Genomic DNA, 57,671 nt, shown 5'->3' on the forward strand with positions numbered 1-57,671 from the left:
AGTGAATTTTGCCGGAAGCGAAGCCAAAGCAAATGAAGTTGTCGAAGAAATCCGGTCATTGGGCAGGCAGGCATTTTCCGTTCAGTGCGATGTAGCAGATGCTGATGCTGTTTCTGATATGACTAAACATGTGATTGACAGCTTTGGTTCATTGGATATTCTGATTAATAATGCAGGAATTACACGCGACAACTTATTGATGAGAATGAAGGAAACAGAATGGGACGATGTGATTAACACGAATTTAAAAGGTGTTTTCCTTTGTACAAAAGCTGTTACACGCCAGATGATGAAGCAGCGCAGCGGCCGGATCATCAATATCGCATCTATTGTGGGTGTCAGCGGAAATCCGGGACAAGCTAACTATGTAGCAGCTAAAGCAGGTGTAATCGGACTGACAAAGTCTGCTGCAAAGGAACTGGCGTCGCGCGGAATAACAGTAAATGCTGTAGCGCCAGGCTTTATATCAACGGATATGACGGATAAGCTGACAGAAGAAGTGAAAAATTCAATGCTGGCGCAAATCCCGCTGTCACGTTTTGGCGATCCCAAGGATGTTGCAGCAGTGACTGCTTTTCTTGCTTCTGATGCCAGCGGATACATGACAGGCCAGACTTTGCATGTTGATGGCGGAATGGTTATGTAACCTGGTTTTTCCCATTTTGAGTGGTCCGAATGGCTTAGCAAATGCTTTTCTTGAAATAAAGGATTTATTATTTAGCTAAAATACTCTATAATGGCTTGAGGGGAGGTGAATGCAGTGGCAGATGTAGTAGAACGCGTTAAAAAGATCGTTATCGATCGTTTAAATGTTGAAGAAGCAGAAGTGAAACTTGAAGCTTCATTCAAAGAAGATCTTGGTGCTGACTCCCTTGATGTAGTGGAATTGGTCATGGAGCTTGAAGATGAATTCGGCATGGAAATTTCCGACGAAGATGCAGAGAAAATTGTCACAGTTGGAGATGCTGTGAATTACATAAAAAGCACTATGTAATTAAATGATCTCTTGGCAGAAAGCTCCGTTTTATAACGGGGCTTTCTCTTATGTAAAGAATTAATGTATGATAGTAACATACAGCGGTGCTGGCTTTGCTATGATGCCGCAATATGCAAGTGATTTTTGAGCTTTAGTGGAGGATTGGTTACATGAGAAAGAATGCAAATGAACGTAAGCCATCAATCAAGGAAAATAAGTTCAAACAATTTCAGCAGAGCTCAGGCTTTCATTTTCATGATGAAAAATTGCTGAAACAAGCGTTTACACATTCATCTTATGTGAATGAGCATCGCCGCAAGCCTTATGAAGACAATGAGAGGCTTGAATTTTTAGGAGACGCCGTATTGGAACTGACCATTTCCAAGTACCTTTTTAAAAAATACCCGCTGATGAGCGAGGGGGAACTTACCAAGTTGCGTGCAGCGATTGTTTGTGAGCCATCTCTTGTTGATTTTGCAACGCAGCTATCATTTGGAGACCTTGTCCTTCTTGGCAAAGGTGAAGAAATGACAGGGGGAAGAGAACGGCCTGCGCTTCTTGCCGATGTATTTGAAGCGTTCGTAGGTGCATTATTTCTGGATTTAGGTCTGGATTCCGTTCTTGTGTTTTTAGAAAGAGTCGTGTTTCCTAAGATTGACGAGGGTGCTTTTTCTCATGTGATGGATTATAAAAGCCAATTGCAGGAGCTGGTCCAAAGAGATGGCAGCGGAATTTTGGAGTACAGAATTTCACAGGAAAAAGGCCCTGCCCACAATAGGGAGTTTGTTTCCCAGGTGAAATTAAATGGTGAAGAATTAGGGACAGGAATCGGCCGTTCCAAAAAAGAAGCAGAACAGCAGGCAGCACAATTGGCTTTAAAAATACTTAAAGAAAAATTATAGAAATGATCAACATCGCAGGTTGAACATAGAGGGGGAAAAACCATGTTCCTCAAACGGCTGGATATTGTCGGATTTAAATCGTTTGCAGAAAGAATTGCCGTGGAATTTGTCCAGGGAGTTACAGCTGTAGTAGGGCCAAACGGAAGCGGAAAAAGCAATATCACAGATAGCATACGCTGGGTATTGGGCGAGCAATCCGCCAGGTCTCTCCGCGGAGTAAAAATGGAAGATATTATTTTTGCGGGCAGCGATTCAAGAAAAGCACTGAACTTTGCTGAAGTCACTCTCACTTTGGATAACGAGACGAATTCCCTGCCGATTGATTTCCAGGAAGTCAGTGTCACGAGAAGGGTATATCGGTCAGGGGAAAGCGAATTCCTGATCAACAAACAGCCTTGCCGCCTGAAGGATATTATCGATTTATTCATGGATTCAGGACTGGGAAGGGAAGCATTTTCAATCATCAGCCAGGGAAAAGTTGAAGAAATTTTAAGCAGCAAGGCAGAAGAAAGAAGAGTGATCTTCGAGGAAGCTGCAGGTGTGCTGAAATATAAAACCAGAAAAAGAAAAGCGGAGAATAAACTCTCAGAAACCCAGGAGAACCTAAACCGCGTAAATGATATTTTATTTGAACTGGAAAGCCAAGTGGAGCCTTTAAAAATTCAATCCTCTCTGGCAAATGAATATCTGGAAAAAAAGTCAGAGCTTGAAAAAATTGAAATTGCGTTAACGGTTTATGAAATAGAAAGTTTGCATCAAAAGTGGGAAAAGCTTTCAAAGGATTTTGCTGAACATAGCGAATCTGAAGGGAAAATGTCAGCGGAGCTTTCTAAAAAAGAAAAAATGATTGAAGAAACCCGCGGCAAAATTTTAGAACTTGATGCATCAAGTGACCATTACCAAAGTGTTTTGCTTGCTGCTAGTGAAGAGCTGGAAAAGCTTGAAGGCCGGAAAGAGGTATTAAAGGAACGCAAAAAGAACGCCTTCCAAAACAAAGGACAGCTTGAAAAGTCCATTGAAGAGGGAAGCCGGAAGATTATTTCATTAAATGATGAGAAAAAGCGTGAAGGTGCAGCACTGCAGGTTCTCGAACGTGAAGTACTTGAGCTCCAAGACAAGCTGCGGGTTATGCAAAATGACCTGAGTCTTTTTAATGCTAATATTGAAGAAACCATTGAAATGCTGAAGAGCGATTACATCGACTGGCTGAATAAACAGGCCTCTGCAAAAAATGAAAAGCAGTATCTCGAACAGCAAATATCAAAGGGGATTCAAAGAGGCAGTCTCCTTGATGAGAACAATGCGAAATTTCTTGAAGAAAGATCCGCCATTGAAGAAAAAAAATCGCTTCTAAGTGCCTCCCGATCCGAAACTGTAAAAAAAATCGAAGAGCATGTGCATATATTCAGAGATGGCCAAAGAAAGCTTGAAGGAGCTAAAGCGGCTTATCAAAAGCAGGAAACCACCCTCTACCAGGCATATCAATATCTGCAGCAATCCAGATCAAGAAAAGAACTGCTTGAGGAAATGGAAGATGATTATGCGGGCTTCTTTCAAGGCGTCAAAGAAGTTCTGAAAGCAGGAAAGCATACGCTGCAAGGGATTAAGGGAGCTGTTGCGGAGCTGATTACCGTTCCAAAGGAATATCAGCTGGCAATTGAAACGGCGCTTGGCGGTGCCATGCAGCATATTGTTGTCGAAAACGAAGTGCATGCAAGGCAAGCAATCACATTCCTGAAGAAAAACTCGTATGGACGGGCAACATTCATGCCTCTTTCTGTTATTAAACCGAGGGAAGTGCCATTATCACAATATAATCTAATGAAGGGCCATCCTTCCTTTATGGGGACGGCAGCAGAATTAATTTCTTATGAAAAACAATACCAAGCAATCGCTGCGAACCTCCTTGGCTCTGTAATTATCGCAAGTGATCTAAAAGGTGCGAATGAATTAGCGAAGCTCGTTGGCCATAAATATCGATTTGTGACTACAGACGGTGATATTGTTAACCCGGGCGGTTCCATGACGGGAGGAGCCCTCAAACAGAAAACATCTTCACTTCTTTCCAGAAAAGCAGAACTGGAAGAGCTTAAAAACAAGCTTTCCGGAATGGAAGAGAAAACAAATAAGCTTGAACAGCATGTTAAGCAGCTTAAATCTGATGTTGCTTTACTGGAAACAAAAATTAATGGCATTCGAGCAGAAGGGGAACAGCTGCGTCTTGAGGAACAGTCATTGAATGGCCAGATGCGGGAAGTCGAGCTGCTGGAAAAGAATATCAATGAAAGACTTCATCTCTATGACCTTGATAAAAAAGCGGCAGATGAGGACCATCATGAAAAAGCTTTGCGGCTTGATGAACTTGAGGAATTGCTCAAGAGCTCCGGAGCTGAGATTCAGAGACTTGACTTAAAAATTGCCGAGTTGACAGAAAAAAGGAAAATACAGCAGGAAACAAAAGAAAGCCTGGCAGAAGAGACAAGTGAACTGAAAGTGAAGCTGGCATCCAAGAAGGAGCAGCTGCAGCACCAGCATGAAAAATACAGCCGTATCCAGCATGAACTGGCTGAAATAACGGAAAAAACACTTGAATATAAAGAGGATTTATCCCTGCTGGCAAACGCCATGACTGACAGTTCAAGCGGTGCGGAAAAATTAGAGGAGTCAGCGAAGAAATGCCTGCAGACGAAGAATGAAACACTTGTGCATATCACATCAATAAAGGAAGAACGAAAAAGGCGGCAGGAATTTCTTGATGATATCGAGCTTGAAACCAGGGAATTAAAAAGGCTGCATAAGGGCATGGCTGAAGTAGTGAAGGATGAGGAAGTCAAACTTAATAGGCTGGATGTTGAACTCGAAAATCTCTTAAACCAGTTAAGTGAAGAGTACTTTATGGCCTTTGAGGCTGCCAAGGAAAAATACCCGCTTGCAATAGCCCCTGATGATGCAAGAAAACAGGTGAAATTAATTAAGCTTAGCATCGAGGAATTGGGCACCGTGAATCTTGGAGCCATCGAGGAATATGAGAGAGTATCAGAAAGGCACCAATTTTTAGTCGCTCAAAAAGATGATCTTCAACAGGCAAAAGATACGTTGTTCCAGGTGATTGAAGAAATGGACGATGAAATGAAAAGGCGTTTTGCTGATACATTTTTTGCAATTCGATCTGAATTCGAACACGTTTTTAAAGCGTTATTCGGAGGAGGGAAAGCGGAACTTAAGCTGACAGATCCAAGCGACCTGCTTAAGACAGGGGTAGACATCATTGCGCAGCCTCCGGGGAAAAAACTGCAGAATCTTGGATTGCTGTCAGGAGGCGAAAGGGCATTGACGGCCATTGCCCTGCTCTTTTCCATTCTAAAAGTCCGTCCTGTTCCTTTCTGTATTCTCGATGAAGTGGAAGCTGCACTGGATGAGGCCAATGTAATTAGGTTTAGCCAATACCTGAAGCAATTCAGCAGCGATACGCAATTTATTGTCATTACCCATCGAAAAGGCACAATGGAAGAAGCGGATGTCCTTTATGGAATTACCATGCAGGAATCTGGTGTATCCAAGCTTGTATCTGTACGTATGGAAGAGACAGAGGAATACGCACCTTTTTAAGCCATGCACATGACCATTTCAAAAAGGAAGTGTTTAAATGAGTTTTTTTAAAAAACTGAAAGAAAAATTTACGAATCAGACTGATTCTGTATCTGACAAGTTTAAGCAGGGTCTGACAAAAACCAGAGATTCGTTCACTGGAAGAGTGAATGACCTTGTAGCCCGCTACAGAAAAGTGGATGAAGAATTCTTTGAGGAGCTCGAAGAAATCCTGATCAGTGCAGATGTTGGCTTTGATACTGTCATGGAATTGATTGATGAGCTGAAGATGGAAGTAAAACGCCAGAATATTTCTGATACCAAAGAAGTACAGTCGGTTATTTCTGAAAAGCTCGTTTCCATTTACCAAGGTGATGAGCGGGTTTCATCCTCACTGAACATCAAGGAAAATGAATTAACTGTCATTTTGTTTGTTGGTGTCAATGGTGTAGGGAAGACTACGACAATCGGGAAAATGGCACATAAATTCAAGGAAGAAGGTAAATCCGTCCTGCTAGCAGCCGGTGATACCTTCCGTGCGGGGGCCATCGAACAGCTTGAAGTCTGGGGAGAACGCTCTGGAGTTGAAGTGATTAAACAAGGCGAAGGCTCAGATCCTGCTGCTGTCATGTTTGATGCCATAAGATCTGCAAAGGCCCGCAAGGCAGATATTTTGATTTGTGATACGGCTGGCCGGCTTCAGAACAAAGTTAATTTAATGAATGAGCTTGAAAAGGTCAAGCGTGTCATTGAAAGGGAAGTGCCTGGAGCTCCGCATGAAGTGCTGCTTGTTTTAGATGCAACAACCGGCCAAAATGCTTTAGTGCAGGCAAAAACCTTTAAAGAAGCCACAAATGTATCTGGGATAGTGCTGACAAAGCTTGACGGGACTGCAAAGGGTGGAATTGTCCTTGCCATCCGGAAAGAACTTTCCATACCTGTTAAATTCGTTGGACTTGGTGAAGGCATGGATGACCTGCAGCCATTTGATGCTGAAAAATATGTGTATGGACTATTCTCGAACTTAATTGACGAAGAAGAATAGCAGCCGAAGAAAAACCGGAAGGAGCCTGCCTTCCGGTTTTCTTTATAGTACATAATAAATATTTTCCTTCTCGCAGCCTGCTGATTCTATGACTGTAAGTTCCGGCTGCCCGGCATACAATTTGTTCTAGCAGCATCCTGGAACGGACAGGAAAATTAAAATAAAGGACTATTAAAACTCCTTTCATTAAGACAGAAATGTTCACCCTTGACAGGGCTATTTGAACAATGTACACTATATTCTTGTAAAGTGTTTTCACTTAACAGCTGGGAGGGTCTGCAAATGCTCGAAAAAACAACGCGTGTAAATTACCTGTTTGATTTTTATCAATCGTTGTTAACAGAAAAACAAAAGAGCTATATGTCCCTCTACTATCTGGATGATTACTCTCTTGGCGAAATTGCCGAAGAATACGAAATCAGCAGACAGGCAGTTTATGATAATATAAAAAGAACAGAGGCAATGCTTGAGGAATATGAAGCAAAGCTGTTGTTATTCCAAAAATTTCAAGAGCTGAACGAGTGGATTGCTGAACTGAAGGCTTCGGCTGAAAAGGATTCCTTTTCAAAAGATGATCTTTTATCTGCACTCTCAAAGCTTGAGAAGTTAGATTAGGAGGCGGCAATAATGGCATTTGAAGGATTGGCCGACCGACTGCAAAGCACCATGCAAAAAATCCGCGGAAAAGGTAAAGTGAACGAAGCTGACGTAAAAGAAATGATGCGTGAAGTGCGTCTGGCGCTTCTTGAAGCGGATGTTAACTTTAAAGTCGTGAAGGATTTTGTGAAGCGCGTCAGTGAACGTGCAGTAGGTCAGGAAGTGCTGAAAAGCTTAACCCCCGGTCAACAGGTAATTAAGGTTGTTCAGGAAGAACTGTCAGAGCTAATGGGTGGGGAGCAGAGCAAAATTGCTGCGTCCAGTCGGCCGCCGACTGTCATTATGATGGTAGGCCTCCAGGGTGCCGGAAAAACCACAACAACCGGAAAGCTTGCAAATCTTCTCAGAAAAAAACACAACCGAAAGCCATTGCTTGTTGCAGCGGATATTTATCGTCCTGCGGCGATTAAGCAGCTTGAAACGCTGGGAAAACAATTGAGTATGCCTGTATTTTCTCTTGGTGATCAAGTAAGTCCGGTGGAAATTGCGAAACAAGCCATCCAAAAGGCAAAGGAAGAGCATCATGACTATGTTCTGATTGATACTGCAGGACGCTTGCATGTGGATGAAAAGCTCATGGATGAATTGAAAGATATTAAAGAGCTTTCAAAACCTGATGAAATTTTCCTTGTAGTAGATGCCATGACAGGGCAGGATGCTGTCAATGTTGCCCAAAGCTTCAATGAACAGCTTGGCCTGACTGGCGTGGTACTGACAAAACTTGATGGAGACACCCGCGGCGGAGCTGCACTGTCCATCCGTGCTGTCACCAATACTCCTATTAAATTTGTGGGTATGGGCGAAAAGCTGGATGCGCTTGAAGCATTCCACCCTGATAGAATGGCTTCAAGGATTCTTGGAATGGGTGATGTGCTATCCTTAATTGAAAAAGCCCAGGCAAATGTTGATGAAGAAAAAGCAAAAGAACTCGAGAAAAAAATGAGGACAGCAACATTTTCTTTTGATGACTTCCTGGAGCAGCTGGGCCAGGTCCGCAACATGGGACCATTAGATGACCTGATTAAGATGCTCCCTGGTGCGAATAAGATTAAGGGCATGGATAATCTGAACATTGACGAAAAACAGATCGGCCATGTTGAGGCAATTATCCGCTCAATGAACAAAAATGAAAAAGAGCATCCTGAGATTATCAATGCAGGGCGCAAAAAACGGATTGCAAAAGGAAGCGGCACAAGCATTCAGGAAGTAAACCGCCTCTTAAAGCAATTTGAAGAAATGAAAAAAATGATGAAACAAGTTACAAACATGCAAAAAGGGAAGAAAAAAGGTTTTAAATTCCCGTTCATGTAAAGGATTTCTAAGTCTTATTTCGGGTCTTTGGACTGGCAGATTGGCCTCTTTTAGGCCGGCCGCTAAGGTATTTTATGACTGTTAAGAAAAAAACCTTTACAAACATACCATACATTTGATATTATACTATCTTGTGTGAAACTATTCGGAGGTGCTTATTTAAAATGGCAGTAAAAATTCGTTTAAAACGTATGGGAGCAAAAAAGACTCCTTTCTATCGTATCGTAGTTGCAGATTCTCGTTCACCGCGTGACGGCCGTTACATCGAGGTTGTAGGAACTTACAATCCTGTAGCTCAGCCGGCAAAGGTTGAAATTAACGAAGAGCTTGCTCTTAAATGGATGCAAGATGGAGCAAAACCATCTGATACAGTCCGCAACCTTTTCTCTAACCAAGGCATTATGGAAAAATTCCACAATGCAAAAAACAGCAAGTAAAAGGTTTTAATTCATGAAAGAATTAATTGAAACGATTGTTTCTGCTCTCGTAGATTATCCTGATGAAGTAAACATTACTTCGCGGGAAGAAGAAGACCGTGTCGTGTATACTCTTTTTGTAAACAAAGAGGATATGGGCAAGGTCATCGGGAAACAGGGGCGCGTTGCAAAGGCGATTCGGACTGTGGTATATGCAGCAGGATCTTCACAGCATAAGAAAATCTATTTGGAGATTTCCGAATAAGGGAGGGCTTACACCCTTCCTTTTTTCGCTATATAAATCTTCTTTTCCTCAATGCAAGCAGGCAGCGTAACAGTCTGTATCCCCGTACAGCAGGGAAGCATACATGAAGGACAGGCTTGCCTGATTCATGTATTAAAGGCAAATGGTAAACGGCCAAACGAACTCTCTCTGATTTAAATTATTCATATCTAAACTCTTCCAATAAGCCGTCTGCATATTTTAAAATGGATAAAACAAACTGCTTTGGCAGCTGCTGCACATTCAGGTCCTAATATGAGGACTGGCTTTCCAAATATATATACATACCCTTGTTGCCGATGCTGAAAAATACCATTAAAGGAGGCGCTGGAGTGAAAATTCTCCAAAATGTGATTGTCAATCAGGTTTTAACAGAGTCCAGCAAGAACAAGCTCCTTGAAAAGTATAAAACAAAAAGGCTGCAGCTCCAGAAAGAAGCTGAGCAGCTGCGGTTTGAATTAAAGAAACTTGAAAAAACAAGGCCGATCCAGCCTGCAACCCTTCGTTCTCATTTTGAAAAGGAAATTAACCAGCGCCAGGAAAAAATAAAGCTGGTAGAATTTCAAATTGAACAATTGGATATCCTCCCGATTGGAAGCGAGCTGAAGGAGAGAGAAGTCCAAAGCATCATAGAAGTAGAAATAGGTGCGGATTGGGAAGAAACAATTGGGACAAAAACGATTGTCGTCAAAGACGGAGTTGTCTCAGAAATACGTTAGAGGTGAAGACATGGAAAAAATGTTTAATGTAGGGAAAATCGTGAATACTCACGGCATCAGAGGAGAAATACGTGTTATTTCCAAAACTGACTTTTCCGAAGAGCGCTATCAAAAAGGCAACATCCTTTATTTATACATGGATAATAAAAGTGAGCCAATCCCATTAACCATCGAGCATCACCGGGTGCATAAAAACTTTGATTTATTAACCTTTGAAGGATACAGCAACGTGAATCAGGTAGAAGCCTTTAAAGGCGGAATCCTTAAAGTCCCTGAGTCACAGCTGGGCACATTGGAAGAAGGGGAGTTTTATTTTCACGAAATCATCGGCTGTGAGGTGTTCACAGATACTGGCGAAGAAATCGGGAAAATAACAGAAATATTGACTCCGGGTGCAAATGATGTGTGGGTCATCAAACCTAAGACGGGTAAAGATGTCTTAATTCCGTATATCCCGCAGATAGTTAAAGAAGTGGATATTGCTAATCAAAAAATAGTCATTACACCAATGGAAGGGCTTTTGGACTGATGAAAATTGATGTACTTTCCATTTTTCCAGAAATGTTCTCAGGTGTCCTGCACTCATCTATCTTAAAAAAGGCTGCAGAGAAAAATGCCGTAAGCTATCATGTTACAAACTTCAGGGATTTTGCAGACAATAAGCATCATACTGTTGATGATTACCCTTACGGCGGCGGAGCAGGGATGGTGCTGAAGCCTCAGCCGATCTTTGATGCTGTCGATGCTTTGACTAGCCAGGCTGGCAAAAAGCCCAGGGTGGTCCTTCTATGCCCCCAGGGAGAGCGCTACACTCAAACAAAGGCGGAGGAGCTGGCGAAGGAAGAACATCTAATTCTGGTATGCGGGCATTATGAAGGATATGATGAACGGATAAGGGAGCATCTGGTCACAGATGAAATCTCAATCGGCGATTATGTGCTTACCGGCGGCGAACTGGGTGCAATGGTGATTATCGACAGTGTCGTCCGTCTTCTGCCCGGGGTTCTGGGCAACGAGGATTCTCCTGTCAAAGACTCTTATTCATCTGGTTTGCTGGAACATCCGCATTATACAAGGCCGGCGGATTTCCGCGGTATGATTGTTCCTGAAACACTGACATCAGGTAATCATAAAAAAATAGAAGAATGGCGCCTGAAGGAATCATTGAGAAGAACCTATAATAGAAGGCCTGACTTGCTGGAAAGTTATCCTTTGAATGATTCAGAGCGAAAACTGCTGAAGGAAATTCAAGACGGGGAAGAATAGCTATTGCAACAGGCTCTGCAGTATGTTATGATAAGTTTCGTGACTTGGCAAGATGCCTAAGTCTAATAACGATGTTCCGCTGCAATCATTAATGGATTGGCAAGAGCATTTTAGGAGGAGCAAAAAACATGCAAAACATTATTCAAGAAATCACAAAAGAACAGCTTCGCACTGATCTTCCAGAATTCCGTCCTGGTGACACTGTACGTGTACACGTTAAGGTTATTGAAGGAACTCGCGAACGTATCCAGTTATTCGAAGGTGTTGTAATCAAACGCCGCGGCGGCGGAGTGAGCGAAACTTTCACAGTACGTAAGGTTTCTTACGGTGTTGGAGTTGAGCGTGCATTCCCTGTACACACACCAAAAATCGCTAACCTAGAAGTGATTCGCCATGGTAAAGTACGCCGTGCTAAACTATACTATCTTCGTGAGCTTCGCGGTAAAAAAGCTCGTATTAAAGAGATTCGCCGCTAAGATATCAAAGATTGCCTAAACTAAAAGAGTTAAAAGGAGCTTGTTTTGCAGGCTCCTTTTTTTAATGAGGAATACATATCATTCAAGCTATCATGATTAACAGGCTGTCTTGAATGACTGAATATATCTGAAACACGTATAAAGTGGTTTTTCTGGAACAAGATAAGAAGCAATTGATAAAACAGTCATTTAAGCCCTTCGAACAACTATTCAAATTTATAGTACAGAGGCGGTATCGTTTTAGAGTTTTAAAACGGATTAGCTGAAAAAATAGCAAGAGAGGTGGATCCAGTTGACAATACAGTGGTTCCCGGGCCATATGGCCAAAGCGAGAAGAGAAGTAACGGAAAAACTTAAACTTATTGATATTGTATATGAGCTGGTGGATGCCAGAATTCCGGCTTCTTCAAGAAATCCGATGATAGATGAAATAATCCAGCATAAACCAAGACTTATCCTGTTAAACAAATCAGATATGGCAGATCAGGCAAAAACCAGGCAATGGCTGGATTATTACAGGGAGCAGGGAGTAACTGCGCTCGCAATTAATTCTCAGTCAGGAAGCGGTTTAGCTCAAATTACTGCTGTATCAAAGGAACTTTTGAAAGCGAAATATGACAGGATGAAGGCAAAAGGAATAAAGCCAAGGGCAATAAGAGCCATGATTGTCGGGATTCCGAATGCGGGAAAATCGACACTTATAAACCGGCTTGCAAAAAAGAATATTGCCAGAACAGGAAACGTTCCGGGAGTGACGAAAGCACAGCAGTGGATCAAGTTTGGAAAAGAGCTTGAATTGCTGGACACACCAGGGATATTATGGCCGAAATTTGAGGATCAGGAAGTAGGCCTGAAGCTTGCTTTAACAGGAGCCATAAAAGATACCCTTTTAAATCTTCATGAAATTTCACTATATGGATTGCGTTTTCTGGAGAAAGAATATCCTGAACGTTTGAAAAGCCGCTACAACCTCGAAGCCCTTCCAGAAGAACCTGTCGAGCTGTTTGATGCCATTGGAACATTCCGGGGCTGCTTAGCAGGAGGCGGAATGGTTGATTATGACAAAACAGCAGAACTGATTGTTAGAGAAATCCGCTCTGAAAAAATGGGGCCGCTGACTCTCGAAAAACCTTCAGATTTGCAGACAGAAGAAGAATGAGTATAAAAATAACGGGATTTAGATAATGAGTACTGTATCATTATTTCTAAAACCCCGTTTTTTTTTGAGTTTAGCATAGTATCTGCCGGCTGTTTTCTATGAAAAACTGAAAATAAGAAAGACTTGGCCGATAATTAAAATGATAGGTGATGAAATTGACAGCAGCATTAAAAATGAAGGAAATAGCTAACAAATTAAAAAGCATTCATAATCCAAAAGATGCCTTTCTTGCTGAATGCAGACTTGATGAAAGAAAAGGCGTAAAAGATTTAATAAAAAAATGGGATAAACAGCTGATAAAGCTGAAAGAAGAAAAAGAATTGTTCCAAAGTATGTCTACTTATGAACATGCATTGAAGAAGGAAGGCTTCTCGGCACTCTGCGGAATTGATGAAGCAGGAAGAGGCCCTCTTTGCGGGCCGGTCGTCGCGTGTGCTGTAATTCTTAAACCTGATTTTTATCTGGCAGGATTGAACGATTCCAAAAAACTCTCTGAAGCAAAACGGGAGGAATTTTTTACTGTTATACAACGTGAAGCCGAGTCAATCGGTGTAGGAATAATACATAGTGATGAAATCGACTCCTTGAATATTTACCAGGCATCAAAGAAAGCAATGAATGAAGCGATCTTGAATTTATCCTCTGTTCCTGATCATCTGCTAATAGATGCGATGGAACTGGAGATTGATATTCCGCAGTTTTCTATTATAAAAGGAGACTCGAAAAGCATTTCAATTGCAGCCGCTTCGGTTATAGCAAAGGTAACCAGGGATAAGCTGATGAAGGAATATAGCATGGAATTCCCTCAATATGGATTTGAACAGCATATGGGCTATGGAACCCAGAGACATTTAGAAGCCTTGCATAAATATGGTCTGACCCCGTGGCATCGCAGAAGCTTTGCACCAGTCAAGGAGATAGCCGAAAAAACTGTAAAAAGGTGATAGGATAATGAAGCCAGCCTTTATATCTATGAAAACGATTTTGCCAAATACTCCAGAACAGAAGCCGTTGTTTAAGAGCGGCCAGATATTCTTGGGAAAGGTGAATAAAATTTTCCCGAACCAAACGGCAGAAGTGCAAATTGGATCACAGAAGATCATTGCCTCACTTGATGTACCGCTGAAGGCCGGCAGCAGCTATTTACTGCAGGTGCAGCCTGGTCAGGGCATGGTACATCTAAAGCTCATTGATACGGGTACATCCAATTCAGCTGGAGGGAGCAATGGCTCGGCTGAACAGCTATTGAAGCTTTTGTCCTCACCGGCAAGCAGGGAATCAATTGATCTTGCAGGGTTTATGCTCAAAAATCAGCTTCCTGTTACAAAGGATTCTTTTGAGCAAGTTTTAAGCTGGATGAAAACTGCGGAAAATGAAGGCGAAGCATTTACGGCAATAAAAACGATGCATACTTCGGGACTTCCTTTTGTGAAAGACGTATTTCAGGCTCTGTTAGCCCACAGCAAGGGAGAGCCGATTCATAGAGTATTAAGTGAACTTTTAAAACAGCTGGAAGGAAGCCATACTGAAACGTCTTTAAAGACGCGCTCTTTAATCATTTCAATGATGTACACTGCCAAAGAGCGCCTGATGAAAGATCCGCTCCCTCCAATTATTGCAAGCTGGATGGACCCGCGTTTATCAGAGGATGACAATAAAGCCGCATTTTCTATTCTGCAAAAAACCGGGCTGATATCTGCAGATAAATCGGAGCCTGAAGTGATTGGGGATTTGTTTATGAAACCCAGGCTTCAGGCGCAAGCTGAATCAGCCGGGATCTTGCCTTTCTTGAAAGAGGCCCAAAACATGCTGACTCAGGCAAAAGCAGTAAATGCCGGGAACCAGGAAGCATTAAAGCCCCTACTAGACAGGTTCATCAGCTTAGTGAATTCAGCTTTTGATGCAGGAGCAGCTGCAAATGGAGAAGAGATTACTGCTGATCATGCGATTCCGGTAAACTGGGTGAATGCAGATATGGAAACTGGCGGGCTGCCGAGGAAACTGCTGCAGGCTGTCCAAAACCTGCTGGAGAAAAATGAGCCCTTAGCAAAGGGATTTCCGGATAAAGGCGCTTTGCTTTTGTCGCTTTTGAACGCAGACTCAGCAGAAGGGGCAGCTGAGAAGGCAGCAAACTTGCTGATGAAGGCCATGAAAGGAAATCCTGCAGATAATATTTTTCCGAAGAATGAGCTGCTGTTATTACGCAGCCTGGCGGAAAACGCATTATCTGAAATTGACAGTTCTCAATTTTCTGCACCAAGGTTTTTGAAGGACGCCGCAAAGCTGCTTGGGCTGAATCATGAACATTTTATAGTACAGCCTGAAGAAACGGGCAGGCAATCCTTCAGGGACCATCCTCTTTCGCTGAAATCTTTGCTTTTACAGCTGGTAACGGAAGATCATCCAAAAGATGTGAAGGATACGGCAGCTCTATTGATAAATAAAATCACAGCACAGCAAATATTGTCACAGGAAAACGGGCCGCTCCAAAATGTGTACATGCAGCTTCCAGTTGCCCTTCCTGGTTTTCAGACAGATGTGAGCATTCAATGGAGCGGACGCAAAAAAGAAGATGGAAGCATTGACCCGGATTATTGCAGAATCTTGTTTTACCTGGATTTACAGCAGCTTAAGGAAACAGTTATCGACATGAAAGTCCAGAACCGGGTAATAAAAATCACGGTTATGAACGAACAGCATCGGGAAATTGAACAGCTTTCAGGGGCATTTATTTCTCTGCTTAAAGAAAAAATAGAAAACCTGAACTATCAGTTATCCGCTATTAAGTTTTCAGCATGGAGCAAAAGCGAACAAGGTCCCGGTATCAACTCCTTCGGGCAGGGTGCGAAAATACCATATAAAGGATTGGATATGCGGGTATGACCAAGGAAAAAAGAAAAGAAGCAATTGCGCTGAAATATGATACGGAAATTAACAGCGCGCCTGTCATTGTGGCAAAGGGAAAGGGAAAGACCGCGGAGAATATTTTTGAAAAGGCAAAGGAATTCAATATTCCTGTTCAGGAAGATCCTTCATTGGTCGAACTGCTGGGGAAGCTGGATATCAATACCGCAATACCAGAAGAACTCTATCAGGCTGTAGCTGAAGTATTTGCTTTTATTTATAAAATTGATACACAGATGAAAAGTCACTCTTAACAGGGTGCTTTTTTTCATGCACTATAATTGAACCCAAGTGATACAATATGAATAGATTGCTGAATACAAAAAGGAGAACAGTATAATGAATGAAATTAGTATTCTTGCAAAAATCAGGAAAAATCTCTCGCTGTTTACTGATGCAGAAGGAAAAGTAGCAGGATATATTCTGGATCATCCAGGTTTTATACCAACCATGACCACCAGAGAATTGGCGAAACAAAGCGATTCAAGCGAAGCCAGCGTCGTTAGGTTCTGCAAAACGATAGGTGCGGGAAATTTCAAAATGCTGAAGATTATGCTGGCAAAAGAGAATACAATAGGGCACGGAAATATCAATCATTTTGCCTTGTTTGAAACAGAGGACACCCCTCTCAGCCTGTTTCAGAAGGTGACCTACCTTAATAAAAGTGCTATAGAATTATCCGCCCATACACTGGATAAAAGAGAGTTTGAACAGACCGCATCACATTTGAAATCTGCAAATAAAATTGCCTTTTTTGGTGTGGGAGGTTCGTTTCCCCCTGCCATTGATGCTCAATACAAATTTATGAAATTAGGCCTGAATGCTACTGCATCTTCAGATTTTCACTATGCTGTATCACAGCTGTCCATGATGAAACAGGGTGACTTGCTTGTTATCATCAGCACTTCCGGTAAAACAAAAGAAAGCATTGAGCTTGCACAGTATGCCAAAGAACAGGGAATTGTAACGGCAGCCATCACAGCGTTAAGAAAAAGTCCATTATATAAGATGGCTGATATCAAGCTGTGCATACCTGATGTTGAGGAAGAACAGAGAGTGGGGAGCATTGCATCGAGAATGGCACAGCTTAACATTATTGACGCATTATATTTAAGTCTTTTTCATGAAATAGGGAAAGAGATTTATCCATCCATTCATAAATCAAAGGAAATGCTGTCAGGGAGAAAATAACGAAGGCAGAATGTATTTTATGAAATTATAATTCATATATTTTAATAGAAATATTGATTTATAATTTCTCGATGCGTTATAATGAAAGCGCAAACAATGCGAAAGAGGTGATTCGGTGCTTGAAAGACTGTCCACAGAAAACCGCAACGAGAACACGATGAATCTGGATGAAATGACTGTAAGGGAAGTTCTTCAAGTGATGAATGAAGAAGACAGGTCGGTCCCAGCGGCCATACACAGTGAATTGCCGCAGATTGAACGAATTGTCAAGCTTACTGTGGAAGCTTTTAAAAAAGGCGGAAGGCTAATTTATTTAGGAGCAGGAACTTCAGGACGCCTCGGCATTCTGGATGCTGCTGAGTGCCCGCCAACTTTCGGCACTGTAAGTTCCATGGTGCATGGACTGATTGCCGGCGGAGAAAAGGCCATCATGACCGCTGTTGAAGGAGCGGAGGACTCAGAAGAGCTTGCAAAAAGGGATTTAACAGCATTAACTTTAAGTGCAAACGATGTTGTTGTCGGAATTGCAGCAAGCGGCAGGACACCTTATGTGATAGGCGGACTGAAATTTGCGAAGAGCAGGGGAGCAGCTTCCGGCAGTATTTCCTGCAATAAACATGCAGAAATCTCAAAGTATGCGGATATTGCCGTAGAGGCGGATACCGGCAGTGAAATACTGACAGGGTCGACGAGATTGAAGGCAGGGACAGCCCAGAAAATGATATTGAATATGATTTCCACAGCTGCAATGATTGGCATCGGGAAGGTATATAAAAATCTGATGGTAGATGTACAGCCAACAAATCAAAAGCTTGTGGAGCGTGCCAAAAGAATTATCATGCAGGCAGCGGAAACGGATTATGAAACAGCCGAACGATACTATAAGGAAGCAGGGGGCCATGTTAAAACGGCCATTGTCATGATTTTGACAAACTGTACATATGACGAGGCCGTAAAGAGGCTATCTGAAGCAGAGGGGTTTATCCGAAAAGCGCTTTAAACAGCCTGACAGGACAGCTGATACATGAAATTGGCATTGAAGAATATATATCTAAGGACAGAATGCAAGCTTGTTCTGCAAAAGGGAGACAGGGGGGGAAAGTATGAGGAAAGAACAAAGGCTGGCTGAGGAAATTTCAGAAAAAGTTGGCGGAAAATCTAATATCAGCCGGATAGCTCATTGTATGACAAGGCTAAGGCTGGATCTTAAAAACGATGCGCTCGCCGATATTGGAGGCCTGAAGGATATTGAAGGAGTCATGGGGGTAATTGAAGACCAAACCCTTCAAATTGTAGTCGGTCCCGGTACAGTAAACAAAGTTGCAGCAGAAATGTGCAGCCTGACAGGCTTAAGCCTTGGTGAACATGATGAAATTGATGAAAGCACCGCAGAAAGGGTACACAGTGATATTAAAGCAAAAAATAATACACCTTTCAAAAATTTGCTCCGCAAGATTGGAAATATTTTTATACCGCTTATTCCAGCTCTTGTTGCATCGGGCATAATAAATGGGATTGCTAACTTTTGCCTGAATGCAGGGGCAGATAAAAATAATATCATTCTGCAGCTTCTTCTCTTTATGGGCGGGGGGATATTTGCCTACCTGGGAGTTCTGGTAGGCTGGAATACCGCTAAAGAGTTTGGGGGCACCCCTGCTCTCGGGGCAATTGCCGGTATATTTGTTTTCAACCCAGCACTTGCAACAATAACCTTATTTCATGAAGCACTTGTCCCAGGAAGGGGCGGATTATTTGCTGTTATTTTCGCAGCATGGCTTATGAGCGCAACAGAAAAAAGAATCAGAAAGATTGTGCCAAATTCTGTAGACATTATTATTACACCGCTGATTACGGTCTTATTTGTAGGATTCTTAACACTTTTAGCCATCCAGCCTTTGGCAGGCTATTTGTCAACAGGCATCACAACGGGGATAAAAGGCATCCTCGACATTGGCGGCGTCTTCGCAGGAGCAATTTTAGCAGGAACATTCCTGCCTCTTGTTATGGTCGGGCTTCACCAGGGGCTTACGCCGATCCATGCGGAGTTCATTACAAGCACGGGAGTCACTCCTCTGCTTCCAATACTTGCCATGGCCGGAGCAGGACAGGTGGGTGCAGCCATTGCTGTATTTACAAAAACAAAAAACAGAAAACTCAGAAATGTCATCAAAGGCGCCCTGCCGGTTGGCTTCTTAGGCATAGGCGAACCGCTTTTATACGGTGTTACACTTCCGCTTGGCAGACCATTTTTGACAGCCTGTCTAGGAGGTGCTGTCGGAGGTGCTTTCCAGGCATTTGCAGGAACAGCGTCTGTAGGTATGGGGGTATCCGGTTTATCACTTATTCCGCTGATTCAGGATAAATATCTGCAATATATAATCGGCATCATTATCGCTTATTTGGGCGGTTTCATTTTCACTTATCTTTTTGGCTTTAAAGAAAGCATGGCAAAAAATATTAAGTGATAAAGAAGGGGAGAAGGAGAGAATTTTCTCTCCTTTTTGTTTGCTGAAATCCGCCAATGCTCCATAGACCTTTTTAAAGGGGCTATTTAGATCATTGTACTTTCAGCAGGGGGGGCAATACATACGGAAAAAAGGAGATGGTTTACATGCTTGGTATATCTGTTTATCTCGGAAAGCAAAGCGGGAATAATCAGGAGAAATTTATAAGACACATGTCACAGTCGGGATTCCGTTCCATTTTCACATCGCTTCATATTCCAGAGGATGATGCCACACAGCATTTGGCTTTGCTTAAGGAATTGGGAAGGCAGGCAAAGAAAAACGGCATGGAGCTTATTGCCGATATCTCACCTGTCACACTTGATAATTTGAACATTACTTATGAGAGTCTGCCTGATCTTCTGGAATGGGGAATAACCGGCTTGCGCATGGATTATGGTGTAGATCCCCAAGTGATAGCCCGCCTTTCAAAAACGATGAAAATTGCCCTTAATGCCAGTACGAATGACGATAGGATTTATCAGGAATTAAAAGACTGCTCCATGGATTTCAGCATGGCAGAGGCGTGGCATAACTATTATCCGAGGCCGGAAACTGGTCTTGGGAAGGAAGATTTTACAAGCAGGAACAAATGGCTCAAGGAAAAGGGATTTACCGTTATGGCATTCGTACCAGGGGACGGAGTACAGAGAGGGCCAATTTTCAAAGGACTTCCGAGCTTGGAAAAGCACCGTGGAGCTGATCCGTTTGAGGCCTTCTTAGAACTGAAACATGAATGTTTTGCTGATAAAGTATTCATTGGTGATTTAACTCTTAAAGAAGAGACTCTTAACAAATTCTCCATTTATGAAAAGAATCAGATTCCTTTGCGCTGCCGCATTTATTCGGATACACCCGAAACAAGGGAAATTCTCGCCCTTGACCATATTAACCGGACAGATTCTGCCAGGGATGCAGTACGTTCGCAAAATACAAGACCTTATGCTGCGGAAAAAAAGCTGGTTATAGAGCCTGTATCCCCTGCTGAGAGAAAAAAAGGAAGCATCACCATTGATAACCGGCTATATGGCAGGTATCAGGGTGAGCTGCAGATAACAAAACGGGATCTTCCGGCAGATTCTTGCATAAATGTTATCGGAGAGGTAGTCGAGGAAGATCTGCCTCTGCTGCGCTTTGTAGGAGGAGGGCAGGCTTTTCTATTATTGGCCAAACAATAAAGATTTCTTGGACAAGTTTTAATATTTTGATAGGTTATAGTAGACAACTATTTATACTTTCTATACAATAATAGCGCAGTCTAATTTTGCAATTCAGCATTATTTGAATATGCTGAAGCAAATACTAGTTTAATACGAACATGCAGTATATTTTAAGAATGCTTTTTTAGTTGACAAGGAGGATGAAAGATGAATATCCATGAGTATCAAGGAAAAGAGATCCTCAGACAATACGGGGTATCTGTTCCCAATGGCCGTGTTGCATTTACTGTTGAAGAAGCAGTGGAAGCAGCTCAGGAACTAGGAACAAATGTTGTTGTCGTTAAGGCTCAAATCCATGCGGGCGGCCGCGGTAAAGCCGGCGGAGTCAAGGTAGCAAAGAATCTTGATGAAGCACGTACATATGCACAGGAAATTCTGGGTAAAACGCTTGTTACACACCAAACAGGTCCTGAAGGCAAAGAAGTTAAGCGTTTACTAATTGAAGAAGGCTGCGATATCAAGAAAGAATATTACGTAGGCCTTGTGCTTGACCGTGCTACTTCCCAGGTTGTGCTTATGGCATCCGAAGAAGGCGGAACTGAAATTGAAGAAGTTGCAGAAAAAACGCCTGAGAAAATCTTCAAGGAATATATCGATCCAATTGTCGGATTAACCGGCTTTCAGGCAAGAAGAATTGCCTTTAATATCAACATCCCTAAAGAACTGATTAATAAAGCGGTCAAATTCATGACCGGATTATATACAGCTTTTATTGAAAAAGACTGCTCAATCGCTGAAATCAATCCGCTTGTAGTTACAGGAGACGGTAATGTTATGGCGCTTGATGCTAAGCTGAACTTTGATGATAACGCTTTATTCCGCCATAAGGATATTATAGCGTACCGCGATTTGGAAGAAGAAGATCCAAAAGAGATTGAAGCTTCCAAATATGACCTCAGCTATATTTCCCTTGATGGAAATATCGGATGTATGGTAAATGGAGCGGGCCTTGCAATGGCCACTATGGACATTATCAAGCATTACAGCGGAGATCCTGCTAACTTCCTTGATGTTGGCGGCGGCGCTACAGCAGAAAAAGTGACAGAGGCCTTTAAAATCATCCTTTCTGATAAGAATGTTAAAGGGATCTTTGTTAATATTTTCGGCGGAATCATGAAGTGCGACATCATTGCCACTGGCGTTGTTGAAGCAGCCAAGCAGCTTGGCCTCGAAGTTCCTCTTGTAGTGCGCCTTGAGGGTACCAATGTTGAGCTTGGAAAGCAGATTTTAAAAGAATCCGGATTGAATATCACCGCTGCAGAATCAATGGCAGACGGTGCGCAAAAAATCGTATCACTTGTAGGATAACAGTCAGGGGGAACCAATAAATGAGCGTATTTATTAATAAGGACACTAAAGTCATTGTTCAAGGCATCACCGGTTCAACGGCTTTATTTCATACAAAACAAATGCTTGAATACGGAACACAGATTGTTGCCGGGGTAACACCAGGCAAAGGCGGCACAGAAGCTGAAGGCGTTCCGGTATATAACACTGTCGCTGAAGCAGTGAAACAAACAGGCGCAAATGCTTCTGTAATTTATGTGCCGGCACCTTTCGCAGCAGATGCAATCCTTGAAGCTGTTGATGCGGAACTTGATTTGGCCATATGCATAACTGAACACATCCCAGTTCTTGATATGGTAAAAGTTAAGCGCTATATGGAAGGCAAGAAAACACGTTTGGTCGGACCAAACTGTCCGGGTGTCATCACTCCGGGTGAATGTAAAATCGGCATAATGCCTGGGTATATCCATACCAAAGGCCATGTGGGCGTAGTATCCCGCTCTGGAACTTTAACATACGAAGCTGTTCACCAATTGTCACAGGCAGGGGTAGGACAGTCTTCTGCAGTAGGCATCGGCGGAGATCCTGTTAATGGAACGGATTTTATCGACGTGCTAAAAGCCTTCAATGAAGATCCTGAGACACATGCTGTTATCATGATTGGAGAAATCGGCGGAACAGCTGAGGAAGAAGCTGCACAGTGGGTTAAAGAAAACATGACGAAGCCTGTTGTGGGATTCATCGGCGGAAGGACTGCTCCAGCTGGCAAGCGCATGGGCCATGCGGGCGCTATCATTTCCGGCGGAAAAGGAACGGCTGATGAAAAGATCCGTGTTATGAATGAATGCGGAATCAAAGTGGCTGAAACACCATCCGTAATGGGTGAAACACTTATTTCAGTATTAAAAGAACAAGGCATCTACGAAACTTGCAAAACGCATTAATGTAAAAATCGTCCCCCAGTAAACAGGGGGGCGATTTTTACACATTTAAAGCTGCCAAACAATCTTTCATGGCATATTTGGCAAAGAAGCATTAAGCCTCCATTTATTTTATCTTTTATCAGGTCTTATCCCCGAAAATCCCCCATATAAGGAGTGGCCTTCATGGATATTAATCAAAAACTGATCCATTTGCATCATTGCCGCGGTGCAGGCTGGAAAACAATTAAAAAGATAATAAGCACCGATCCGTCCCTTCAGACAATTTTCACCAGAACGCTCGATGAATGGAAGCAAATCCTCCCCCTCCCCCAAAACAAATTGATAGAGTTCTACTGTGACCTTCATTCAATTAATATTCAAAAACTTTTAGAACAATATGAAAATAACGGCATTTCCACTATAACGATTATAGATTCTGACTATCCCGAACTGCTTAAACAAATTTTTGACCCGCCATGGGTTCTTTATTTAAAGGGTGACAGCTGCTTATTAAACAGTAAGAATGGTTTAGGTGTAGTAGGCGCCCGAAAGCCTTCACAATACGGTGCAGAGGCTTTAAAAACGCTGCTTCCGCCTCTTATGAAGAAGAATTTTGTCATTATCAGCGGTTTAGCCGCAGGAATTGATGAAATTTCCCATAGGATTGCACTAAAGGAAAACGGGAAAACAATCGGTGTATTAGGGGGAGGGCACTTTCACATTTACCCGAAAAATAATATACCCCTGGGTATTGAAATTATGAAAAAAGGTGCCCTGATTTCAGAAATCCCTCCTTCAAGAAGGCCTGAACCATGGATGTTTGCCGTGAGAAACAGGATCATCAGCGGACTGTCGAGAGGTGTATTTGTGGTTGAGGCCAAGATAAAAAGCGGTTCGCTGATTACAGCACAATGTGCTCTTGAGCAGGGAAGGGAGGTCTTCGCACTCCCAGGCAATATTATCAGCAAAGAATCAGAAGGTACAAATTTTTTAATTAAAGAAGGCGCGAAGCTTGTGCAGACAAGCTCGGATATTGAAGAAGAATTTTAAATTGCTTTGCTGCTGTATTCGTTCCATAGTCTCCTAATTAATGAGGGAATTATAAAAATTTTACAAAAATCATAGGAATATAAGTTAAAAGGGTTGAAATTATTATAAAACTGTTATAAGTTTTGCAACAGGCACATCTTTTGGGGCAGCTTGAAATCAATATACTATGTCCGTACAATGGCATAGATTGAAACTATATAATAGAAGAAACTTTTTTTACACAAAATGAAAGTTAAGCTGCCTGAAAAAATGGATCACGCAAAGCTAATAAGCGGTAAAATCCTTTTCTTTATATAAAGAAACATTGACAAATGAAATTTTTATGATTAATAATAGTGAAGATTTATATTACCTCTTGAGGAGGACTTTTTGGATGTCAGAATACTTAGTAATCGTGGAGTCGCCTGCCAAGGCGAAGACCATAGAAAAATATCTTGGAAAAAAATATAAAGTGAAAGCTTCCATGGGGCATATACGGGATTTGCCGAAAAGCCAAATGGGTGTTGACGTTGAACATGAATTTGAACCTAAATATATAACAATACGGGGAAAAGGACCTGTTTTGAAAGAATTGAAAACCGCTGCAAAAAAGGCGAAAAAGATCTATCTCGCAGCTGACCCCGACAGAGAAGGTGAAGCAATTGCCTGGCATCTTGCCCACAGTCTTGATGTTGATGTTAACTCGGACTGCCGGGTGGTTTTCAATGAAATAACAAAGGATGCCATTAAAGAATCCTTTAAATCACCCCGCCCCATCAATATGAATCTTGTTGATGCCCAGCAGGCGAGAAGGGTTCTTGACCGTCTTGTAGGATATAATATAAGCCCTCTTCTCTGGAAAAAAGTAAAAAAGGGACTAAGCGCAGGCCGGGTGCAATCTGTTGCAGTCAGGATGATCATTGACAGGGAAAAAGAAATCACTGCCTTTATTCCAGAAGAATACTGGACGATAAAATCGGAATTTGCGAAGGGAAAAGAACAGTTTGAAGGTTCCTTTTTCAGCCTTGATGGCGAACGTATTTCCCTGAGTTCTGAGGAAGATGTAAATAATGTCCTGGATAAGCTGAAAGGCAATGATTTTACTGTTTCAGATGTATCTAAAAAGGAACGTAAACGAAATCCTGCTTCGCCATTTACTACATCTTCACTTCAGCAGGAAGCTGCAAGGAAATTGAACTTCCGGGCTAAAAAGACGATGATGCTTGCACAGCAGCTTTACGAAGGTATTGAGCTTGGAAAAGAAGGAACGGTCGGTCTCATTACATATATGAGAACAGATTCAACCAGGATTTCCGATGTAGCGAAACAGGAATCCAGGAGCTATATCGAAACAACATATGGTCCTGAATTCATTGGAAGCAATCAGAAAAAGGATAATAAGCAAAGTAATGCACAGGATGCCCATGAGGCAGTAAGGCCGACAAGCACGCTAAAAGAGCCTGCTTCACTGAAAGAGTATTTATCCAGAGATCAATTCAGGCTGTATAAACTCATCTGGGAGCGGTTTGTTTCAAGCCAAATGGCCCCTGCTGTAATGGATACAATGAGTGTAGATCTGCAGAATGAAGAAGTACGGTTCAGGGCTAATGGCTCGAAGATAAAGTTTCCTGGCTTTATGAAGGTATATGTTGAAGGCACGGATGATGGAGTAGAGGAAAAAGATAATCTGCTTCCCGATCTGAAAAAAGGAGACAAGGTCTTCTCAAAAGACATTGAGCCAAAGCAGCATTTTACCCAGCCTCCTCCCCGCTATACGGAAGCAAGGCTAGTTAAAACGATGGAAGAGCTTGGTATAGGCAGGCCGTCCACTTATGCTCCGACACTGGATACCATTCAAAAAAGAGGCTATGTCAGTCTGGATAACAAACGTTTTATCCCTACTGAGCTTGGTGAAATTGTCCTGGAATTGATTTTGGAATTTTTCCCTGATATATTAGATGCAGAATTCACTGCGAAAATGGAGCAGGAATTCGATAGTGTCGAAGACGGCAATACCCAATGGATTAAAGTGATTGATGAATTTTACCGGGATTTTGAAACACACCTTGCCAAAGCTGAGGCTGAAATGGAGAAGGTTGAAATCAAGGATGAACCTGCAGGCGAAGATTGTGAAGAATGCGGCCATCCGATGGTATTTAAAATGGGGCGCTACGGAAAATTCATGGCGTGCAGCAATTTTCCTGATTGCAGGAATACAAAGGCAATCGTCAAAGAAATTGGAGTGAAATGCCCACTGTGCCATGAGGGAAATATCATTGAAAGAAAAAGCAAAAAACGCAGGATATTTTATGGCTGTGACAGATACCCAAGCTGTGAATTTATTTCCTGGGATAAGCCACTTCCAAGATCCTGTCCTAAATGCGAAGGCACACTTGTCGAGAAAAAACTCAAAAAAGGCGTACAGGTACAATGTATGCAATGTGACTACAAAGAATCGCCGCAGGCTTGATAAAAAAGGTGAGCGAGAGCTCACCTTTTTTCTATTGATTCACGTAAAGGGCAGAATTGGCATTTTTGGGTTTTAATAGGCGAATCTAGGGCGCAAAACTGTTATTTTTAATAATTGTTGCTAAATTGAACGAATCCAGTGGACAAGGTGTTGAAAAAAGCTATATAATTCTTCTTTGCCTGCTCATGTATTTTACTTTCTGAATTGAACTAAAACTATATAAAATTTGTAAATGTTCCTGTTTTATCATATCTTTGCATGGAGGTTCGTAAAATGAAAGAAGCTATCGTTAATGTAATCGGGGCAGGACTTGCCGGAAGCGAGGCAGCATGGCAGCTTGCCAAACGCGGAGTAAAGGTTAACTTATACGAAATGAGGCCGGTAAAGCAGACACCTGCCCATCATACTGAAAAATTTGCTGAATTAGTCTGCAGTAATTCATTGAGAGCCAACACTCTGACAAATGCAGTCGGTGTATTAAAGGAAGAAATGCGTTACCTGGACTCTATTATTATTTCCTCTGCTGATGCCTGTGCGGTTCCAGCAGGAGGTGCACTTGCAGTAGATCGGCATGAATTTGCAGGAAGAGTAACGGAGCTGGTAAAAAACCATCCTAACGTAACGGTAATTAATGAAGAAATGACAGAAATCCCCCAAGGGCCGACTATCATTGCCAGCGGACCATTAACAAGTAAAGCACTTTCAGAAAAGCTTGCAGAAATCATGGATGAAGAGTATTTATACTTTTATGATGCTGCAGCACCGATTCTTGAAAAAGACAGCATTGATATGAATAAGGTATATTTAAAGTCACGGTACGATAAAGGGGAAGCCGCATATTTGAATTGCCCAATGACTGAAGAAGAATTTGACCGGTTTTACGAAGCCTTGATTGCTGCAGAAACCGTGCCGCTGAAGGAATTTGAAAAGGAAATATTCTTCGAAGGCTGCATGCCGATTGAGGTAATGGCTTCTAGAGGCAAAAAGACCATGCTGTTCGGCCCTCTTAAACCAGTTGGGTTAGAAGACCCGAAAACAGGGAAGAGACCATATGCAGTGGTTCAATTGCGCCAGGATGATGCTGCAGGAACACTTTATAATATTGTCGGTTTTCAGACACACCTTAAATGGGGACCGCAAAAAGAGGTGCTTCAGCTTATCCCGGGACTTGAAAATGCTGAAATCGTACGTTATGGCGTTATGCACAGAAATACGTTCATAAATTCCCCAAAGGTCCTTAAGCCGACTTACCAGTTTGCCAATCGCGATGATTTATTCTTTGCTGGCCAAATGACAGGGGTGGAAGGCTATGTTGAATCCGCTGCTTCTGGGCTGGTTGCAGGAATCAATGCTGCAAGAATGGCCCTTGGCGAAGAACCTGTAGTTTTTCCGGCGGAAACCGCAATGGGAAGCATGGCAAAATATATTACATCGACAAACGCAAAAAGCTTCCAGCCGATGAATGCCAACTTCGGTCTTTTCCCTGAATTGGAACAAAAAATCAGAGGAAAAAAAGAACGAAATGAACAGCATGCACAGCGGGCACTGGAAACAATTCAGAACTTTATGAAAAATTTGTAAAATTATTTGCCTGACGTTTTAAATTATGTTACTATTTAGTAGCCTTTGTGGGGTGTTTGCATGGCTGAAATAGATCAATGTGTAAAAATGTTTATTGAATATCTCCAAATTGAGAAAAACAGTTCACACTATACAATTGAAAATTACACGAGAGACATCGATGAATATACCTTGTTCATGAATGAACAAGGTATAAAATCCTTGTTATCCGTACAATATTCTGATGCCAGGCTATATTTGACCATGATGTATGAAAAAGGCCTTTCCAAAAAGACGGTTGCCCGGAAGACCTCCTGCTTAAGAAGCTTTTACAAATTTTTAATGCGTGAAGGACTTGCAGGGGAGAATCCCTTTGCCCTTGTTTCTCTTCCTAAAAAAGAACAAAGGCTCCCAAGATTTTTGTATGAAGAAGAAATGAATCAGCTGTTTAAGGCAATCGATCAAAAGACACCTTTAGGCCTGAGAGATGCTGCCTTGCTGGAGCTTCTTTATGCCACTGGGATCCGTGTGAGCGAATGCTGTGATATAAAACTCCTGGATCTGGATTTTTCGATGGGCACTGTCCTGGTGCATGGAAAAGGAAAAAAAGACCGTTATGTTCCAATCGGCAGCTTTGCTTCAGAGGCTCTTACTAAGTACATACAAAACTCAAGGCCGGAACTCATGTCATCTAAAGCGAAAACCCATCCTTACCTGTTAGTGAATTTTCGGGGAGACCCTCTTACTGCCAGGGGGCTGCGTTATATCCTGAATGGCGTCATTAAAAAAGCGGCAGGTGAAGGAAAGCTTCATCCGCATATGCTCAGACATTCTTTTGCAACACATTTGCTTAACAATGGTGCAGATTTAAGGACCGTACAGGAGCTTTTGGGCCATTCTAAAATATCTTCTACTCAAATTTATACTCATGTTACCAAAGAGCAATTGCGGAAAGTATATAACGCATCACATCCAAGAGCATAAAGTGAGGCTCCGTCCGGAAATTTCTCTTTGTTTCCTCTGGCCGGCAGCTAACTAATAGGGATTTGACGATTACTCCCCGCAAAGCTTCTCTGATAACTTTCATGTTTAAATCGGGGGATTATTAATGCGGGATAAAAAAGGAGAATTTTTATGGGTGAATTTCATGCAACAACGATATTTGCAGTCAAGCATAAAGGACAAAGCGCTATGTCGGGAGACGGACAAGTAACATTAGGAAATTCGGTTGTTATGAAGCACACTGCAAGAAAAGTCAGAAGGATCTTTCATGGAAAAGTCCTCGCTGGGTTTGCAGGCTCAGTTGCTGATGCTTTTACCTTGTTTGACATGTTTGAGTCAAAGCTTGAAGAGTATAACGGCAATCTTCAGCGTGCAGCAGTGGAACTGGCGAAACAATGGCGCAGTGATAATATTTTGAGGAAGCTTGAGGCTATGCTCATTGTCATGGATGAAAAGGATCTTCTGCTCGTTTCAGGGACTGGTGAGGTCATTGAACCGGATGATGGCATCCTTGCAATAGGATCGGGCGGCAATTATGCCCTTTCTGCAGGGAGGGCATTAAAACGCTTCTCGGGAGAAACACTGACCGCAAAAGAAATTGCGCAATCCGCCCTGCAAATTGCTTCAGAGATCTGTGTATTTACAAATACAAACATTATCGTTGAAGAGCTGTAAGAGAGGAGCTGTTTCATAATGGCAAACAAAACGGATTTAACGCCTAGGCAAATTGTTGAAAAACTTGATCAATATATCGTTGGACAGCGGGATGCTAAACGTGCAGTTGCTGTTGCTTTGAGAAACCGTTACAGGCGGACCCTTCTGCAGGAAGAGCTAAGGGATGAAGTAGTTCCAAAAAATATCCTGATGATCGGTCCGACGGGCGTAGGAAAGACGGAAATTGCCCGCAGGATGGCTAAGCTTGTAGGTGCCCCATTTATAAAGGTTGAAGCAACAAAATTTACAGAAGTCGGATATGTAGGCAGGGACGTTGAATCTATGGTCCGTGACCTGATGGAAACATCGATCCGGCTCGTTAAAGAAGAAAAAAAGGCAAATGTTAAGGAACGGGCTGAAGAAAACGCAAACCGCCGCCTTATTGAATTGCTTGTTCCTTCTTCAAAAAAACAGGCAAATTTTAAAAACCCTCTTGAAGTCTTCTTTGGAGGGAATAATGAAAGTTCCCAGCAGCAGTCTGATTTCAGTGCTGAAGACAGTTCACTGTATGAAAAGCGAAGAGTGATATCTGAAAAGCTGGCAAAAGGCGAACTTGAAAATGAGCTGATTACCGTAGAAGTTGAGGAGCAGCAAGCTTCTATGTTTGATATGCTTCAGGGATCCGGCATGGAGCAGATGGGCATGAACATGCAGGATGCCCTCGGAAGCCTGATGCCTAAAAAGAAAAAGAAGCGTAAATTAAAGGTAAGTGAAGCAAGGACGGTTCTGACAAATGAAGAAGCGGGCAAGCTGATCGATATGGATGAGGTCACACAGGAAGCTGTTTTCCGTGCTGAGCAAACAGGCATTATTTTTATCGATGAAATTGATAAGATTGCGAGCAAACAATCAGGAGGTTCATCAGCTGATGTTTCACGCGAAGGCGTTCAGCGTGATATCCTGCCAATTGTAGAAGGCTCTACCGTAGTCACGAAATACGGTTCTGTTAAAACAGATCATGTATTGTTTATGGCAGCAGGAGCATTTCATATTGCAAAGCCCTCAGATTTGATTCCAGAACTGCAGGGAAGATTTCCAATCAGGGTGGAGCTTGCAAAATTGACAGTGGATGACTTTGTGCGCATTCTTCACGAACCCGACAATGCACTTATCAAACAGTATATAGCATTATTGGAAACAGAAGGTATAGAAATTGAATTTTCTGACGATGCTATTCTTAAGATTGCAGAAGTAGCCTTTGAAGTGAATCAGAATACAGACAATATTGGCGCCCGACGGCTGCATACCATCATGGAAAGGCTTTTAGAGGATTTATCATTTGAAGCCCCTGAAATTTCCATGCAAAAAGTAACCATCACGCCTAAATATGTGGAAGATAAGCTAGGCTCCATTTCCCGCAATAAAGATTTAAGCCAGTTCATATTATAACCCGGGACGAAAAGTTTCACTTTATAAACATAGGGTACAGACACAAAGAATGCCTGTTTCTCTTTATCAGTAAACACACCAAGATTAGATATTATATAAGAGCGGTACATGAAACAAGGATTTCTAGGAGGAACAATTAAATGAATTTATTAGGTAAAACAAGAAAAATCAATAGCATGCTGCAGAATGCAGCCGGCCAGCCAGTTAATTTTAAGGAAATGGCTGAAAGTCTCAGTGAAGTAATCGAATCAAATGTGTTTGTTGTTAGCAGACGCGGAAAGCTATTAGGCTTTGCAATCAATCAGCAGATTGAGAACGAACGCATGGTACAGATGCTTGAAGACAGACAATTTCCAGAAGAATATACTAAAAATCTTTTCAATATCCAGTCTACATCTTCCAATTTGGATGTAAACAGCGAATATACGGCATTCCCTGTGGAAAACAAGGAGTTATTCGCAAGCGGCCTGACAACTATTGTTCCGATTATTGGCGGAGGCGAAAGACTTGGTACACTGATTCTTGCAAGGCTTGAAGAAAAATTCCATGACGATGACTTAATTCTTGCTGAATATGGCGCAACTGTAGTCGGCATGGAAATCCTTCGCGAAAAAGCAGAAGAGATCGAAGAAGAAGCAAGAAGCAAAGCAGTTGTCCAAATGGCAATCAGCTCTCTTTCATACAGTGAGCTGGAAGCAATTGAGCATATCTTTGAAGAATTAAAAGGAAATGAAGGCCTTTTGGTCGCTTCAAAAATTGCCGACAGAGTGGGAATCACCCGTTCAGTAATTGTTAACGCGCTAAGGAAGCTGGAAAGTGCGGGAGTAATCGAGTCTCGTTCACTTGGAATGAAAGGGACATATATCAAAGTATTAAATGATAAATTCCTTGTCGAGCTTGAAAAATTGAAAAACCATTAAAAAACAGCCCTCGGGCTGTTTTTTTTTGCCCAAATATCATTTGGAAGATAAATACCTTTGAAAGTTTCCCTTCAAAAAGTATTTGTAATATGACCTTCAATCACTACTCAAGCTTTTTAAGGAGGACATCACTTGCCTTGAGATGGGCCTTGCAGTCGAACCCCTGTCAACAGTTGAATGAGAAGGCTGAGCAAATGGCCCCCTGCCTCTCGGCAAAAAAAATAAAAATAATACATAAATATCCTTATATTTTCAGTAAATATATTGTAATATTATTTATTGTCAAAAAAATAAGCAGAAAGCAATATAAGAAGAATATTTTGATGTTCAATATGTAGTAAAAGGCGCAGGGGAAATGTAGAGAATTATGTCGAAGGGGGAAAAAAGGGCTACTTTACAGGAAAAAACAAGGAAAACTTATTGTAAATATTGGGTTTTGAAGGTATTAATTAACATTTATCGACAAAAATAGGCCTTTTTTCTTACGAAGTTTTGTCGATACTACATAGACAGAACGGTTGGATTTCATTACAATAGTTACTATATTATGTTTTTTTTGTTACGAAATGAGATATTTAAAATTCCTTTCCATAAGGGGTGAAAGAAATGAAATTATTTTCAAATACATTTCAGTCGCTGGAAAGCGCGCTGGATTATTCCAGTTTAAAACAAAAAGTGCTTTCACAGAACATCGCGAATGCAGATACTCCCAATTATAAAGCGGAAGATGTAACTAAAGGATCGTTTCAGGATGCATTGGATTCATCTATTAAAGCATATAGGACGGATGCGAGACATTTTGGCTTTTCAGGGGATCAGTCAAGCCAGGGTGTGATAACAAGGCAGAATGTTCAGTACAACAGCAACGGCAACAGTGTGGATATAGATAAGGAAATGAGTGATTTAGCATCAAATCAAATCTATTATGACGCTGCATCTGATTTAATCAGCGGGAAGTTCCAGTCGCTTCAAACAATAATAAGGGGCGGTAAGTAATGGGAGTGTTTCAAAGTTTAAATACAACAGCTTCAGCTCTTACAGGACAAAGGCTAAGAATGGATATTATCTCTTCAAATATGGCCAATGCCGATACATCAAGAGCAAATTTTGTAAATGGAAAATGGGAGCCGTACAGAAGGAAAATGGCGGTCATTCAGCCGAAGGAAACCCAATTTTCCTCCTTTTTGAACGCAGCAGCCGGACAAAATGGGCAAGGTGCCGGCGGAGGCATGGAAGTAACGAAGATTGCAGCAGATCAAACGCCATTTAAACTTGTGTATGATCCTGAAAATCCGGATGCCAATGCAAATGGGTATGTTGAAATGCCGAATGTAGATCCATTAAGGGAAATGACGGACCTGATTAGCGCCACAAGGTCATATGAAGCAAATGTCACAGTTTTTAATGCTTCTAAAGGCATGCTGATGAAGGCCCTTGAAATCGGTAAGTAAATAAGTACTGTGGGGCTGCTGATTATGATTCGGGAAAATTGCCGGGCCAGAGCCCTTATAAGCACACAGACAGGAGAATGATAGAATGCAGGGAATAAACCTGAACCCGGGCAACAGCATTTTTGCTGCAGGGAATACAACAGCTGCAGCCCAATCCGCTACACCATATGAATCTCAAAAAAGTTTTGCGTCCGTATTGAAGGATTCTATTGAAAAAGTAAACGAAGCACAGGTAAATTCGGATACATTGACTCAAAAGCTTGCCAATGGCGGAAACGTTGATCTTCATCAGGTAATGATCGCTTCCCAGCAGGCGAACATCACCATGCAGGCAGCACTTGAGGTGCGAAATAAAGTGGTAGAAGCATATCAGGAAATCATGAGAATGAATATATAGCTTCATTTTGAAACCTCTAAAGTACCAGGAAACGATGTGCAGGATAGAAATCACTATCCTGTCATAAATTCAAAGAGATTAACCGGGGGATTGAAATGAATGAAGCATTATTAAACTTTAAAAATAGAATTACTGGTTACTGGTCCGGGAGCACTAAAAAGCAGAAAACAATCTTTTTTGGCATTCTTGGATTAGTGGCCCTTATTATTGCGCTAACCGTATTCCTGACTTCCAGAACTACGCTTGTTCCGTTATACAGCAATTTATCACCTTCAGAGACAGGCAATATAAAAGCAAATCTGGATGGCAAAGGAATACAGTCGCAAATTGCAGATGGCGGAAAGACAATCATGGTGCCTGATGACAGTGTGGATACGCTAAAGGTTGAGCTGGCTGCTGAGGGTATTCCAAAGTCCGGAAGCATCGACTATTCATTTTTTGGACAAAATGCCGGAATGGGCATGACAGAAAATGAATTTGGTGTACTCAAATTGGATGCCATGCAAACAGAGCTGTCAGATTTAATAAAAAATATTGATGGAGTGGATGATGCAAAGGTCATGATCACCCTTCCAGAAAAAGGCGTTTTTGTCAGCGACAATGAAGAACAGGCTTCTGCTTCCATTGTTCTTAACACAAAGCCTGGATATCAATTTGAGGATAGCCAGATCAAGGCACTTTATCATTTGGTTTCAAAAAGTGTTCCCAACCTTCCTACAGATAATATCGTCATCATGAATCAAAACTTTGAGTATTTTGACTTGAAAAGCGATAGCGATACGAGTGCAGGTGCAACTTTTGCCACACAGCAGGAAGTGAAAAAAGGCATAGAACGCGATATTCAAAGACAGGTTCAAACCATGCTCGGAACTTTGATGGGCCAGAACAAGGTTGTCATTTCTGTAACGGCAGATGTTGACTTTACACAGGAGAAAAGAGAAGAAAACCTGGTTACTCCGGTTGATAAAGCGAATATGGCTGGGATTGCCATCTCTGCAAAAAGAATTAATGAAACGTATACAGGAAAAGGTGCTGCAGGCGGTGTGCCGTCCGGTTCAAATCCTGGGGATTCACTTGCATCCAATTATGTTTCAGGAACAGACGGCAATGGGGATTATGAACGAAAAGAAGAAACGATCAATAATGAAGTTAACAGAATAAAAAAACAAATAGTTGAAAGTCCATATAAAGTAAGAGATTTAGGAATTCAGGTAATGGTGGAGCCTCCGAAGCCAAATAAACCTTCATCTCTGCCGCAGGCGCGTGTTAGCGATATAACGAAGATGCTAGGAACAATCGTGCGCACATCCATTGATAAAGGGGCTAATGCACAGCCATTAACCAACCAGGACATTGCAAATAAAATTGCAGTAACTGTCCAGCCTTTCAATGGGAAGACAACTTTTACCCAGCCTGCACAAACTTCTATTCCGTTATGGATCTATATAGCAGGAGGCGTTTTGCTGCTTGCAGTCATTATTCTGCTGATTTTATTTATCCGGTCAAGACGGAGAACAGAATATGAGGAGATACTGGAAGAAGAGGTAACAATTCAAAATATGCCGGATCTCAATGATGAAATAGAAACCGAAGCTGGAATGAAAAGAAAACAGCTTGAAAAACTTGCCAAAGAAAAGCCAGATGAGTTTGCTAAATTATTAAGAAGCTGGATTGCAGAAGATTAGGGAGGATATGAATTGAGCGAGAGAAAGAAAAAAGGCGGACTTACAGGAAAGCAAAAAGCAGCTATCCTGCTCATTTCCCTAGGACCGGATGTATCTGCTTCTGTATACAAGCATTTGTCTGAGGAAGAAATTGAGCGGCTGACACTTGAAATTTCTGGAGTGAGAAAAGTAGATTCACAGGAAAAAGAAGAAATTATGGATGAGTTCCATAATATTGCTCTTGCACAGGATTATATTTCGCAGGGTGGGATTGGATATGCTAAGCAAGTCCTTGAAAAGGCCCTTGGTACAGATCAGGCAGCAGCCATTATTAACCGGCTTACCTCTTCGCTGCAGGTGCGGCCATTTGATTTTGCGAGGAAAGCGGATCCTGCCCAAATATTGAACTTTATACAAAATGAACATCCGCAAACCATTGCGCTGATACTTTCCTATCTTGACCCTGCGCAGGCAGGCCAGATCCTATCAGAATTGCCTCAGGAGGTTCAGGCGGATATCGCCAGGAGAATTGCACTGATGGACAGTACATCTCCTGAAATAATCAATGAGGTCGAACAAATCCTGGAAAGAAAGCTTTCAGCAACCGTTACACAGGATTACACTCAAACAGGCGGTGTGGAAGCGGTAGTGGATGTATTGAACGGTGTCGACCGTTCTACAGAGCGGACTATTCTTGACGCCCTTGAAATACAGGATCCAGAGCTCGCAGAAGAAATCAAGAAAAGGATGTTTGTATTTGAGGACATTGTTACGCTTGATGGCAGAGCCATACAGAGAGTTGTACGTGATTCGGATAATGAAGATTTAAAGCTGTCGCTTAAAGTGGCAAGCGAAGAAGTCAAAGAGATTGTTTTCAAGAATATGTCTAAACGCATGGTGGATACCTTCCAGGAAGAAATGGAATATATGGGTCCTGTGCGCCTTAGAGAGGTGGAAGAGGCCCAGTCTCGGATTGTTGCTGTTATTCGAAGGCTTGAAGAGTCAGGAGAAATTGTCGTAGCCCGTGGCGGAGGAGATGATATTATTGTCTAGGATCATTAAGTCTTATCACGCGGCAGCAGAAAAAGCGGGGAATAAGACTATTAAAATCCGTGAATTCAGTTCATTTTCACATGCTGAAGAAGACATGGATGATCCTCTTGATGCCGCCCATGCTCATGCACATGCAGCTGAAAAGGCAAGGCATGAAGCGGAAGAAATACTGAACGGGGCAAGGAGCAGGGCCAATGAATTAATTCAGGAAGCGCAGGCTCAAAAAGAATTCTGGGAACAAACCGAGAAACAGCAATATATTCAGCAGGCTTTTGACCAAGGCTACCAGGAAGGATTGGAGTCTGGAAGGCAAAGAGGCTACGGGGAAATGGCACAGTCCATTGAGTTTGCCAAAACGGTAGTTGAAGCTTCAAAAAAAGACTATCAGCAGCATATTGAGTCTTCAGAAAAAATTATTCTCGAGCTGGGCATTTCTGTGGCTGAAAAAATTATCGGCAAAGCAATGGAAACAGATTCGGAGTATTTCTTTTCTGCAGTGAAAAAAGCGATTAAAAATGCAAGGGAATATAGAGATATCCAGCTTCATGTCCACCCGGCACATTATGAATTCATTTTATCCCGGAAAGAAGAGCTGCTAAGCATATTTCCAAAAGAAACTGATTTCTATGTCTACCCAGATCATGATTTGAATGAAGGCAGCTGTATCATAGAATCCCAGAACGGGCGAATCGATGCCAGCATTGACACACAGCTGGAGGTAATCAAACAAAAACTCGCGGATATGCTGGAAGGGGAATGATAATGAAGGCTTCTGATCTGCTTCCTTTGATTGATGATTGTCCTGCGGTTAAACATTATGGCAGGGTTAAACGGGTAGTGGGGCTAATGATCGAATCACAGGGTCCTGAAAGTTCCGTAGGCGATGTTTGTTATATTCATGCCGGAATAAAGGGCAAAAAAAGAATCATCCAAGCAGAAGTGGTCGGTTTCCGGGAAGAAATGGTGATACTGATGCCGTATGATGCCATCAGTGATATATCTCCTGGATGCATGGTAGAAGCGTCCTCCCAGTCACTTCAGGTTAAGGTCGGTTCAGGGCTTATCGGACAGGTGGTTGATTCATTGGGAAATCCTTTGGATGGCTCTGCACTTCCAAAAGGACTTGCATCAGTGCCCATAGACAGGGATCCCCCTAACCCGATGGAAAGACCTCCCATAAACGAACCCATTGATGTAGGTGTCAGAATGATTGATAGCCTGCTCACTGTCGGCAAGGGACAGCGTGTGGGGATTTTTGCAGGAAGCGGAGTAGGGAAAAGCACTTTGCTAGGCATGGTCGCAAGAAATACAAATGCCGATTTAAATGTAATCGGGCTGATTGGTGAGCGAGGGAGAGAAGTCAGGGAATTTATTGAAAAGGATCTTGGCCCTGAAGGACTTGCAAGATCCATTGTTGTAGTGGCTACATCAGACCAGCCTGCATTAATGAGGATTAAAGGGGCATTGACAGCGACAGCTATCGCTGAGTATTTTCGCGATAAAGGGATGAATGTCATGCTGATGATGGATTCTGTCACACGGGTTGCCATGGCCCAGCGGGAAATTGGACTTGCCATTGGCGAGCCTCCAACTACCAAAGGTTATACTCCTTCTGTTTTTTCGATATTGCCGAGGCTTTTAGAAAGGACCGGAACGAACAAACAGGGATCGATCACAGCGTTTTACACCGTATTGGTTGACGGAGATGATATGAATGAGCCTATCGCCGATGCAGTAAGAGGGATTCTCGACGGGCACTTTGTTCTAGACCGCCAATTAGCCAATAAAGGCCAGTTTCCCGCAATTAATGTTCTGAAAAGCATAAGCAGGGTCATGAATGGGATTGTCGGCCAGGAACATAAAGAGTCGGCGGAAAGACTAAGATCCTCTTTATCTACTTATATAGAGTCCGAAGACTTAATAAACATTGGTGCCTATAAAAGAGGCTCATCTAAAGACATCGATGAGGCAATGATAAAACAGCCGGGAATCATTTCTTTTTTAAAACAGGGAACACATGAAAAAATGTCCAAGGACGAAAGCATCCAGACTCTTTTGAATTTGATGGAAATGGAGTAGATTGAATGATTTATAAGTACAAATTTGACAAAATTCTGACCATCAGGGAAAAGGAAAAAGAAGATGCCTTGGCAAAATATCATGGTGCTTTGAAGGAGTTCGAAGAGGCTGCAGAAAAGCTTTATAAATTGCTGAAGAAAAAAGAAGATTTGCAGAAATTCCAGGAAGAAAAACTTAACAAAGGGCTTTCGGTACAGGAAATCAGGCATAATCAGTCTTTTATGGATAATCTCGAGAAACTAATCGAGCATTCCCAGCTTCAGGTGCTGCAAGCCAGAGAAAGAATGATCAGACAGCAGGAGAGCTTGATGCAGAAGAATATGGAAGTTAAGAAATATGAAAAAATGAAAGAAACAGATTTTATCAGATTCCTTGATAGCTTAAAAGCAGATGAAAACAAGAATATGGACGAAATTTCAATCAGGCAGTTCATGAATAAGGACTACTAGGAAACTGCAAGGAGCAAATGCATGGATAAAGAAGAAAAAAAATACAATAGGCTTCAATGGTTTCTTTTTGTCGTGCTGATCCCGCTTTTATTTACCATCACGATTGCCTTAATTGTCCTTTCGTTTGCCGGGGTTAATGTAATGCATGCTTCAAAATCCCTGGCTGATAATATCCCGTTCATTTCTAAAATGACGGGCAGCGGCGATAAGAATAACAAGGCGGCAAAAGAAGGCAGTACTGATTCAAAAAAGGAGCTTGCACAATTAGAAGCTGGTATAAAAAGCAAAACAGCAGAAGTTGCTAAACTTGAAAATATTATTGACAGCAAAGATCAGGAAATCCAGCGGAGCAGTGCTGAAAAGCAGCAGCTGGAAAACGAGATAAAAGACTTGAATGCCGCACAAGCTGATAACAAAAGAGCAATGAAGGATATTGTCACAACTTATGAAACAATGGCACCAAAAAAAGCGGCCCCCATTTTAACTAAGATGCCAGATGATAATGCTGTGAAGATTCTAAGCAAAATAAAAGCGGCGTCATTAGCTGCAATCATGGAACAGATGCAGCCTGCAGATGCAGCACGCCTGACAAAAAAGCTGACTGATTTCAATCAGCAGCAAACTCCGTAGTGCAAGATCTATATTAAAGGAGGTGAGAAACATAAATATTGAAAGTATTATGCCAGCAAAGGGAAACCAGCAGGTCCAATTGGCCCAGAAGGCGGATGGAGCCATAGACGCCTCCCAAACATTGGGGAAATTCGGTTCGGTATTAGAAGCGGCTATATCCTTGAATGGAAATGATCAGCCCGTTAAAGAGGGCAGCAGCCAGGTACAGAACCAGCTGAAGGCGATAAAAGAAATTCTTTCATTCCTGCAGATGGACAGCAGTAAAGCAGATGAAAACAATAGCCCATTGCCTGAAGATCTATCAGTGAATCCAGGAAGTTCTGCATTATCCGAATTAATAAGTTCGCTATTAAAGGACAGCAGTGAAGATGAGGCCGAAACCATAACAAAGCTTCTTGGCGGCAAGGCAGCCTCCCTAAAAGAAGACAGTAAAGACAATTCAGGTAATTCAAATGAGGATAACAGTTTTGCCGGGAATATCCTGCAGCTGCTTACTCTTGTTCAGGATTTATCTAAGCTAAAGCCTGAGGATTGGAAAAAAATTGATCTAAAAGGTGCAGCTGAAGTATTAAAGGCGGCAAAAATCCAGGTGCTCATTACTCCTTATCAGGATATGACCCATAAAGATGCGGAATTAAGCCATCAATTGAAGAGTTTTCTTGAGAAAATTTCAGGAACACTTCAAAATATTGCAGAAAATGAAACTTTGCCTAAAGGAAAAAGCTTTTCATCAACTTTGCTAACAGCCGTGGACAATAAAGAAAATAAGTCTTTAGACATCCTCAAAAGTGCTTATTCCCGGATTATTGGGGACTCAAACACATTAACAGGAAAAAATGAAAAAACTGGAATGCAGGAAAAATCGGGTGATGCCGACATGCAGCCCCGTACAATAAATTCACTGCACCTTCAAATTACTAAATTAGAACAATTTGTGCTAAAAACTGAGAAAAACGGACAGCCGGTCAATCAGGAGCAATTTATTAAAGCGTTTGAAACCATATTGAGCAAAGCTCAATTAACCGGACCCGGAGGCATGCAAAAACTCCTTATAAAATTGAATCCGGAAAATCTGGGATCATTGAAAATTGAGATTATGCAGAAGGATTCAGTTATGACGGCAAAAATAGTTGCTACTACAGCCAAGGCAAAAGATATGCTGGAAACACAATTGCAAAGTGTAAAACAGGCACTATCCAGCCAGAATCTGCAGCTGGAAAAAATAGAAATTTCACAAACTGCTGGAAGCTTTTCACAGGAACGATTCTTTTCAAGAAACGGAGACAATCCTGGGCACCAGGAGAGGCAAAAACAGGAACAAATTAAAGAGGATGCCGATGAAAACCGCGACCGCGACCCTTTCAGTGACCGGTTTGCTGAAGTGCTACTTAATATGAAAGTGTAGGTGAAAATATGGCATCGATAGATACATCACTGCTGCTGTCAAGCTATCAAAACAAGCAGGAAAGAAAAACCGGGGATACACTTGGAAAAGACGATTTCCTGAAATTGCTGATGACCCAGCTGCAGAACCAGGATCCGACTAATCCTATGCAGGATAAAGATTTCATTGCACAGATGGCACAATTTTCAACATTGGAACAGATCACAAATATGACAGCAAGCATTGATAAATTTGTCCAGACAGAGCTGCAGAATAAAATGATTGCTTATAACTCTTTTGTCGGAAAAAATGTAACCTGGCATAAAATTGCGGATAATGCAGATCAAAATGCTGAACAATCCTTTGATACCGGAAGCGGCACAGTAACTTCCCTTCAATTTAAGGATGACAGTGTTTATTTCATTCTGGATGATGGAACGAAGCTTGAGCCGGCCAACATTTCCCAGGTGAATGATACTGCAGCCAGCGCAGGAAATAACCTGTTTTCTGCAAGTGAGCTGATTGGTAAATCCGTCACATGGCTAGACGGCAGCCAAAATGAAACCACTGCCTCTGTAAAATCCGTTTCCATGAAAGACGGTAAAACATTATTTGAACTGAATGATGCAGCAGGCACGAAATTAAGTGCAAACCAAATTATTAAAATAGCAAGTTCATAAAGGGGCGGTCTTATGGAAAAACCAGTTTTCAGGCCGGTAACACAAAACCCGATTGTATTTCCTTTAAATGGTGCAGGTGTTAGAAAAAAGGCACAGACAGGATTTGCAGGCCATTTGGAGCAGGCAGCCAGAGGTAACGATAAGCTTACCCTCTCAAAGCATGCCCAGCTTAGACTGACTCAAAGAAATATACAAATCGACCAAAGCCTCTGGGGGAAAATAGAAACAAGTGTGAAGGAAGCAAGAAAAAAGGGCGTTACTGAATCTCTTGTGCTGACAAAAGATGCGGCACTTGTGGTAAGCGCCAAGAATAACACTGTGATCACTGCCATGGACAGGGATGAAGCATCATCCCAGATATTCACCAATATAAACGGAACGATCATCCTAGATCGATAAGGCTGGACCTGAAAAGGGGGCCTCGGCTGCGGAATGACAGAAGCAGCCAAATAGAAAGGGGAACGTACACATGCTTCGTTCAATGTACTCGGGAATCAGCGGAATGAAAAACTTCCAGACAAAATTAGATGTAATCGGCAATAATATTGCCAATGTCAATACCTATGGTTTTAAAAAGGGAAGAACCGTCTTTAAGGATATGGTCAGCCAGACAATGCAGGGGGCATCCGGTCCATCTTCTGCGACTGGAAAAGGAGGCATTAACCCTAAGCAAGTCGGGCTTGGAGCTCAAATGTCCGCAATTGATACCATCGATACACAGGGTTCCATGCAGACAACAGGGAGAACCCTTGATCTGGCCATTTCAGGTGATGGCTATTTCACTGTGCAAACTAAAGGAACTTCCCCAGATGAATATTATACTAGAGCAGGTAATTTCTACCTGGATAATGCTGGTAACAATGTTGCTAACATTGTAAATAGCGATGGATTATATCTAAAAGGAGCAACCGGTGCTATATCTATCCCAACGGATGCGAAAGACATAACGGTCGGCAAGGATGGAACTATTTCTTACACAAGTTCCAATGGAACCTTAACGACAGCAGGTCAAATTCAAATGGCTAAGTTCCCAAATCCGGGAGGTCTTTCTAAAGCAGGTAACAACCTCTTTAAAGATACAAACAACTCTGGAGCTCCTGTATCTGGAGCATCTGGAACGAATGGTTTGGGTTCTGTTGAATCAGGCATGCTCGAAATGTCGAATGTCGACCTTTCCGAAGAATTCACTGACATGATTGTGGCTCAGCGCGGATTCCAGGCTAATACACGCATCATAACTACATCTGACCAGATCCTTGAAGAGCTTGTAAATCTAAAACGATAAGGTAAGGGAGGGAGGGAGCTTGAGATCTTTGTTCTTTAGCTCCTATAAAAATTATTAAAGTAACGAGATTAAACGGAAAAAGTTTTACGGTCAATGCTCTTTATATAGAAACGGTTGAATCGCACCCGGATACGACCATTACATTCACAAATGGAAAGAAGATTATAGTCAGTGAGCCGGAAGATGAAATAACACGTTCGATCATTGCCTTTTATCAAGCCGTAAATGTTCTCGGATTTCGTCATGACCTGGAGGATAATGAATAATGAAAAATAAGCTTGTTACAATAATGGTGATTATACTGGTGTCCATCACATTAGTCGGGGTGCTTGCTGTGGTGGCCATTACAAAATTCAATGGAAGCGGAGAAAAAAAAGAGCCTTCCATCGAAGAAATTGTGAAATCATCAGTTGATATTCCTGAAATCACTACCAACCTTGGAAGCGGGGACTTTATTAAAATATCGTTTACCATCCAAACAGACAGCACCGATGCTAAAAAGGAGCTTGAACAAAGGACTTTTCAGGTAAAAAACATCATTATAACTGAGTTATCAGATATGAAACCCGAGGCATTAAAAGGCAAAGCCGGCAAGATTAAATTTGAAGAACAACTGAAAACAAAGGTCAATGCTCTTATGAAAGAAGGACACATTGTACAGGTTTACATAACCTCCTCTATCCTTCAATAAAGGATATTAGCCTAAAACCAGCAATCTAGGATACTTGGGAGGTGATGCTATGTCTGGTGAAGTACTTTCGCAAAACGAAATAGATGCTCTTCTCTCCGCACTTTCCACTGGGGAAATGGATGCGGATGAATTGAAAAAAGAAGAGTCAGAGAAAAAAGTAAAAGTTTATGATTTTAAGAGAGCATTGCGCTTTTCCAAAGATCAAATCCGAAGCCTGACAAGGATCCATGAAAACTTTGCGAGGCTTTTGACAACATACTTTTCCGCTCAGCTACGCACATATGTCCAAATTACCGTGGCTTCGGCTGATCAGATACCTTATGAGGAATTTATCCGGTCAATCCCGAAAATGACGATATTAAATGTTTATGAGGTGCCGCCGTTAGATGGAAGAATCCTTATGGAAGTAAATCCGAATATTGCCTATGCCATGATGGACCGGGTGCTTGGCGGACGCGGAGCAAGTGTGAATAAGGTTGATAACCTGACAGAGATTGAAACAAGAATCATGTCCAATCTTTTCGAAAAAGGTTTTGAAAATCTTCAGGAAGCCTGGGCAGGCGTTTCAGTAATAGAACCGATCCTTACCGACTTTGAGGTGAACCCTCAATTTCTGCAACTGGTTTCCCCGAATGAAACGGTGGTAGTCATTTCGTTAAATACCCAGATTGGCGAAACAAGCGGGATGATTAATATCTGCATACCGCACGTTGTCCTGGAACCGATCATTCCAAAGTTATCTGTTCATTATTGGATGCAGACATCTAAGAAGGAAAGATTGCCTGAAGAAATTGAAACCTTGGAAAATCGGGTGAAACATGCCCAGCTGCCGATTATTGCGGAGCTTGGACTAACTGATATCTCAATCAATGACTTTCTCCACTTAGATACCGGGGACATTATCGAACTGAATCAGTCCATTGATGCGCCATTAACCATCATGGTAGGCCAAGTCCCTAAATTCACAGGGCAGCCAGGCAAGGCCGGCAAAAAAATAGCCATCCAAATATTAGATACTTTGAAGGGGGGAGACGAAGATGGTGAGTGATGAAATGCTTTCGCAGGACGAAATTGATGCCCTCTTAAGAGGGACGGATGATACCGGCGAAACAGCTGCTCCAAATGTGGAAGACTTTTTAACTTCAATGGAACAAGATGCCCTTGGCGAAGTTGGAAATATATCTTTTGGAAGCTCCGCTACTGCTTTGTCAACTTTATTAAATCAAAAGGTTGAAATAACGACTCCATCTGTTAGCTTAATCGAGAGAAACAGGATTTCAGAGGAATTTCCTCAGCCTTATGTAGCCATACAGGTAAATTACACAGAAGGATTTGCAGGTGTGAACCTTCTTGTTATAAAACAAAGCGATGCAGCCATTATTGCCGATTTAATGCTGGGCGGGAATGGAATCGAACCGGCAGATCTACTTGGAGAAATTCAGCTCAGCGCCGTACAGGAAGCCTTTAACCAGATGATGGGATCTGCGGCGACTTCTATGTCAACCATTTTCAGTAAAAAGGTCGACATTTCGCCGCCGACGATTGATATTTTGAATATTGAAGAAGGACAAGGAGAAGAGACCATTCCCCAGGAAGATTATCTTGCCAAAATTTCCTTCAGGCTAAAAGTGGGGGAATTGATTGATTCATCGATCATGCAGCTTCTTCCTTTGCATTTTGCAAAAAGTCTTGTAGACCAATTGCTGAATCCGCAGAGCGATGAAGCATTCGTGTCCAATGGTTCGCCAGCGGGACATGAACAAAATCATGTCAAAGAAACACAGCAGGCTCCTTCTGCATCTTCCCATACAAAGGCGGTTCAGGAGAGCCGGATTTCCAATGAACATCAGCAATCCTATAATGGAAATGACCATGCATATGGAGGAGACACACAGCAGCACACACAGGCTTCTGCTCCGGTGCACCAAAACCCTGGAACTCCTCAGCATTTGGGATCTTCATATCAAGATACCAATCAGAAAGTGGATGTACAGCCGGCAAGTTTTTCAGAATTCCAGCCATATCCTTTGCAGGAGACGGAAACGAAAAACCTTAACATGCTATTGGACATACCCTTACAGGTAACGGTGGAGCTTGGAAGAACTAATCGTTCGGTAAAGGAAATTCTTGAATTATCTTCAGGATCCATCATCGAACTTGATAAGCTGGCAGGAGAACCGGTTGATATCCTGGTTAACAGCCGACTGATAGCCAAAGGAGAAGTAGTTGTCATTGATGAAAACTTCGGAGTAAGAGTCACAGATATAGTCAGTCAAACAGATCGTTTAAAAAAACTTAGATAATCAGGGGGAAAATAAAAATGGCACACAAAATATTGATTGTTGATGATGCAGCTTTCATGAGGATGATGATTAAGGATATTTTATCAAAAAATGGTTTTGAAATTGTAGGAGAAGCAGCAGACGGGGCACAGGCAGTGGAAAAATACCGTGAAACACAGCCTGACCTGGTCACAATGGATATTACAATGCCTGAAATGGATGGCATTTCTGCCTTGAAGGAAATTAAAAAACTAAATCCTAATGCCAAGGTCATCATGTGCTCCGCCATGGGGCAGCAGGCGATGGTAATCGATGCCATCCAGGCCGGCGCAAAAGACTTTATCGTTAAACCATTCCAGGCAGACCGTGTATTAGAGGCTATTAATAAAACATTAAGCTAACACATAAGAGGTGTCATCATCTTGGCGTTCATAACAAAAATAACTTTTACTTTGCTGCTTCTTTTTGCTGCCCCTATTACTTCGGCTGATTTTGCACATGCCTCTTCTTTTGATAAAAGTGTAAAAGATGCTTATGCCAAGCCCAATGACGATCAGGGAAACAGCAAAAAAGAAACAGCAAAAGAATCTGCAAACCTCCAAGCGGGAAGTGCCGGATTAACATTCATGGACTTTTTACGGGTAATCCTCGCTACGATATTTGTAGTGGCACTTCTTTATCTGCTGCTCAGGTTTATGAATAAAAAAAGCAAGGCCTATCAAAAAGCAAACTTTATCGAAAATCTGGGCGGTGCAAGCCTTGGCTCAAACCGCTCTGTCCAGCTCATAAAGGTGGGGGGCAGGATGCTTGTTGTGGGAGTAGGAGAAAACATACAGCTGCTGAAGGAAATAGATGATCAAGCAGAGTATAAGGAAATCCTTGAAAATTACAATGGCAGAATGGATCATTTGCTTCAGCCGGCTGATATTCTTTCAAAGTTGAAAAAGAAGATGAACAGCAAAAAAAATGAAGGTTCGGGCGGTTCAAGCTTTTCGCTGCGGCTGAAAGAACAGCTCGCAGAAATGTCTGAAAGCAGAAAAAGGACTTTTAAGGAAATGGAAAAGAAGGGAAGAGACACAGAGTGAATCAGTTCATGGAGTTTTTTAACAGCAGCGATCCCGGAAATGTGTCTACTTCCGTAAAACTAGTCCTTATGCTTACTGTGCTGTCGCTTGCGCCAAGCATCCTGATTTTGATGACCTGCTTTACGAGGATTATTATCGTGCTGAGTTTTGTTAGAACATCGCTTGCAACACAGCAAATGCCTCCCAATCAAGTAATTGTAGGGCTTGCGCTCTTTCTGACATTTTTCATTATGGCTCCCACTTTTCAGCAGGTTAATGAAAAGGCCCTCACTCCATTATTTGAGGAGAAAATTAATCTTGAACAGGCATATGACCGTGCGTCCGTGCCATTCAAAGAATTCATGAGCGCCCATACCAGGCAAAAAGATCTTGCTTTATTCCTGGATTATGCAAAAATAAGCAAACCAAAAACCATTCAGGATATCCCATTGACAGCCATGGTTCCTGCATATGCAATAAGTGAAATTAAAACAGCATTTCAAATAGGCTTCATGATTTTTATACCCTTTCTTGTCATTGATATGGTTATTGCGAGTGTGCTTATGTCAATGGGAATGATGATGCTGCCGCCGGTAATGATTTCCCTGCCATTTAAGATCCTTCTATTTGTTCTGGTGGACGGCTGGTATTTAGTTGTGAAATCCTTATTACAAAGCTTTTAGTAAAGCAGGTGAAGAATATGAGTCCAGATTTTGTTGTTCAAGTTGCCAAGCAAGGCATTTATACCATCCTGATTGTTTGCGGGCCGCTCATACTGATAGCTCTTGGTGTTGGCCTTCTTGTGAGCATATTCCAGGCGACCACGCAAATCCAGGAACAGACCCTTGCGTTTGTCCCGAAAATTGTAGCGGTGCTGCTGGGTTTGATTCTGCTCGGCCCGTGGATGCTGAGCCATATGCTGTCATATGCAAATGAAATATTCAGCAATCTGAATCAGTTTGTAGGTTAATCATGCAAAATATATTGCCTTATTTTCCTGCATTTTTATTAGTGTTCGTGCGTGTGTCTTCATTTTTTGTGACCATGCCGTTTTTCTCATACCGTACTGTGCCCAGTTCCCATCGGATAGGCCTCAGTTTTTTTCTTTCCTGGATTATGTACTATTCAATTAAGGCACCCATTCTTGAATTGGATTCAGCCTATTTCCTGCTCATATTAAAAGAGATACTAGTAGGTTTGATGATTGGTTTCGCAGCCTATATGATACTTTCCGCTGTACAGATTGCAGGCGGATTCATTGATTTTCAGCTTGGCTTCAGCATTGCCAATGTAATTGATCCCCAGACCGGTACCCAAAGTCCGCTCACTGGCCAATACTTATATACCATCGCTCTGTTATTTTTATTAGGATCAGACGGCCACCACTTATTGATGGATGGCATATTTTACAGTTATCAGTTTATCCCGATAGACAAAATGTTCATTCCATTTGGCAGCGAAAATCTTATGCTGTATATGGTTAAGGCTTTTAACCAGACTTTCATTATTGCCTTTCAGATGTCCATACCTGTTGTGGGGAGTTTGTTTCTGGTAGACGTGGGGCTTGGAATTGTTGCGCGGACTGTCCCGCAGTTAAATATTTTCGTAGTGGGGATACCAGTTAAAATTGCCGCAGGGTTTCTCGTTCTTATCGCTGTAATGGGCATGATGATGATGGCTGTGCAGCATCTATTTGGGTATTTGCTCATTACCATGAGAGGGCTGATGAAGCTCATGGGAGGAACATAGGATGGATTTAAACTGGCTTCGTTTGGATCTGCAATTTTTCGCAGGGGAAAAAACAGAAAAGGCTACACCAAAAAAGAGAGAAGATGCCAAAAAAAAGGGGCAGGTGGCAAAAAGCCAGGATATCAATACAGCTGCCGTTTTGCTTGCTGTTTTTCTGGTTCTGTTATTTTCAGGCACTTATATGAAAGATCAGTTTTTAGGTCTTATGAAGGAATCTTTTCAAAAAGATTTTATGCTTTATAAACTGACAGAAGAAAATACCCAGGCCATGCTTGTTCATATACTGAAAAAAATGGCCCTTATACTGGCCCCGATTCTTGGAGCAGCATTAGCTGCAGCGGTAGCAGCCAATTTTATGCAGGTAGGATTCTTATTTTCCACAGAAAGCATTCAATTTAAACTCGATAAAATAGACCCAATAAAGGGTTTTAAACGAATATTTTCTCTTAGGGCAATCGTCGAACTTTTAAAATCTATTTTAAAAATATCATTCGTAGGCCTGGTAACCTTTTTTGTTATCTGGCAGCGAATGGATGAAATCATGACACTTTCTCAAAAAAGTGCAGGGATGGCGATGATTACGCTGGCCGATATCACGGTAAAAGTGGGCCTGTATGCAACAGGTGCTTTACTGTTTTTGTCTCTTTTGGATTACATGTATCAAAAATTTGACTTCGAAAAAAATATTCGGATGTCCAAGCAGGATATCAAGGACGAATATAAAAATATAGAGGGCGATCCTTTAATAAAGTCGAAAATTAAACAAAAGCAAAGGGAAATGGCCATGCAGCGGATGATGCAGGAAGTTCCGAAAGCAGATGTGGTCATCACAAACCCGACACATTTTGCCATAGCCCTTAAATATGATGAAGATAAACTGGATGCACCCTTTGTAATTGCAAAAGGTGCTGACTTTATCGCCCAGAAAATAAAACTTGTTGCAAAAGAAAATGACATCATTATGATGGAAAATCGGCCTCTCGCAAGGGCGCTTTATGATCAGACTGAAATAGGCCAGGCGATTCCTGAAGAATTCTTCAAAGCAATTGCTGAAATTCTGGCTTTTGTATATAAGACAAAAGGTAAGATATAAAATTGGACAGGCTGTAAATGCCTCGAACACTTGATTTAAACACGCAGTAAAAATCAGTTAGGAGAGAAAAGTAATATGTCAGCAAGAGATTTAACGGTTTTGATAAGTGTCATAATGATTGTTGCCATGCTGATCATACCCCTGCCAACATGGTTGTTAAGTATATTGATTTTATTAAATATTTCTCTTGCACTTCTTGTTATTCTTACCACTATGAATATGAAGGAGCCGCTTGAATTCTCCATTTTCCCTTCGCTGTTATTGCTGCTTACGCTATTCAGGCTTGGGCTGAATGTTTCGACTACCCGTTCTATTTTAACAAAAGGGGAGGCCGGTGGAGTAGTTGAAACGTTTGGAACCTTTGTTGTTGGCGGAAATGTTCTTGTCGGACTAGTTGTATTCCTTATCTTGATAATTATCCAGTTTATCGTAATCACAAAAGGATCTGAGCGTGTATCCGAGGTGGCAGCGCGTTTTACTTTAGATGCGATGCCAGGTAAGCAAATGAGCATTGATGCTGATTTGAATGCAGGAATGATTTCGGAAGCTGAGGCACGTGAACGGCGGGAAAAGGTAGGAATGGAAGCGGACTTTTACGGGTCCATGGATGGAGCCAGCAAGTTTGTCAAAGGAGATGCCATTGCGGGGATCATTATTGTTCTGATAAACCTGATTTTTGGAATGGTTATTGGAATTTTGCAGCAGGGAATGGGTTTCAGTGAAGCCGCAACCCACTTTTCGCTCCTTACAGTCGGAGACGGAATTGTCAGCCAGGTTCCCGCCCTTCTGATCTCAACGGCAACTGGTATAGTTGTAACAAGAGCTGCTTCCAAAGGGAATCTTGGCTCAGATATCACATCACAGCTGCTTGCTTATCCCACCATGCTTTATGTGACATCTGGAACCATCTTTCTTCTCGGGCTGTTTACGCCTATCACAGATTTATTGACCATACCTATCGCCGGACTGCTTGCATTTGCAGGCTACACCATTAAAAAGAAACCTGTGCCTAATGAATTAGAAATGCAGGAAATGGAAGAAGAAATTGATACAGAAGAAATGAAAAGCCCTGAAAGTGTTGTCAATCTTCTAAGTGTCGATCCGATTGAGTTTGAATTTGGCTACGGTCTTATTCCTCTTGCCGATGCAAATCAGGGCGGAGATCTCCTTGACCGGGTAGTGATGATCCGAAGGCAGCTGGCCATTGAATTGGGTCTTGTCATACCTGTTGTCAGAATCAGGGACAATATTCAATTGAATCCCAATGAATACCGTCTGAAGATCAAAGGTAATGAAATGGCCCGCGGGGAACTTTTGCTGGATCACTATCTTGCCATGAGCCCGGGCATTGAAGATGATTCTATAGATGGCATAGATACAATTGAACCTTCATTCGGATTGCCGGCCAAATGGATTGCAGAAGATGTGAAAGAGCATGCAGAAATGATGGGATATACAGTGGTGGATCCCCCTAGTGTGGTTTCCACGCATATTACCGAAGTCATTAAAGCAAATGCGCATGAATTATTGGGCAGGCAGGAAACGAAGCAGCTGATCGATCACTTGCATGAAACAGCCCCTATTCTAGTGGATGAAGTGACACCTAATCCATTAACCATTGGTGAAGTGCAAAAGGTGCTTGGTAAATTGCTTCGCGAAAAAATATCAATACGGAATCTTCCAGTTATTTTTGAAACACTGGCAGACTACGGAAAGATGTCTTCTGATACCGATTTGCTCACTGAATATGTACGCCAGAATTTAGCAAGGCAAATTACGAACGAGCTGTCTTCAGGAGAAGAAAGCCTGAAAGTTATCACTCTATCTGGCAGGGTGGAAAAAACGATAGCAGATTCCGTTCAGCAGACAGAGCATGGCAATTATCTTTCACTGGATCCTAATGATTCCCAGGAAATACTGGAATCCATTTCTTCAAAGCTTGAAGAGCTGGCACTTATGGAGCAATCTCCCATAGTCCTCTGTTCTCCAGCTGTCCGTATGTATGTAAGGCAATTAACAGAAAGATATTTTCCGCAGGTTCCGATTCTTTCTTATAATGAGCTGGAATCAAATATTGAAGTACAAAGTGTTGGGGTGGTGAACATAGGGTGAAGGTAAAAAAGTATACGGCGTCTTCTATGTCAGAAGCCATGAAGCAAATACGAGAAGAGCTCGGAGCGGACGCAGTCATTTTAAATTCAAAACCGCTATTTTCCGGCGGATTTCTTGGTTTATTTAAAAAAAGAAGCATCGAAGTAATAGCTGCCGCTGATCCCGACAGCAGCAGCCTTCAAGCAAGAAAGCAAAAAGAGAGAAAACAGCCGGCTGTCCCAAAAGCTGATAACAGCATGGCAGCAAAGCCTTTAACACCTCAGCCTATTCAGCCGCAGCCTGATGTGGTGAAGGAATTAGCAGATTTAAAATCTCTGATTCTAAAAATGCAATCCAAGGATTCTCAAAAAAATTTCCCGGAACCTTTAAAGGAAATTTGGGATACGCTTTACGGACAGGAAGTAGATGAAGCCATTCTTGCTGAAATCATGGAGAAACTGATGCTCAGGTGGCAGGAAGCTGGAGGTGGCATCCCTGAAGAAATGCTGAATCAGTATAGTAAAGAGGCACTTCTTGATAAAATGCCCTCAGGCGCGTTCGATGCAAGTAACTTTGAAAAAAAGTATATTACGATAGTCGGTCCTACTGGAGTCGGCAAAACTACTACATTGGCAAAAATAGCTGCTGAATGCATTTTGAAACAAAATAAAAAAGTGGCTTTTATTACTACGGATACATACAGGATTGCTGCGATTGACCAGCTGAAAACATATGCAAAGATTCTGAATGTGCCTATTGAGGTTGCCTATAATCTGGAGGATTTCAGGAAGGCCGCCGAGAGGTTTTCGCATTATGATGCGGTATTTATTGATACGGCAGGCAGAAATTTCAGAAATCCCCAATATGTTAGTGACTTAAAGGATATTATCGATTTTTCTTATGATACTGAATCCTATCTTGTTTTGTCACTGACATCTAAACAAAAAGATATGGAAGATATATATAAACAGTTCTCAGCTATACCTATCAAGCAGCTGATTTTTACAAAAGCGGATGAAACGGCCACATATGGAGCAATGCTTAATTTTTTGATTCATCAGCAAGTAGGTGCGGCATATATAACAAATGGACAAAATGTTCCTGATGACATTGAGAAAGCAACACCGGAAAATATAATAGAAACTGTTTTTGGAGAGAAAAAATATGAAGGATCAAGCTGAAAGCCTGAGGATGATGCTTAATAGCCGGAATGATGGGAAGCTGGCTAAAACTCTTGCTGTCATCAGCGGAAAGGGCGGTGTGGGCAAATCTAATTTTTCCTTGAATTTCTCCATCGCGCTCTCCAAAAAAGGGTATAAGGTGCTGGTGTTCGATATGGATATCGGTATGGGGAACATAGATATCCTGATGGGGAAACATCCGCAATATACGATTCTTGATTTTTTTGAAAGAGAAATGAAGCTAAAAGAAATCATATCAAACGGCTATGAAAATATTTCTATTATTGCAGGCGGAACAGGACTATTACATTTATTTTCTTTAAAAGAAGAGATGTTTGACCGGTTTTCACAGGAATTCAATAGTATTCTCGAAGAGTATGACTTTATCCTGTTTGACATGGGAGCCGGTCTTAGTGAAGATTCGGCTAAATTTTTATTATGTGTTGAAGAGCTGATTATCATTACTACCCCTGAACCCACCTCTGTGATGGATGCTTATTCGGTTATGAAATATATTTACTTGCTGAATGATTCCATGCCATTTCACCTCGTCTGCAACAGGGCAGATAACAGAAAAGAGGGGATGGACACTATTACAAGGGTACAAAATGCCGTAAAAAGGTTCCTTAATAAAGAAATTAGCCCGCTCGGCATTTTGCCGGATGACAAAACTGTATCTAAAGCTGTGGCTAAACAGGTTCCATTCATGATTTTTGCCCCAAATGCTAATGTTTCACGATCTCTTACCGATATTACAACTAGATTTATCAATAAAGCCCCCAATTTCACTGATCCGAAAAGCAAGGGCTTCATGCAGAATGTAAAAAGATACTTGTTAGGGAGGTAGGCCTTAATAATGTCTAAAATTAAGGTATTAATTGTAGATGATTCCGCTTTTATGAGAAAGCTTATCTCCGAATTTTTGAATGAAGACAGCAGAATTGAAATTATTGGGATCGCCCGGAACGGCAAAGATGCTATAAGGAAAATTAAACAGTATCACCCTGATGTTGTAACTATGGACATTGAAATGCCGGTTATGGATGGGCTATGCGCCCTTAAGCAGATTATGGCGGAATGCCCCGTTCCAGTTATCATGCTTTCAAGCTCTACAAGGGCTGGAGCTGAAAATACCCTGTCTGCGATGGAAAACGGCGCCTTTGACTTTATTGCGAAGCCTTCCGGGATGATATCGCTTGATTTGCATAAAATCAAAAGTGATTTAATTGAAAAGATAGTGGCCGCCAGCAAAGCCAATATCCAGAATCTGCAAAACAGTACAGATGATGTTGAAAAACAGATGCTTACATGCAATGGATATAGGGATAAAGTTCTGGTCCGAAAGATGGTTCCGGAACAATCACCATGGGCGAAAGAAGGAAAAAAAATCATTGTTATCGGTACTTCTACGGGGGGACCCAGGGCTCTTCAGGAAGTTTTGACAAGGATTCCTAAAAATATCGAGTCTCCTATTATCATTGTTCAGCATATGCCGCCCGGATTTACCAATTCACTCGCTAAAAGGCTTAACTCACTTTGCGAAATAGAAGTCAAAGAAGCAGAAGACGGTGAGATCATTAAAAATGGCACCGCATATATCGCTCCTGGAGGCTTTCATCTCAAAATGAAAAAAAATGGGACAAGCCTTGCTGCAGTACTTGAACAATCAGAGCAGAGAAACGGCCATAGGCCTTCAGTGGATGTTCTGTTTGAATCAGCAGGCGAGCTGCAGGATTATGCCAAAATTGCCGTCATCATGACAGGCATGGGCTCTGATGGTGCAAAAGGGCTAGTCAGCATGAGTGAGAAAGGCATGGTCAAGGCGATTGCTGAGTCACAGCAAACCTCCATTGTTTTTGGAATGCCAAAAGCAGCCATCAGTACGAACTTAATCGATTCAGTAGAGAATGTTGAAAATATAGCAAATGCGATAGTCAGCTATTGCTAATTGAGGAGAGCGGATTTCTATGGATATGAATCAGTATTTGGAAGTTTTTATAGAAGAAAGCAAGGAGCACCTGCAAACATGCAGTGAACAGCTTCTCGAATTAGAGAAGTCTCCACAAGATTTATTGATTGTTAATGAAATCTTCCGCTCAGCACACACATTAAAAGGCATGTCAGCAACGATGGGGTACGAGGACCTGGCTAACCTGACACATAAAATGGAAAATGTGCTGGATGGAATCCGAAACCAGAAAATAAGCCTCAACTCTGAAATATTTGATGTCATATTTTTGGCGGTGGATGACCTGGAAGCAATGGTCATGTCGATTGCTGAAGGAGGAGACGGTAAACGGGATGTTACAGACGTTGTCAAAAAACTGCAATTGATAGAAGACGGCCAGTCTCCTATCGTGGAATCTGCCAGCGGGGAAGTGGCAGCAGGTTTAATGCTTGCAGAAAAAGAAACGTTAAGCAAAAGTGAGTATGATGAGTTTGAAATGACTGTGCTGCAGCAATCCCAGGAGCAGGGGTATTCTAATTACGAAATTACTATAAGCCTGCGTGAAGATTGCCTATTAAAAGCCGCCAGGGTATTCATGGTCTTTGAAGTCCTTGAGAAAATAGGCGAAGTCATCCAATCCAATCCCTCTGCTGAACAATTGGAAGAGGAACAATTTGATCACTCATTCACGGTAACTGTAATTTCAAAAGAAAATAAAGAAGATCTTAAAAAGAAAGTCATGAAGGTTTCAGAGGTTGAGCATGTTGAGATTCATGTGATTGATCTTGAAGTATTGCGCAATGAAACTCAGAGACACCCAAATCTCAAAGTGCAGCAGCAATCCATAGAGAACCCTCCTGAAAACACAGGGGATGCCAAAGTCCAAGAGCCAGAAAAGCAAAAACAGACTCCAGGCAAACAGCAAGGATCCAAAACAATCCGGGTCAATATCGAGAGGCTGGATATTCTGCTGAATTTATTTGAAGAACTGGTTATAGACAGGGGAAGGCTTGAACAAATTTCAAAAGAGCTAAACAACCAGGAATTAAATGAAACGGTAGAAAGAATGTCACGGGTGACAGGAGATCTCCAGAATATTATTTTAAATATGCGTATGGTTCCTGTTGAAACAGTATTTAACCGTTTTCCTAAAATGGTGCGGCAGCTGGCGCGTGATCTTAATAAAAAAATCAATCTGGAAGTGATCGGTTCTGAAACAGAACTTGAGCGGACCGTAATTGACGAAATTGGAGATCCGCTTGTTCATCTTATTAGAAATGCTTTAGATCATGGAATCGAAACTCCCGAAATCCGAAAATCTCAAGGGAAAAGTGAAGAAGGTACTGTCATTCTTAAAGCGTTCCACAGCGGCAACCACGTTTTCATCGAGCTTAAAGATGATGGTGCTGGCATTAATAAAGAACGGGTCATTAAAAAAGCGATCAGCAATGGAATAATTTCTGAACAAAATGCAGCGATATTAACAGATAAACAGGTGTATGAGCTTATTTTTGCTTCTGGTTTTTCAACAGCTGAAGTCATATCCGATGTATCAGGCCGGGGAGTTGGTCTGGATGTTGTCAAAAATAAGATAGAATCGCTGGGAGGCTCTGTATCTATTGATTCATCACCAGGACAGGGTTCTACATTCCTGATTCAGCTGCCGCTTACACTATCCATCATCTCGGTTATGCTGATTGAAATACAAAAAGAAAAATTTGCGATTCCGCTTTCTTCAATTATAGAAACAGCTATAATCAAAAAAGAAGATATTATGAATGCGCATAATCAGCAAGTGATTGATTTCAGAGGAAAAGTACTGCCGCTTCTTTTCTTAAAAGATGTCTTTGATGTTCCTGTGTATATGGAAGAAGAAGAGTTTTATTCAGTTGTGATTGTCAGAAAAGGGGATAAAATGGCTGGACTTGTTGTTGATACATTTATTGGACAGCAGGAAATTGTGTTAAAAACACTCGGCAATTATCTTACATCTGTTTTCGCAATTTCCGGTGCTACAATACTTGGAGATGGTCAAGTTGCATTGATTATCGACTGCAACGCTCTTATAAAATAGTCCCTATTAAGCTTGCCTGCTGGTTTCATCACCGGATGTTAGTGCTTCTGCGAGGCAGGAAACGCAAATCCCGCAGGAGCCGGGATAATCCACAATCAGCAATGCACTTTAGCGGGCATAAAATAAGTTAAAAAAACGGCTGAGTGATTGAACGAGAATTTTTTCTATCTGAAACAGAGGCCGGCGGACGTAAATCCGTCCATAAATGAGGAGGTTATATGTTGTCAAATCTTACAGCAGCCGAAGATGTTAAAATCATCGTATTTCAAATTGAAGATAAAGAATACGCAATACCTGTCAGCCATGTCCGCGGTATTGAAAAAGTCTTGCACATCACACGTGTCCCTAAAACGGTTCCTTTTGTGAAGGGTGTTATTAACCTAAGGGGCGTCATTACTCCTATCATTGATTTGCGTGCCAGATTTGGACTTGAAGAGCGTCCATACACAGACCGGACGAGGATAATCATTGTTACCCTGGATGATCTTGAAATAGGACTGATCACAGATTCAGCC

General features: G+C 41.9%; 59 protein-coding genes (2 of these 59 only partly in view). All 59 read left to right on the plus strand.

From position 1 onward, the window contains the following. Window positions 1-646, plus strand: partial view of a 3-oxoacyl-[acyl-carrier-protein] reductase gene (gene fabG / locus BM126_RS03445; RefSeq protein WP_090988126.1) — the 3' portion only. It extends 98 nt beyond the left edge of the window; 646 of the gene's 744 nt are visible here — the last part of the coding sequence; the start codon falls outside the window, past its left edge; its stop codon occupies window positions 644-646. Window positions 647-760: 114 nt separating this feature from the next. Beyond that, entirely contained in the window at window positions 761-994 is a 234-nt protein-coding gene (acpP, locus tag BM126_RS03450; protein WP_071349469.1) for an acyl carrier protein, read from the plus strand. Between the two features lie 152 nt (window positions 995-1,146). After that, entirely contained in the window at window positions 1,147-1,878 is a 732-nt protein-coding gene (gene rnc, locus BM126_RS03455; RefSeq protein ID WP_090988128.1) for a ribonuclease III, read from the plus strand. A 42-nt stretch (window positions 1,879-1,920) separates the two neighbouring features. Continuing rightward, on the plus strand, window positions 1,921-5,487 hold the full coding sequence (smc, locus tag BM126_RS03460; protein WP_090988130.1) for a chromosome segregation protein SMC: 3,567 nt from the start codon (window positions 1,921-1,923) through the stop codon (window positions 5,485-5,487). Window positions 5,488-5,524: 37 nt separating this feature from the next. Then, window positions 5,525-6,511 carry a signal recognition particle-docking protein FtsY gene (gene ftsY / locus BM126_RS03465; RefSeq protein WP_090988132.1) on the plus strand — a complete coding sequence of 329 codons (987 nt, stop codon included), beginning with the start codon at window positions 5,525-5,527 and terminating at the stop codon, window positions 6,509-6,511. Between the two features lie 282 nt (window positions 6,512-6,793). After that, window positions 6,794-7,126: a putative DNA-binding protein gene (locus BM126_RS03470; protein WP_071349473.1), complete on the plus strand. Its 333-nt coding sequence runs from the start codon at window positions 6,794-6,796 to the stop codon at window positions 7,124-7,126. Window positions 7,127-7,138: 12 nt separating this feature from the next. Beyond that, window positions 7,139-8,479, plus strand: coding sequence for a signal recognition particle protein (ffh, locus tag BM126_RS03475; protein WP_071349474.1), 1,341 nt, complete (start codon window positions 7,139-7,141; stop codon window positions 8,477-8,479). Between the two features lie 164 nt (window positions 8,480-8,643). Continuing rightward, entirely contained in the window at window positions 8,644-8,916 is a 273-nt protein-coding gene (gene rpsP / locus BM126_RS03480; protein WP_071349475.1) for a 30S ribosomal protein S16, read from the plus strand. Window positions 8,917-8,929: 13 nt separating this feature from the next. Further along, entirely contained in the window at window positions 8,930-9,160 is a 231-nt protein-coding gene (locus BM126_RS03485) for a KH domain-containing protein (RefSeq protein ID WP_071349476.1), read from the plus strand. Window positions 9,161-9,510: 350 nt separating this feature from the next. After that, window positions 9,511-9,897, plus strand: a complete 387-nt coding sequence (locus BM126_RS03490) for a YlqD family protein (protein ID WP_090988134.1) — start codon at window positions 9,511-9,513, stop codon at window positions 9,895-9,897. 10 nt (window positions 9,898-9,907) lie between these two features. Next, on the plus strand, window positions 9,908-10,426 hold the full coding sequence (rimM, locus tag BM126_RS03495; RefSeq protein ID WP_090988136.1) for a ribosome maturation factor RimM: 519 nt from the start codon (window positions 9,908-9,910) through the stop codon (window positions 10,424-10,426). After that, window positions 10,426-11,163 carry a tRNA (guanosine(37)-N1)-methyltransferase TrmD gene (trmD, locus tag BM126_RS03500; protein ID WP_090988137.1) on the plus strand — a complete coding sequence of 246 codons (738 nt, stop codon included), beginning with the start codon at window positions 10,426-10,428 and terminating at the stop codon, window positions 11,161-11,163. Before rimM ends, trmD begins: the two co-directional genes overlap by 1 nt. A 128-nt stretch (window positions 11,164-11,291) precedes the next feature. Continuing rightward, the gene (rplS, locus tag BM126_RS03505) at window positions 11,292-11,639 is read left to right on the plus strand and encodes a 50S ribosomal protein L19 (RefSeq protein ID WP_071349480.1); all 348 of its coding nucleotides are present in this window, start codon (window positions 11,292-11,294) and stop codon (window positions 11,637-11,639) included. A gap of 292 nt (window positions 11,640-11,931) precedes the next feature. After that, window positions 11,932-12,798 carry a ribosome biogenesis GTPase YlqF gene (gene ylqF, locus BM126_RS03510; protein ID WP_090988139.1) on the plus strand — a complete coding sequence of 289 codons (867 nt, stop codon included), beginning with the start codon at window positions 11,932-11,934 and terminating at the stop codon, window positions 12,796-12,798. Window positions 12,799-12,947: 149 nt separating this feature from the next. Beyond that, window positions 12,948-13,742 (plus strand): ribonuclease HII, encoded by a 795-nt coding sequence (locus tag BM126_RS03515; protein WP_090988141.1) that lies wholly within the window; start codon window positions 12,948-12,950, stop codon window positions 13,740-13,742. A 7-nt stretch (window positions 13,743-13,749) separates the two neighbouring features. Continuing rightward, the gene (locus tag BM126_RS03520; RefSeq protein WP_090988143.1) at window positions 13,750-15,681 is read left to right on the plus strand and encodes a hypothetical protein; all 1,932 of its coding nucleotides are present in this window, start codon (window positions 13,750-13,752) and stop codon (window positions 15,679-15,681) included. Then, window positions 15,678-15,956 (plus strand): EscU/YscU/HrcU family type III secretion system export apparatus switch protein, encoded by a 279-nt coding sequence (locus BM126_RS03525; protein ID WP_071349484.1) that lies wholly within the window; start codon window positions 15,678-15,680, stop codon window positions 15,954-15,956. The genes BM126_RS03520 and BM126_RS03525 overlap by 4 nt, the downstream gene beginning before the upstream one ends. An 85-nt stretch (window positions 15,957-16,041) precedes the next feature. Continuing rightward, window positions 16,042-16,893, plus strand: coding sequence for a MurR/RpiR family transcriptional regulator (locus BM126_RS03530; RefSeq protein ID WP_090988145.1), 852 nt, complete (start codon window positions 16,042-16,044; stop codon window positions 16,891-16,893). Between the two features lie 115 nt (window positions 16,894-17,008). Continuing rightward, a complete protein-coding gene (murQ, locus tag BM126_RS03535) occupies window positions 17,009-17,893 on the plus strand; it encodes an N-acetylmuramic acid 6-phosphate etherase (protein WP_090988147.1) in 885 nt (294 codons plus the stop codon). A gap of 103 nt (window positions 17,894-17,996) precedes the next feature. Next, entirely contained in the window at window positions 17,997-19,358 is a 1,362-nt protein-coding gene (locus BM126_RS03540; RefSeq protein WP_090988149.1) for a PTS transporter subunit EIIC, read from the plus strand. Between the two features lie 146 nt (window positions 19,359-19,504). After that, window positions 19,505-20,575, plus strand: a complete 1,071-nt coding sequence (locus tag BM126_RS03545; protein ID WP_090988151.1) for a DUF871 domain-containing protein — start codon at window positions 19,505-19,507, stop codon at window positions 20,573-20,575. 189 nt (window positions 20,576-20,764) lie between these two features. Beyond that, window positions 20,765-21,925, plus strand: coding sequence for an ADP-forming succinate--CoA ligase subunit beta (gene sucC / locus BM126_RS03550; RefSeq protein ID WP_071349488.1), 1,161 nt, complete (start codon window positions 20,765-20,767; stop codon window positions 21,923-21,925). Window positions 21,926-21,945: 20 nt separating this feature from the next. Then, window positions 21,946-22,848, plus strand: a complete 903-nt coding sequence (sucD, locus tag BM126_RS03555) for a succinate--CoA ligase subunit alpha (RefSeq protein ID WP_071349489.1) — start codon at window positions 21,946-21,948, stop codon at window positions 22,846-22,848. Between the two features lie 162 nt (window positions 22,849-23,010). Continuing rightward, window positions 23,011-23,877, plus strand: coding sequence for a DNA-processing protein DprA (gene dprA, locus BM126_RS03560; RefSeq protein ID WP_090988153.1), 867 nt, complete (start codon window positions 23,011-23,013; stop codon window positions 23,875-23,877). A gap of 373 nt (window positions 23,878-24,250) precedes the next feature. Beyond that, window positions 24,251-26,326 carry a type I DNA topoisomerase gene (gene topA, locus BM126_RS03565; RefSeq protein WP_090988155.1) on the plus strand — a complete coding sequence of 692 codons (2,076 nt, stop codon included), beginning with the start codon at window positions 24,251-24,253 and terminating at the stop codon, window positions 26,324-26,326. Between the two features lie 273 nt (window positions 26,327-26,599). Further along, window positions 26,600-27,907, plus strand: a complete 1,308-nt coding sequence (gene trmFO / locus BM126_RS03570; protein ID WP_090988157.1) for an FADH(2)-oxidizing methylenetetrahydrofolate--tRNA-(uracil(54)-C(5))-methyltransferase TrmFO — start codon at window positions 26,600-26,602, stop codon at window positions 27,905-27,907. A gap of 60 nt (window positions 27,908-27,967) precedes the next feature. Beyond that, complete coding sequence (gene xerC, locus BM126_RS03575) at window positions 27,968-28,870, plus strand: tyrosine recombinase XerC (protein WP_090988159.1); 903 nt, start codon at window positions 27,968-27,970, stop codon at window positions 28,868-28,870. 150 nt (window positions 28,871-29,020) lie between these two features. Then, window positions 29,021-29,563, plus strand: a complete 543-nt coding sequence (gene hslV / locus BM126_RS03580) for an ATP-dependent protease subunit HslV (protein ID WP_071349494.1) — start codon at window positions 29,021-29,023, stop codon at window positions 29,561-29,563. An 18-nt stretch (window positions 29,564-29,581) separates the two neighbouring features. Next, the gene (hslU, locus tag BM126_RS03585) at window positions 29,582-30,991 is read left to right on the plus strand and encodes an HslU--HslV peptidase ATPase subunit (protein ID WP_090988161.1); all 1,410 of its coding nucleotides are present in this window, start codon (window positions 29,582-29,584) and stop codon (window positions 30,989-30,991) included. Window positions 30,992-31,131: 140 nt separating this feature from the next. Further along, complete coding sequence (codY, locus tag BM126_RS03590) at window positions 31,132-31,911, plus strand: GTP-sensing pleiotropic transcriptional regulator CodY (RefSeq protein WP_071349496.1); 780 nt, start codon at window positions 31,132-31,134, stop codon at window positions 31,909-31,911. A 606-nt stretch (window positions 31,912-32,517) separates the two neighbouring features. Beyond that, on the plus strand, window positions 32,518-32,907 hold the full coding sequence (gene flgB, locus BM126_RS03600; protein WP_090988165.1) for a flagellar basal body rod protein FlgB: 390 nt from the start codon (window positions 32,518-32,520) through the stop codon (window positions 32,905-32,907). Beyond that, window positions 32,907-33,362 (plus strand): flagellar basal body rod protein FlgC, encoded by a 456-nt coding sequence (flgC, locus tag BM126_RS03605; protein ID WP_090988167.1) that lies wholly within the window; start codon window positions 32,907-32,909, stop codon window positions 33,360-33,362. Before flgB ends, flgC begins: the two co-directional genes overlap by 1 nt. Before the next feature lie 85 nt (window positions 33,363-33,447). Beyond that, entirely contained in the window at window positions 33,448-33,759 is a 312-nt protein-coding gene (gene fliE, locus BM126_RS03610) for a flagellar hook-basal body complex protein FliE (protein WP_090988169.1), read from the plus strand. Window positions 33,760-33,854: 95 nt separating this feature from the next. Beyond that, window positions 33,855-35,444: a flagellar basal-body MS-ring/collar protein FliF gene (gene fliF, locus BM126_RS03615; protein ID WP_090988171.1), complete on the plus strand. Its 1,590-nt coding sequence runs from the start codon at window positions 33,855-33,857 to the stop codon at window positions 35,442-35,444. A 12-nt stretch (window positions 35,445-35,456) separates the two neighbouring features. Further along, window positions 35,457-36,476, plus strand: a complete 1,020-nt coding sequence (gene fliG / locus BM126_RS03620; protein ID WP_090988172.1) for a flagellar motor switch protein FliG — start codon at window positions 35,457-35,459, stop codon at window positions 36,474-36,476. Continuing rightward, entirely contained in the window at window positions 36,460-37,236 is a 777-nt protein-coding gene (gene fliH, locus BM126_RS03625; protein ID WP_090988173.1) for a flagellar assembly protein FliH, read from the plus strand. The genes fliG and fliH overlap by 17 nt, the downstream gene beginning before the upstream one ends. Before the next feature lie 2 nt (window positions 37,237-37,238). Then, window positions 37,239-38,555, plus strand: a complete 1,317-nt coding sequence (gene fliI / locus BM126_RS03630; protein ID WP_090988174.1) for a flagellar protein export ATPase FliI — start codon at window positions 37,239-37,241, stop codon at window positions 38,553-38,555. A gap of 5 nt (window positions 38,556-38,560) precedes the next feature. Beyond that, window positions 38,561-39,004 (plus strand): flagellar export protein FliJ, encoded by a 444-nt coding sequence (gene fliJ / locus BM126_RS03635; RefSeq protein ID WP_090988175.1) that lies wholly within the window; start codon window positions 38,561-38,563, stop codon window positions 39,002-39,004. A gap of 21 nt (window positions 39,005-39,025) precedes the next feature. Continuing rightward, entirely contained in the window at window positions 39,026-39,634 is a 609-nt protein-coding gene (locus BM126_RS03640) for a MotE family protein (protein WP_090988176.1), read from the plus strand. A gap of 49 nt (window positions 39,635-39,683) precedes the next feature. Next, entirely contained in the window at window positions 39,684-41,039 is a 1,356-nt protein-coding gene (locus tag BM126_RS03645; RefSeq protein WP_090988177.1) for a flagellar hook-length control protein FliK, read from the plus strand. Window positions 41,040-41,047: 8 nt separating this feature from the next. Further along, window positions 41,048-41,698, plus strand: a complete 651-nt coding sequence (gene flgD, locus BM126_RS03650) for a flagellar hook assembly protein FlgD (protein ID WP_090988178.1) — start codon at window positions 41,048-41,050, stop codon at window positions 41,696-41,698. Window positions 41,699-41,710: 12 nt separating this feature from the next. Further along, window positions 41,711-42,097, plus strand: a complete 387-nt coding sequence (locus BM126_RS03655; RefSeq protein WP_090988179.1) for a TIGR02530 family flagellar biosynthesis protein — start codon at window positions 41,711-41,713, stop codon at window positions 42,095-42,097. 70 nt (window positions 42,098-42,167) lie between these two features. After that, window positions 42,168-42,983, plus strand: a complete 816-nt coding sequence (gene flgG / locus BM126_RS03660) for a flagellar basal body rod protein FlgG (protein WP_090988180.1) — start codon at window positions 42,168-42,170, stop codon at window positions 42,981-42,983. A 50-nt stretch (window positions 42,984-43,033) separates the two neighbouring features. Continuing rightward, the gene (locus BM126_RS03665) at window positions 43,034-43,249 is read left to right on the plus strand and encodes a flagellar FlbD family protein (RefSeq protein ID WP_083391979.1); all 216 of its coding nucleotides are present in this window, start codon (window positions 43,034-43,036) and stop codon (window positions 43,247-43,249) included. Next, a complete protein-coding gene (fliL, locus tag BM126_RS03670; protein ID WP_371261393.1) occupies window positions 43,249-43,674 on the plus strand; it encodes a flagellar basal body-associated protein FliL in 426 nt (141 codons plus the stop codon). The genes BM126_RS03665 and fliL overlap by 1 nt, the downstream gene beginning before the upstream one ends. A gap of 49 nt (window positions 43,675-43,723) precedes the next feature. After that, window positions 43,724-44,722, plus strand: coding sequence for a flagellar motor switch protein FliM (gene fliM / locus BM126_RS03675; protein WP_090988182.1), 999 nt, complete (start codon window positions 43,724-43,726; stop codon window positions 44,720-44,722). Continuing rightward, window positions 44,712-45,977: a flagellar motor switch phosphatase FliY gene (gene fliY / locus BM126_RS03680; RefSeq protein WP_090988183.1), complete on the plus strand. Its 1,266-nt coding sequence runs from the start codon at window positions 44,712-44,714 to the stop codon at window positions 45,975-45,977. Before fliM ends, fliY begins: the two co-directional genes overlap by 11 nt. Before the next feature lie 17 nt (window positions 45,978-45,994). Beyond that, window positions 45,995-46,357 carry a response regulator gene (locus BM126_RS03685; protein WP_071349513.1) on the plus strand — a complete coding sequence of 121 codons (363 nt, stop codon included), beginning with the start codon at window positions 45,995-45,997 and terminating at the stop codon, window positions 46,355-46,357. 21 nt (window positions 46,358-46,378) lie between these two features. After that, the gene (locus BM126_RS03690; RefSeq protein ID WP_090988184.1) at window positions 46,379-47,041 is read left to right on the plus strand and encodes a flagellar biosynthetic protein FliO; all 663 of its coding nucleotides are present in this window, start codon (window positions 46,379-46,381) and stop codon (window positions 47,039-47,041) included. An 8-nt stretch (window positions 47,042-47,049) separates the two neighbouring features. Continuing rightward, window positions 47,050-47,703 carry a flagellar type III secretion system pore protein FliP gene (fliP, locus tag BM126_RS03695; RefSeq protein WP_371261405.1) on the plus strand — a complete coding sequence of 218 codons (654 nt, stop codon included), beginning with the start codon at window positions 47,050-47,052 and terminating at the stop codon, window positions 47,701-47,703. A 17-nt stretch (window positions 47,704-47,720) separates the two neighbouring features. Beyond that, window positions 47,721-47,990 (plus strand): flagellar biosynthesis protein FliQ, encoded by a 270-nt coding sequence (gene fliQ, locus BM126_RS03700; RefSeq protein ID WP_071349516.1) that lies wholly within the window; start codon window positions 47,721-47,723, stop codon window positions 47,988-47,990. Window positions 47,991-47,992: 2 nt separating this feature from the next. Beyond that, entirely contained in the window at window positions 47,993-48,769 is a 777-nt protein-coding gene (fliR, locus tag BM126_RS03705) for a flagellar biosynthetic protein FliR (RefSeq protein ID WP_090988186.1), read from the plus strand. 1 nt (window position 48,770) lies between these two features. Then, window positions 48,771-49,862, plus strand: a complete 1,092-nt coding sequence (flhB, locus tag BM126_RS03710) for a flagellar biosynthesis protein FlhB (RefSeq protein ID WP_090988187.1) — start codon at window positions 48,771-48,773, stop codon at window positions 49,860-49,862. Window positions 49,863-49,937: 75 nt separating this feature from the next. Then, on the plus strand, window positions 49,938-51,974 hold the full coding sequence (flhA, locus tag BM126_RS03715; RefSeq protein WP_090988188.1) for a flagellar biosynthesis protein FlhA: 2,037 nt from the start codon (window positions 49,938-49,940) through the stop codon (window positions 51,972-51,974). After that, entirely contained in the window at window positions 51,971-53,134 is a 1,164-nt protein-coding gene (gene flhF, locus BM126_RS03720; protein WP_090988189.1) for a flagellar biosynthesis GTPase FlhF, read from the plus strand. Before flhA ends, flhF begins: the two co-directional genes overlap by 4 nt. Next, window positions 53,118-53,981 (plus strand): MinD/ParA family protein, encoded by an 864-nt coding sequence (locus tag BM126_RS03725; RefSeq protein WP_090988190.1) that lies wholly within the window; start codon window positions 53,118-53,120, stop codon window positions 53,979-53,981. Before flhF ends, BM126_RS03725 begins: the two co-directional genes overlap by 17 nt. Window positions 53,982-53,990: 9 nt before the next feature. Continuing rightward, on the plus strand, window positions 53,991-55,082 hold the full coding sequence (locus BM126_RS03730; protein ID WP_090988191.1) for a protein-glutamate methylesterase/protein-glutamine glutaminase: 1,092 nt from the start codon (window positions 53,991-53,993) through the stop codon (window positions 55,080-55,082). 19 nt (window positions 55,083-55,101) lie between these two features. Further along, the gene (locus tag BM126_RS03735; RefSeq protein ID WP_090988192.1) at window positions 55,102-57,156 is read left to right on the plus strand and encodes a chemotaxis protein CheA; all 2,055 of its coding nucleotides are present in this window, start codon (window positions 55,102-55,104) and stop codon (window positions 57,154-57,156) included. A gap of 218 nt (window positions 57,157-57,374) precedes the next feature. Further along, window positions 57,375-57,671, plus strand: partial view of a chemotaxis protein CheW gene (locus BM126_RS03740; protein WP_071349524.1) — the 5' portion only. It continues 180 nt past the right edge of the window; the window shows 297 of its 477 coding nt (coding positions 1-297); the start codon lies at window positions 57,375-57,377; the stop codon falls past the right edge of the window.

This window comes from Bacillus sp. OV322, from assembly GCF_900112495.1.
In the GTDB taxonomy this organism is placed as follows: Bacteria; Bacillota; Bacilli; order Bacillales; family DSM-1321; genus Peribacillus.

What these genes read in the sequence shown, in the direction of transcription:
- rnc (WP_090988128.1), top strand. Translation starts at nt 1,147, where the DNA reads ATGAGAAAGAATGCAAATGAACGTAAGCCATCAATCAAGGAAAATAAG.
- smc (WP_090988130.1), top strand. Translation starts at nt 1,921, where the DNA reads ATGTTCCTCAAACGGCTGGATATTGTCGGATTTAAATCGTTTGCAGAA.
- ftsY (WP_090988132.1), top strand. Translation starts at nt 5,525, where the DNA reads ATGAGTTTTTTTAAAAAACTGAAAGAAAAATTTACGAATCAGACTGAT.
- BM126_RS03470 (WP_071349473.1), top strand. Translation starts at nt 6,794, where the DNA reads ATGCTCGAAAAAACAACGCGTGTAAATTACCTGTTTGATTTTTATCAA.
- ffh (WP_071349474.1), top strand. Translation starts at nt 7,139, where the DNA reads ATGGCATTTGAAGGATTGGCCGACCGACTGCAAAGCACCATGCAAAAA.
- rpsP (WP_071349475.1), top strand. Translation starts at nt 8,644, where the DNA reads ATGGCAGTAAAAATTCGTTTAAAACGTATGGGAGCAAAAAAGACTCCT.
- BM126_RS03485 (WP_071349476.1), top strand. Translation starts at nt 8,930, where the DNA reads ATGAAAGAATTAATTGAAACGATTGTTTCTGCTCTCGTAGATTATCCT.
- rimM (WP_090988136.1), top strand. Translation starts at nt 9,908, where the DNA reads ATGGAAAAAATGTTTAATGTAGGGAAAATCGTGAATACTCACGGCATC.
- trmD (WP_090988137.1), top strand. Translation starts at nt 10,426, where the DNA reads ATGAAAATTGATGTACTTTCCATTTTTCCAGAAATGTTCTCAGGTGTC.
- rplS (WP_071349480.1), top strand. Translation starts at nt 11,292, where the DNA reads ATGCAAAACATTATTCAAGAAATCACAAAAGAACAGCTTCGCACTGAT.
- BM126_RS03515 (WP_090988141.1), top strand. Translation starts at nt 12,948, where the DNA reads ATGAAATTGACAGCAGCATTAAAAATGAAGGAAATAGCTAACAAATTA.
- BM126_RS03520 (WP_090988143.1), top strand. Translation starts at nt 13,750, where the DNA reads ATGAAGCCAGCCTTTATATCTATGAAAACGATTTTGCCAAATACTCCA.
- BM126_RS03525 (WP_071349484.1), top strand. Translation starts at nt 15,678, where the DNA reads ATGACCAAGGAAAAAAGAAAAGAAGCAATTGCGCTGAAATATGATACG.
- BM126_RS03530 (WP_090988145.1), top strand. Translation starts at nt 16,042, where the DNA reads ATGAATGAAATTAGTATTCTTGCAAAAATCAGGAAAAATCTCTCGCTG.
- BM126_RS03540 (WP_090988149.1), top strand. Translation starts at nt 17,997, where the DNA reads ATGAGGAAAGAACAAAGGCTGGCTGAGGAAATTTCAGAAAAAGTTGGC.
- BM126_RS03545 (WP_090988151.1), top strand. Translation starts at nt 19,505, where the DNA reads ATGCTTGGTATATCTGTTTATCTCGGAAAGCAAAGCGGGAATAATCAG.
- sucC (WP_071349488.1), top strand. Translation starts at nt 20,765, where the DNA reads ATGAATATCCATGAGTATCAAGGAAAAGAGATCCTCAGACAATACGGG.
- sucD (WP_071349489.1), top strand. Translation starts at nt 21,946, where the DNA reads ATGAGCGTATTTATTAATAAGGACACTAAAGTCATTGTTCAAGGCATC.
- dprA (WP_090988153.1), top strand. Translation starts at nt 23,011, where the DNA reads ATGGATATTAATCAAAAACTGATCCATTTGCATCATTGCCGCGGTGCA.
- topA (WP_090988155.1), top strand. Translation starts at nt 24,251, where the DNA reads ATGTCAGAATACTTAGTAATCGTGGAGTCGCCTGCCAAGGCGAAGACC.
- trmFO (WP_090988157.1), top strand. Translation starts at nt 26,600, where the DNA reads ATGAAAGAAGCTATCGTTAATGTAATCGGGGCAGGACTTGCCGGAAGC.
- xerC (WP_090988159.1), top strand. Translation starts at nt 27,968, where the DNA reads ATGGCTGAAATAGATCAATGTGTAAAAATGTTTATTGAATATCTCCAA.
- hslV (WP_071349494.1), top strand. Translation starts at nt 29,021, where the DNA reads ATGGGTGAATTTCATGCAACAACGATATTTGCAGTCAAGCATAAAGGA.
- hslU (WP_090988161.1), top strand. Translation starts at nt 29,582, where the DNA reads ATGGCAAACAAAACGGATTTAACGCCTAGGCAAATTGTTGAAAAACTT.
- codY (WP_071349496.1), top strand. Translation starts at nt 31,132, where the DNA reads ATGAATTTATTAGGTAAAACAAGAAAAATCAATAGCATGCTGCAGAAT.
- flgB (WP_090988165.1), top strand. Translation starts at nt 32,518, where the DNA reads ATGAAATTATTTTCAAATACATTTCAGTCGCTGGAAAGCGCGCTGGAT.
- flgC (WP_090988167.1), top strand. Translation starts at nt 32,907, where the DNA reads ATGGGAGTGTTTCAAAGTTTAAATACAACAGCTTCAGCTCTTACAGGA.
- fliE (WP_090988169.1), top strand. Translation starts at nt 33,448, where the DNA reads ATGCAGGGAATAAACCTGAACCCGGGCAACAGCATTTTTGCTGCAGGG.
- fliF (WP_090988171.1), top strand. Translation starts at nt 33,855, where the DNA reads ATGAATGAAGCATTATTAAACTTTAAAAATAGAATTACTGGTTACTGG.
- fliH (WP_090988173.1), top strand. Translation starts at nt 36,460, where the DNA reads ATGATATTATTGTCTAGGATCATTAAGTCTTATCACGCGGCAGCAGAA.
- fliI (WP_090988174.1), top strand. Translation starts at nt 37,239, where the DNA reads ATGAAGGCTTCTGATCTGCTTCCTTTGATTGATGATTGTCCTGCGGTT.
- fliJ (WP_090988175.1), top strand. Translation starts at nt 38,561, where the DNA reads ATGATTTATAAGTACAAATTTGACAAAATTCTGACCATCAGGGAAAAG.
- BM126_RS03640 (WP_090988176.1), top strand. Translation starts at nt 39,026, where the DNA reads ATGGATAAAGAAGAAAAAAAATACAATAGGCTTCAATGGTTTCTTTTT.
- BM126_RS03645 (WP_090988177.1), top strand. Translation starts at nt 39,684, where the DNA reads ATGCCAGCAAAGGGAAACCAGCAGGTCCAATTGGCCCAGAAGGCGGAT.
- flgD (WP_090988178.1), top strand. Translation starts at nt 41,048, where the DNA reads ATGGCATCGATAGATACATCACTGCTGCTGTCAAGCTATCAAAACAAG.
- BM126_RS03655 (WP_090988179.1), top strand. Translation starts at nt 41,711, where the DNA reads ATGGAAAAACCAGTTTTCAGGCCGGTAACACAAAACCCGATTGTATTT.
- flgG (WP_090988180.1), top strand. Translation starts at nt 42,168, where the DNA reads ATGCTTCGTTCAATGTACTCGGGAATCAGCGGAATGAAAAACTTCCAG.
- fliL (WP_371261393.1), top strand. Translation starts at nt 43,249, where the DNA reads ATGAAAAATAAGCTTGTTACAATAATGGTGATTATACTGGTGTCCATC.
- fliM (WP_090988182.1), top strand. Translation starts at nt 43,724, where the DNA reads ATGTCTGGTGAAGTACTTTCGCAAAACGAAATAGATGCTCTTCTCTCC.
- fliY (WP_090988183.1), top strand. Translation starts at nt 44,712, where the DNA reads ATGGTGAGTGATGAAATGCTTTCGCAGGACGAAATTGATGCCCTCTTA.
- BM126_RS03685 (WP_071349513.1), top strand. Translation starts at nt 45,995, where the DNA reads ATGGCACACAAAATATTGATTGTTGATGATGCAGCTTTCATGAGGATG.
- fliP (WP_371261405.1), top strand. Translation starts at nt 47,050, where the DNA reads ATGGAGTTTTTTAACAGCAGCGATCCCGGAAATGTGTCTACTTCCGTA.
- fliQ (WP_071349516.1), top strand. Translation starts at nt 47,721, where the DNA reads ATGAGTCCAGATTTTGTTGTTCAAGTTGCCAAGCAAGGCATTTATACC.
- fliR (WP_090988186.1), top strand. Translation starts at nt 47,993, where the DNA reads ATGCAAAATATATTGCCTTATTTTCCTGCATTTTTATTAGTGTTCGTG.
- flhB (WP_090988187.1), top strand. Translation starts at nt 48,771, where the DNA reads ATGGATTTAAACTGGCTTCGTTTGGATCTGCAATTTTTCGCAGGGGAA.
- flhA (WP_090988188.1), top strand. Translation starts at nt 49,938, where the DNA reads ATGTCAGCAAGAGATTTAACGGTTTTGATAAGTGTCATAATGATTGTT.
- BM126_RS03725 (WP_090988190.1), top strand. Translation starts at nt 53,118, where the DNA reads ATGAAGGATCAAGCTGAAAGCCTGAGGATGATGCTTAATAGCCGGAAT.
- BM126_RS03730 (WP_090988191.1), top strand. Translation starts at nt 53,991, where the DNA reads ATGTCTAAAATTAAGGTATTAATTGTAGATGATTCCGCTTTTATGAGA.
- BM126_RS03735 (WP_090988192.1), top strand. Translation starts at nt 55,102, where the DNA reads ATGGATATGAATCAGTATTTGGAAGTTTTTATAGAAGAAAGCAAGGAG.